Raw genomic sequence first — 48,761 nt, forward strand, 5'->3', positions numbered from 1 at the left:
CCGTCGTCGTTGTCCGCCCCGAGCCTGAGCTTCTTCCACCTCGGTGACGTGACGGCGTTGTTGGCACCGGCGTTCGCCGTCGCTGCGCTGGCTGCACTGGAATCGCTGCTGTCCGCGACCGCGGCGGACTCGATGGGCGTCGGCCCGCGGCACAATCCCGATCGTGAACTGTTCGGGCAGGGACTGGCCAACATCGCCGCGCCGTTGTTCGGCGGGATCCCCGCCACCGGTGCCATCGCCCGTACTGCCGTCAACGTTCGATCCGGGGCACGGACCAGGCTCTCGGCGCTCACCCACGCGGTGATCCTCGCCGCGATCATGTACTCCGCCGCGGGCTTGGTGGCCGACATTCCCCTCGCCGCTCTGGCCGGGGTGCTCCTGGCGACAACGGTGCGCATGGTCGAAACAGCCTCCATTCGAGCAATTTCCCGAGCCGGTCGCGGCGACACCGTGGTGATGGCGTCGACCTTTCTCGTCACGGTTCTCTTCGATCTGGTGACGGCTGTGGCGGTCGGCGTCGGGTTCGCTGCGGTGCTGGCACTGCGCGCCGTCGCGCGATCGGCCACGGTCGAGCAGGTACCGCTCGATGCACTCGACGCGGTGTCTAAGGAAGAAGAAGGCCTGCTGCGCGAACACATCGTCGCCTACCGGATCGACGGTGCACTGTTCTTCGGAGCTGCGCACAGCTTTCTGCTCGAGCTCGCCGACGTGTCGGACGTGAAAGTGGTGATCCTGCGCATGTCGCGAGTGACCACCATCGATGCCACCGGAGCTCTGGTCCTCAAGGACACGATCACCGAACTCGAACATCGCCGCATCACCGTCCTCATCTCCGCAGCCAAACCCGAACACCTGCGTCCGCTGACGGCGCTGGGCGTGTTCACCACCAAGGACGACGAAGCGCGCCGTGTTTTCGAGACCACGCCGCAGGCCATCGCCTACGCGCGCACGTTGGTGACCGAGGCAACCGCGCCTCGCGGGTAGGGTCGTAGATCACACTTGCGTAGGAAAGGACCCGCTCACCGTGGCTCTCGTTGCCGGAATCGACTCCTCCACCCAATCGTGCAAAGTCTTCGTTCGTGACGCCGAGTCGGGGGAGTTGGTCCGCCAGGGGCGAGCCGCCCATCCCGACGGTACCGAGATCGACCCGCAGCGATGGAAAGATGCGCTCGACGAGGCTATCGCTGCCGCAGGCGGACTCGACGACGTGGACGCGGTGTCGGTGGGTGCGCAGCAGCACGGCATGGTCTGCCTCGACGACAACGGATCCGTGGTCCGTAAAGCCCTGCTGTGGAACGACACTCGATCGGCGCAGGCCGCGACGGACCTGGTGTCCGAGTTGGGCGAAAAAGAAGGCACCGACGGCGGGCAGGCCTGGGCCGACGCCGTCGGAGTGGTTCCGTTGGCTTCGATCACCGTCGCCAAGTTGCGATGGCTCGCCGACCACGAGCCCGAGAACGCCGATCGCACTGCGGCGGTGTGCCTTCCGCACGATTGGCTGAGCTGGCAGCTCGGCGGGGCATCAGGGCTCGACGCTCTGGCCACCGATCGAGGCGACGCCAGTGGCACCGGATACTTCTCCGCGGCCACTGGCGAATATCGAACGGATCTGCTGCAGTTCGGTTTTCGGGGTCGTAACCCACTGCTGCCTCGAGTGGCCGCACCCAACGAGGCCATCGGCCGCACTCGCAGTGGGGCACTGATCGGGCCGGGGACCGGAGACAATGCCGCGGCAGCCCTCGCCCTCGACGCTCAGCCCGGCGATGTAGTGGTCTCGATCGGCACGTCGGGTGTCGTATCTGCCGTGACCTCGGTTGCGGCCGCCGACGGTTCGGGTCTGGTCGCCGGATTCGCCGACGCCACCGGCCGGCAGTTGCCGTTGGTGTGCACTCTCAACGCTGCTCGCGTCCTCGATGCGACGGCGCGGATGCTGGGCGTCGACCACGACGAGTTGTCGCGGTTGGCGTTGTCGACGACGAGCGACGGTGTGGTGATGGTGCCGTACTTCGAGGGCGAGCGCACCCCCAACCGTCCCGATGCATCCGGTGCGATTCACGGTCTGCGACTGAACAATTCGACACCGGGCCACCTCGCGCGAGCGGCCGTCGAGGGACTGCTGTGCGGTTTGGCCGACGGTATCGACCATCTGCGTTCGCAGGGGGTCGAGACGAAGCGGGTGCTGCTCATCGGCGGCGGTGCGAAGTCTGCGGCATTGCGCGAGTTGGCCCCGGCCATTCTCGGCGTTCCGGTGATCGTGCCCGAGCCGGGTGAATACGTCGCCGACGGTGCCGCGCGCCAGGCGGCGTGGACACTGGCCGGGACCAGCGAGCCGCCGACCTGGGCGCAGGCAAAGTCGAAGACATACGAGGCCGACCCGACCCCGGCGGTGCGGGAGCGCTACGCGCAGGTGAGCGGAAACTCGTAGCAGGCTACGAGTTTCCGTGCACGTGCGGCGCAGCCGCTCAAGGAATCAGGCGCGCGTCTCGGTAGCGCTGGATCACCGAGGCAATGGCGTCCGGGGTGGATCGGAAGCCCAGGAATCCGGCCTTCTTCGACTTGTTCATGTCGGTCAGGCATTCCATGTCGCGACCGAGGTCGCCGTCGGTGTGCCACCACGACGCGAGGCGTGAGACGTCGCTTTCGACCAGATCGTGCTTCTCGGCGATGCGCTTCCACGTTGCGGCCGCGTTGGACATGCGGGGTTCGAGTGGACGCGGTTCGCTGTCGTAGCCCTCGGGCTCGACGCCGAAGTGCGCGGCGAACTGCGGCCACAGCCAGCGCCAGCGGAAGACGTCACCGTTGGCGATGTTGAACGCCTCGTTGTGTGCGTTGTCGTCGGTTGCGGCCCACACCATCTGCTCGGCGAGCAGGTCCGCGTCGGTGAGGTCGGTGAGGCCGTTCCACTGTGTCTCGGAACCGGGGAAGACGAACTTCTCGCCGAGCTCCTTGCAGATTGCTGCGTACACGGACAGCGTCAACATCATGTTCATCGCGTTGCCGACCGCGAATCCGGAGATGGTGTGCGCGCGGTGCACGCTCCATCCGAATCCGAACTTCTCGGCACCGGCGAACAATTCGTCTTCCTGCGCGTAGTAGAAGTTGGGAGTGTCGAGGCGATCCTCGGTCTCGTGGAACGGCGTCTCGGCCATCACTGCCTCGCCGTAGGCATCGAACGGCCCGAGGTAGTGCTTGAGTCCGGTCATCAGCGCGACGTGCTTCACCGAGTCGAGGGGGCCGAGCACGTTCAGCACGTTGCGTAGCGTCGCCGAGTTGACCTCGATGTTCTCCTGCTCGGAGTCCTTCTTCATCCATGCGGTGAAGAACACGACCTCGGGGCGGACGTCGTTCAGCGCCTCCTCGAGCGAGGCCGGGTCGAGCAGATCGGCGGCCACACCGATGACGCCGTCGACCGGAGTGCTGCCACTACGGCTGAGTCCGTACGTGTCCCAGCCTGCGTCGAGAGCAACGCGGCACAAGGCTTGTCCGGAGATGCCGGTGGCACCGACGATCAATGCGCGGGTGTTGTTCGTAGTCATCGACACCGACTACCCGATCGACGCGTTCCGACACGAGATGGCGATTCAACTCACTATTTCGTGAGTTAGGCGAGCGCCGACACCTGCTGGACAACGAGCACGAGCGCGCCGACGGCGGAGACGCTGATCGCGACGATGCGCAGGCGTCGACGGTCGAGCACGCGGTTGACGAGACGGGATAGCAAAAATCCGAGAACGGTCGCCGGGGCCAGGAACACGAACAGCGTGGCGGTATGGGCATCCACCGCGCCGGCGACCGCGAGTACCGCCAGCGAGATGATCGAGCCGACGAGAAAGAAGCAACTCATGGTGCTGCGCAGTTCGGCTCCGGTGTTGCGTTGCCACACCAGTGCCATCGGGGGTCCGCCGATCGAGGTGGCCGTTCCCAGAATTCCCGACGCGGCCCCGGCTACCACCAGATTTCGTCTGTGCGGCAACGGGACCCAACCGAAGGATGTCAGTGCGACGCCGCCCAGCACCACCAGCGCGAGCAGGATGGCCAGTCCGCGCTCGGGCAACAGCACGAGCAGTAGTGCGCCCACCACCGAACCGGGTAGCCGACCGGCCAGCGCCCACCCTGCACCCGAGAGGTTCAGGGCAGTGCGATCACGAATCAGAACGAGCACACTGACGACCACGGCCAGCATGATGAGCGTCGCCGGGATCAGGCCGGGGTCCACGATCGCCACGATGGGCGCGGCGAGCATGCCCATCCCGAATCCGATGGACGCCTGCATCGCCGATGCGAAGAAGATGGCCAGGGCGACGACGAAGAATCCGGTGACGCTCAGGTGTGTCGCCATCACGTCCCGGCGGCGACGAGGCCGAGATTGCCTGCGACGAGGGGATAGTGACATTCGGCGATGTGATCGGCCTCGTCCGCGTCGAGCGCCACCGGGGGTGCCTCACTGGCACACAGGTCGGTCGCCTTCCAGCAGCGCGTGCGGAAACGGCATCCCGACGGCGGATTCAGCGGCGACGGTACCTCGCCCTTCAGCAGGATCTTCGTCCCGCGGTTCGACGCGTCGAGAGTGGGTGCGGCCGACATCAACGCCGCGGTGTAGGGGTGGGCGGGCCGATCGAATACTGCCTCGGTGGCTCCGGATTCGACGATGCGTCCCAGGTACATCACCGCAACACGGTCGGCGACGTGTCGCACCACCGACAGATCGTGCGAGATGAACACGTAGGAGATGCCGAGTTGCTTCTGCAGATCGTTGAGCAGGTTGAGCACCTGCGCCTGTACCGAGAGATCGAGTGCAGAGACCGGCTCGTCGCAGATGATCACGTCGGGGTTCAGCGCGAGCGCCCGCGCGATGCCGAGGCGTTGGCGTTGACCACCGGAGAACTCCTGCGGGAAGCGGTTCTCGTCGCTCGGGCGCAGGCCCACCAGGTGCAGCAGTTCGCGGACCCGTGCCGAGCGATCGCGGCGAGTCTTGTACAGGCCCTTGTGGGTTCGCCACGGCTCGCCGATGATATCGCCTGCCGTCATGCGTGAGTTCAGGGAACCGTACGGGTCCTGGAACACCATCTGCACGCGTCGACGCCACGCGAGGAGTTCCTTGCCGCGCAGCGCGAACGGATCGATGCCGTCGAAGGCGACCGTGCCCGAGTCGGGTCGTTCGAGCATCATCAGGGTGCGCGCGAGAGTGGATTTGCCGCAACCGGATTCGCCCACCAGCCCCAGGGTCTCACCGCGTCGCAGATCCAGGTCGATGGCGTCGAGGGCACGGAGCTTGCCGCGGCCGACGTCGAAGGTCTTGTTCAGACCGCGCACGGTCAACAGTTGCTCAGACATGGCTGGTTACCTCGTTCGGGAAGTGGCAGGCCGACATTCGGCCGGTACCGACGGATTCGAGCGGCGGGCGAGCACTGATGCAGATGTCGCGGGCCAGGGGGCAGCGGGCCTGGTACACACACCCGTCGGGAATGGAATGCAGGTCCGGTGGCGTGCCGCCGATCGACTTGAGATCCTCACCGCGGACGGCGTGGACGGGCACCGAGTCGAGCAGTCCCTTTGTGTATGGATGGCGCGGTTCACTGAACACCTCGGACACCGGTCCGGTCTCCACCACGTTGCCCGCATACATGATGGCGACCCGATCGGCCTCCTCGGCGACCAGCGCGAGGTCGTGGGTGATCAGCACGACGGCCATGTCGTGTTCGGTACGTAATTCCTTGAGCAGAGCCATGATCTGGGCCTGGACCGTCACGTCGAGCGCGGTGGTGGGTTCGTCGGCCAGCAGTACCGACGGACTCAGTGCCACGGCCATGGCGATCAGCAGACGTTGGCGCATACCGCCGGAGAACTGGTGTGGGTACGAGTCGGCTCGCGACTCCGGTTCCGGGATACCGACCCGGGTCATCAGCGCGATGGCTTCCGCGCGTGCTTGTTTGGCGGACATACCCCGGTGAATCCGAAATGGTTCGGCCAGTTGGGTTCCGACGGTGTAGACGGGATTGAGGGCTGTCAGGGCGTCCTGGAAGACGATGGCCAGTTCTGTGGCGGCAATGGTGCGCCGCACTTTGGTCTTGGCGGTGACCAGGTCCACCTCACCCATTTCCACCGAGCCGCCGGTGATGTCGGCGATCGGCTCGAGCAATCCGACGATGGCCTGTGCCGTCATGGACTTGCCGCAGCCGGATTCACCGAGCAGAGCCAGGGTTTCACCGCGTCGGGCGGTGAAGGTGACGTTGTCGACGGCGCGAATGACGCCCGACGGAGTCCGCAGATCGACGGTCAGTCCGCGAACGTCGAGGGCGACGCTGCCGGTGTCGGGTCGCTGGGGTGCGGTTGCCGGTGCGCTCATGAGACGACCTTTCGTGCGGGGATCAGGCGAGACCGCTTGGAGCGGGGAACGTTGAGCCGCCACCGCTGCGCCGGATCGGTGGCGATGCGGGCCCAGGCAGCGAGCACGGTGGCCGAGACGGTCGTCAGCACGATGGCCAGACCGGGGAAGAACGAGAGCCACCAGGCGGTCTGCAGGTAGGTGCGGCCCTGCGAGACCATCAGTCCCCACGAGACGTCGGGCGGCTGAATGCCGATGCCCAGGAAGCTCAGTGACGATTCGGCGAGAATTACGAAGCAGAAGTCCAGGGTCGCGACGGTGAGCAGGGTCGGCAGCAGAATCGGGGCCACATGCCGTCTGATCACCGATCCGCTCTTCGCACCGAAGGTGCGGGCGGCGTCGACGAACAACCGACTCTGCAGTTCGGCGGACTCGGCGCGGGCGGTACGTAGGTAGATCGGAATGCGCGTAACAGTGAGGACCAGAACGATGTTCGCGGCACTGGGCGAGAAGACGTAGAGCACCACGACGGCCATCAGCAGCGACGGGAAGCTGAGGATCACGTCGGCGACGCGCATGGCCGCGGTCTCACGCCAACCGCGATGGAAGCCGGCCCACATGCCGATGAACGAGCCGATGATCGCCGAGAGGATCACGGCCGGAATGGCCACCGAGAGTGTGGTTCTGCTGGCCACGATCAGCCGGGCCAGCATGCTGCGTCCCAGCGGATCCGTGCCGAGGATGTTCATCCACCCGGTGTCGAGGGTGAACGGCGGCAGATTCGAGCGGTCCAGATCCTGATCGGTGGCAGCGTCGCCGACGAGCATCGGGCCGAAGATCGCGGTGAGGAAGACCAGTACCAAGATCGCGGCGGCGACGGTGGCGACCCTGTCTCGCAGCAGCAGCTTCCACAGCGGAGCCGACGCCTTGCGGGCTTCCACCGGAACCGACGGCGGAACATCCTCGGGCTCGGATGTTTTCGGTGCTTCGAAGTCGAGTGACATGTTCTTACCTAGACCTTCACCTTGTCGCGAACCCGGGCGTCGAGCAGTGCGTAGCAGGCATCGATGACGATGTTGAGCACGAATATGCTCACCGCGGTCAACAACACGGCCGCCTGCAGAACAGCGAAATCTCTCTGCAGGATGGCGTCGATCATCAACTTTCCGATGCCGGGCCAGCCGAAGATGGCCTCGACGACCACCGCGCCGTTGACGAGCCCGACCATCAGGTCGCCGGCAACCGTGAGCGCCGGTGCAGCGGCGTTGCGTAGAGCGTGGTGGGTGACGACTCGAAGATCGCCTGCCCCTTTGCTTCTCGCGAGCCGGACGTACGGTGCCGACAGAGCCGAGACCATCGCGCCGCGAACCACCTGTGTCAGTACGCCGAGAGGGCGAATGAGCAGGGTGGCGATCGGCAGCACCCAGGAGAGCATTCCGCTGTCCACGCCCGAGGTGGGCAGCCAGCCGAACAGGATGGCGAAGACGTAGACGCCCATGATGGCGAACCAGAAATCGGGGATGGACGCGGCCGTCATCGACAGCAGGCTCGAGATGCGATCGGCCAGCGAATTCGGTCGGTAGGCAGCCCAGCACCCGATGACCACAGCACCCAGGATGGCGAGGAACATCGTCGCGAACGCCAACTGCAATGTTGCAGGGAAGGCCCGCAAAGCCATTGCTGCTGCGTCCTCGCCGGTGCGCAGCGACTGCCCGAAGTCCAGTTGAACGACGCCCCTGAAGTAGTCCATCAGTTGCGTCAGGACCGGCTGGTCGAAGCCGTTGGTGGCGCGGAACGCCTCGCGTTGCGCCTGGGTTGCAGACTCGGGCAGGTACAGGCTGGTGGGGTCGCCGGTGAGCCGAGCGAGGAAGAACACGCCCAGCAGAACGACGAACAGCGGGATCAGGCTGGTGTAGATCCGTCGGCGCAGGAATCTGAACATGTCAGGGCCTCTCGGTGTCGGCGCGGGTCATGGCGGCGAGATGCATTTCGTCGACCGTGGCCGAGTTGGGGGTGTAATCGACCGAGGATGCCTTGGCGAGCACCCCGTTCATGTGCGCGATGTAGGCCATCTGCATGATGTCCTTCGGTTCGTCGGCGAATACCTGCGCGTAGGCGGCCTGCCTGTCCTCGCCGGTGAGAGCCCCCGCGGCAGCGATCTTCCGGTCGAATTCAGCTGTGCCGTAGGCACTCTGGAATCCGTCACTGGTGAAGTACTGATCGACGGTGAACGCGGAGTCGCCGGCTTGATTGCCGTGCTGAATCACCAGCAGATACGGGCCGACGTCGGGGAACGGCCGCTCCTGGTACTCGGCGGTGCCTGCGGCGTCCATCATTTCGATCGTGACGTTCATGCCGATCTTGGACAGTGAGTTCTGGATGACCTCCACCGTCTCGTTGATCTTCGGGAACTGCCCGGTGCGTCCGATCAGGCGGATCTCGGTATCGACGGGTACGCCATCGGCCCGGGCCTCGTCGATCAGTGTGCGGGCCTGGTCCATGTCGTAGGGCCACGGTGTCAAGTCCTCGTTGAAGCCGACGACGCCCTCGGAGATCAATTGTTCTGCAGGGGAGCCGAGTCCACGGAACAGTGCCTTGACGATGCCCTCGCGATTGATGGCGTAGTTGATCGCCTGGCGTACGCGCATGTCGTCCAGGGGCGGTTGCATGGCCTGGATGCGCAGCGCCGTGGTTTCGTTGTTGGGGTACGCGACTCCCAGATCGCCTGCACCGTCCTCCGGTCCGACCGAGGTGGCGATCTCGGCCTCACCGTTGGTGACCATCGAGGCGCGAACGCTGCCCTCGCTGCGCCACTGGTACTCGGCCCTGGCGTACTCGGGCTTCGGGCCCCAGTAGGTTTCGTTGCGCACCAGCGAGAGCTTCTGGCCGTAATCCCAGCGCTCGATCGCGAACGGTCCCGTTCCGATCGGCTCGCGTACTCGCTCGGTGTAGCTCGAGGTGCGGGGCACCATCTCCACGAACGAGAGCCGAAGCGGCAGAATGGGATCGGGCTCGGGCGACTGCACGGTCAGCGTCATCGGGTCGACTGCGGTGACCACCAGGTTCGCGTCGCCGAACACGTACCCCTCGACGTTGCAGCCCAGTTCGGAATTGACGGTGCGATCGATCGAGAACGCGGCGTCCTCGGCCTCGAAGGGACTGCCGTCGCTGAACGTCACGCCGGGGTGGATGGTGAACGTCCATTCGGTGTCGGAGGTCTGCTCCCACGAATCGGCGAGCTTGGGCTCGAGATCGCCGGTGCTGGGGTTGCGTTCCATGAGCGGCTCGGTGATGTTCGAGCGCGTCACCACACCCACCGACGTGAGCGAGACGTCGCAGGCTTCGAGGGTCGGCGGCTCCTGCGGCAGAACGATGCGAAGAGTATCTGCGCGGGCGGCTCCGCCGTTGTTGGAGTTGGCGACGGTGCAGCCGCTCGCGACAAGTGAAAGTGACAGCGCGCCAACGACTATTGCGGCGACGCGGTGGGTCCGTCCCTGCTGCACGAAGAGTGCAGGGCTCATGGTGGCCTCCAGTGGGAAAAAGGATCCGCGTCTGCAAGTCGCAGCCGAATCTGTGACGGTAGACACACGGTATGAGCGGGCCGTATCCACCGTCAACCGGACGAAATCGACTTTTCGACCAGTTCTGTGGGTCACAGTGGCGGCTCCGCTGCGGTCCGAGTCACAGCATTGCTGGACTGACCAGGCAAGATGCATGTCGACCCCGACAGGGCTGCATCGGCGACGCGTCGTTCATGCCGTTTGGGTATCGGTCCATGTTATTTCCGTGTTGGACAGGTATTCGAAGGGCGGCATACCGTACAGGAAACGTGCACGCTCCACCATCTCGCGAGGAGAACCATGGTCACCGTCAGCTCGCAGAAAACCTCTGTGTCTCAATCCGATTCGCAACGAGGCGGTCGAGTTCTCCGAGTGGGACCGCTGAAGCCGTCGTTGATGGACACCCTGGTTACCGAGTACGACGCGCTGGAACTGCCCGAGGGCGACGATCGCGACGAGTTCCTGTCCGAGCACGGTGCGTCGATCTCTGCGGTGGTCACCTCCGGCCGCACCGGCGTCGATGCTGCGTTGATGGAACGGTTGCCGCAGCTCGGAGCCGTTGTGAACTTCGGCGTCGGCTACGACACCACCGACGTCGACGCGGCAGCCGAACGCGGCGTCGTCGTCAGCAACACCCCCGACGTGTTGACGGACTGTGTGGCCGACCTCGCCGTCGGTCTGGTGATCGACACCGTGCGCGGCCTGTCCTCGGCCGAGCGATTCGTGCGCGCCGGCCGCTGGCCCACCGAGGGCAACACGCCACTGACGCGTCAGGTCACCGGAAAGCGCGTCGGAATAATCGGACTGGGTCGCATCGGCTCGGCAATTGCCGATCGGCTCAACGGTTTTCGCTGCGAGATCTCGTACCACAATCGCAACGAGATAGACGGTTCGCCCTACGTTTACGCTGCCAGCCCGACAGCGCTCGCCGAGAACGTCGACGTACTGATCATCGCCGCATCCGGCGGTTCGGGGACTGCGCATCTGGTGGACCGCGCAGTGCTCGAAGCTCTGGGACCGCAGGGGTACTTGATCAACGTGGCCCGCGGGAGCGTCGTCGACGAGGAGGCCCTCATCGAGTTGCTCGCTGCGGGGAAGCTCGCCGGAGCCGGCCTGGACGTGTTCGCCCACGAACCGAACGTGCCCGACGCCCTGGTGGCCATGGACAGCGCGGTGCTGCTGCCGCACGTGGGCAGCGCAACGGTGGAGACGCGGGCCGCGATGGAAGCGCTCACGCTCGAGAACCTCGATCGCTTTCTTGCCGACGGCACCCTCGTCACGCCGGTGACGCGATGACCGTCGTCGTCGGCTACTCGCCGACCACCGAGGGAAAAGGCGCGCTGCCCTTCGCTTTTCGCGAGGCAAGCATGCGCGGGACGGACTTGATCGTCGTCGCCGAGGACAGCAGTGCATCCGACGCCGACTTCGGTGCGGCCGTCGAATCCGCCCGTGAGGAGGCGTCGGCCATCGGGGTGGCGACGAAAATTCACGACAACGAAGCGGGCCGCTCGCATGCCGACAATCTGATCGACCTGTCGTTCGAGGAGCAGACGCAACTGGTCGTCATCGGCATCAGGCGTCGATCACCCGTCGGAAAGCTGTTCATGGGCAGCATCTCTCAGCGCGTTCTGCTCGAGGCGCACTGCCCGGTGACGGCCGTCAAGCCGCCGGTGGGGACACAGCGTTGAGTGCGCTTCATCGGCGGGTCCTGCCGTGTCGAATCAACACCGCGATACCCAGTCCGATCAGGGTCAGAATCAATGGTGCAACTATCGCCATGTTCGAGCCGATCGCAGTGAACAAGATGAACGCCGCGAGAGCCGCGAGGAAGTACACAGCAGCGAAACGCGGTGTCCAGAAAACAGTGTCCATCGGGCCCTCCTGAGTGAGAAGCGATGTGGCGGCGTCCGAAACCTTTACCGGAAGCCGCACTGGTAAATCCTAAGTCAAAGTAACGACCGTCCGCCACCCCTGTCATGCAGACGATCCATCTATCCAAGAATCTCGCGTAGCGGTCTCTCGAACCTCAGAGGTGCTCGAGCTGGTAGGTCGATTTCGTGTCGGTGGGTCGGGCGACAGTTTTCATACCCACGGGGGAGAGTGTGGGTATCCGGCGATCTAAGGCCAACCACTCGGCAAGGTCCACCCACGATGTCTCGGCCCCACCTGGAAGGAACCTGGCAGGTGCCAGCACAAGCCTGGATCACCCTCATCGTCGGTTTGATTGCCGTCGTCGGCGTGGTGGGAACCGTCAGCCAGCGCACTCGGGCGGACAACCGTTCTCAATCCTGGCAACGCATCACCTGGTGCCTCGAGAGGACCGTCAGCGAGAACGACGACGAAGCCGCACTCGGCTGGAAAGTGTTCGGCACCGTTGCCACGACTCCGTTCATCGCGCGCACCGATCGCGACACGCTGCAGGCGATCGCAGATCTCACCGTGAAGCCACAGGACGACCTGGCGGAACCTGCCGAAACCGGCGACAATGAAAACGACACAGAGACGGAGGACTCCCGATGACCACCACCGAGAACCGCCCCGCGGGCCGTGGACGCTCGATGAAGGTCCGGTCCGCAGCCGCCGAAGCATCCATCAAGCTCCGCGAGTACGACAATAAGCCCGTCCCGCAATGGCTCCGTGACGTCGCAGCTGGCAAAGACACCAAGCCGCCCAAAGATTGAGCAACCCACGAACCCGACAAGGCCCGCTCCCAACCAGGTGCGGGCCTTCGTTGGCTTTCGAGGCGCGCCGTATTCACACGAGCACTCGACCGAGACCGGCTTCGGGCACTGTCAAACCACGGCTCGATCAGCAGGAAAAAATCACGACCACTCCCGCGTCGGCAGCACATCGGTCATGAAGCGGTGCAGTGCCGGGTTGTCGTTGTCCACTCGCCAGGCGGCGTCCAACTCGACGGGGCGTTCCTTGACCGTCCGAACCGGCCGGAACACAACACCTTCCGGCCGCATGGTCGATGCCGACTCCGGTACCAGTGCCAATCCGATTCCGGAACGAACGAGCACCAGCATCGTGTGCACCTGGGTCACGTACTGCACGTAGCGCGGAGACACCCCGACGATGGTGAAAGTACTGATCAGCAGTTCGTGGAAGTACCGCGCGTCGACCGGTGAATACATGATGATCGGCTGCTCGTCGAAGTCCTCCACCGACAGTTCGCTCTTCTCGGCCAGTGGATGAGTGTCGGGCATCGCCGCGATCAACGACTCGTGCAGCACCGGCCGCGACGCGATGCCCGGACGCTTGAGCGGTGGCCTGGCCAACCCGAGATCGATATCGCCGACGGCCAACGACTCCATCTGCACCGCCGAGACCATTTCGCGTAGAACGAGTTTCACGTCGGGCAACTTCTCGCGTGCGGCGTCGAGCAACTGCGGCAGCACCGCATGCGCCGATGCGCCGGTGAATCCGACGACGACGGTCCCCAGATCGCCGGTGGGGACGCGTCGCACCGTCAGTAGTGCGCCCTCGGCGAGGTCGAGGATGCGTCGGGCCTCGGGTAGGAAGGCCAGGCCTGCTGCCGTCAGGGTCACCGATCGGCTGGTGCGGTCGATCAGCTGTACCCCGACTTCGCTTTCGAGCTGTTGAATCTGCCTGCTCAGCGGCGGCTGCGTCATGTGCAGACGCTCGGCAGCGCGGCCGAAGTGCAGTTCCTCGGCGACGGCGATGAAGCAGGACAACCTGTTGAGCGAGAACATCGATTCATTCCTTGCATCGCGCTGGCGGTTTCGGCATGCCTTGTCATATCAATCTAGCGGAGAGTCGACAGCGCGACGAGTAGCAACCTTCCCTCCGGTAAGAGTAGAGTCGCCCGCGCAGGACGTCCCCTGCACTCATCGAATGGAGCCGTCGTGTCTCGAGCTGCCCAGGTGCCTGCCACCGCCGTCGAAGACGTCTCGGTGCTGGGTGCATTGCGCTCGCCGAAGCGGCTGAAGACCGAAGTGCTCGCAGGCCTGGTCGTGGCGCTGGCGTTGATTCCGGAGGCCATTTCGTTCTCGATCATCGCCGGCGTGGATCCGCGCGTCGGGCTGTTCGCGTCGTTCACGATGGCCGTCACCATCTCCATCGTCGGGGGCCGGCCGGCAATGATCTCCGCGGCCACCGGAGCGATTGCCCTGGTCGTCGCTCCCTTGGCACGCGAGTACGGCCTCGACTATCTGATCGCAGCAGTGATTCTCGGCGGAGTGCTGCAGGTCGTGCTCAGCGTTCTCGGTGTCGCCAAGTTGATGCGATTCATTCCGCGCAGCGTCATGGTCGGATTCGTCAACGCGCTGGCGATCTTGATCTTCAGCTCCCAGGTGCCGTACCTGATCGGGGTGCCGTGGTTGGTCTACCCGATGGTCGCCGTGGGCCTGCTCATCATGTTCTTCCTGCCCAAGCTGACGACCATCGTGCCGGCACCGCTGATCGCGATCGTGATACTCACCGGCGTCACACTCGTCTTCGCGTTGGCAGTTCCGGATGTGGGCGACGAGGGTGAACTGCCGTCCTCGCTGCCGTCGTTCCTGATTCCGGACGTGCCGTTCACGTTCGACACACTGTCGATCATCGCGCCGTTCGCACTGGCGATCGCGCTCGTCGGCCTGCTGGAGTCTCTGATGACGGCCAAGCTCGTCGACGACATCACCGATTCGCATTCCGACAAGACCCGCGAGGGTTGGGGCCAGGGCGTGGCGAATCTGGTCACCGGCTTCACCGGCGGCATGGGCGGTTGCGCGATGATCGGCCAGACCATGATCAACGTCAAGGTCTCCGGTGCGCGTACGCGGATCTCGACATTCTTGGCCGGAGTCTTCCTGCTGATCCTGGTCGTCGGCCTCGGCGACATCGTCGCGCTCATTCCGATGGCCGCACTCGTCGCGGTGATGATCATGGTCTCCATCGGCACCTTCGACTGGCACAGCATTCACCCGAAGACGTTGCGGCGCATGCCCAAGAGCGAGACCCTCGTCATGGTCGCCACGGTCGCAGTCACCGTCGTGACCCACAACCTCGCCTACGGCGTGTTGGTCGGTGTGGTCACCGCGATGGTGTTGTTCGCTCGACGGGTCGCGCATCTGACCGAGGTGGTCGATGTGGCTCATCCCGACGAGGACACCCGGGTGTACGCGGTGAAGGGTGAGTTGTTCTTCGCGTCGAGCAACGATCTGATCTATCAGTTCGACTACGTGGGAGATCCGAAGAACGTCGTCATCGACATGTCCGAGTCGCACATCTGGGACGCGTCGACCGTGGCGACCCTCGATGCCATCACCACCAAGTACGCCGCGAAGGGCAAGACGGTGGAGATCGTCGGCCTGAACGCGTCGTCGATCGAGCGGCACGACCGCCTCAGTGGAAACCTCGGTGCCGAACACTGACTAGGGTGGGCGATCGAGGAGAGGCGGCACATGGCAGACGACGGCATGCACATGCAGATCGGACAGGTAGCTCAGAGAACCGAGCTGTCCATCCGTACGGTGCGTCACTACGACGACGTCGGCCTGGTCACGCCCTCTGCTCGGACCGTCGGCGGCTTCCGGCTGTACACCGAGTCCGATGTCGAACGCCTGCTCGTCATCCGTCGGATGAAGCCTCTGGACTTCACGCTGGCCGAGATGAAGCAGCTACTCGAATCCCTCGACGTTCTGGGCGCCGCGAACGCGACCGACGACGATCGGTCGTCGGCCGCGGCTTTCGTTCGTGAATGCCACGCCAAGGCAGAGGAAAGCTGCCGTACGTTGCGGCGGCAGCTCGCCTACGCAGAAGAACTCACCGAGGTGCTGTCGACTCGCGGGGCAGCAGCCCGGAGCGAGTAGGTTCGGCTCTAGCGGCCGAAGCTACTGCATCCGGGTCGAACCGGAATTCCCGCGAGGCGGTCGTCCAACCACGCGAATGCACCGGGAGCTCCACTGCCGGCAACGATGCTGTGCTCACCCAGGTATTCCTCGAGGCGGACGTCGGCTCCGCGTGAACACCACTTGTCGAACACGGCCTCGGGACCTTCCTTCGGAATCCAGAACTCCTGCTGTCCGTGATACACGAATACTGGTGCCGTCGGGGTTCCGCCGTCTCCCAATCGATTCTGATCGGCAACCGCGAGCGCCAGTGGCGAATCGAACGCATCGGGAGTGATGGACAGTGACTCGATGCGGATCGGAGCAACGATTCCGAACGGTGCAATCCCGACGATGCACAGGTCCTTCGACGCCTGTGCGAGCCGCCACCCGTCGTCGTTGTAGAGCGACAGCATCTCCGGGTACTCGCGCGCAACGCCCATCGCTGCCGCGAGGAACACCGCCGCCGCTGCGTTGCCGTTCATGGACTGACGTAGCAGCGCGAAGTCGGTGGGCGTTCCGCCGAACGCTGCGCCGACGATGTTCAGTTCGGGGGCGTAGGCCGGAGCCTCCTGCACGGCCCAGCCCGATGCGATCGCCCCACCCGAGTAGCCCGTAATACCGAGGGGCGCAGTCGGATCGAGGCCGACCACGTCGGTCGTGACCGCACCGCGCAGACCGTCGAGTACGGCGTGCGCCGCCATCGGTCCGACGGCGTACGCATGGCGTGGCCCCTGATGGTCGGTGACTACGACGGCGTAGCCCCGCGCCAGAAGCAGCTGCACGGGTGCCAATTCCGGAGCAATACCCCGTTGCATGGTCCACGATGGCTCACACGTGGCGCCGAGCGAATCGATGGCCATGTTGTAGGCGACAACAGGGCGCGGACCCGGCGAGGTCCAGGGTGCGGTCGGGACGATGACGCTGGTGACGATGGCAGCGGGGCGGTCCTTCGCGTCGGTCGAGGCGACCAGCAGTTGGGTGGTGGTGGCCGGGGTGACAAGTGGTCCGACGGTGACGCTGCGGGTCCGCAGAACTGTTCCGGGAGCGGCTGTTTCGTATCCGGGCGGCGGAACGACCCACGGATCGTCGAGCGGTGTCGCGGCGATCGATTCGGCGGTTCGCGGTGGATTCTGGAAATCGCCGAGTGGATCGGCACCCGCCGACCATTGCCCGCCCGACACCACCAACGAAACCGCAGCGACCGCCGCTGCACACCGACGGCCGAACTTCGCGAACTTCCCCATCTGAGACCCCCCGGTCCAAGTTCCGGATCGTTACCGGAGCTTTCCAAACGACTCTAGGGGCCGGAACCATCTACAGGGGCCGAACGCACTATTTTCTCGGATCGAACCATGATGAATTGCTTCGGCGTCACGTCACCTCGCCACTCACACGAGACGCTTTAGCCGTCGACGACCACCGGGACGATGAGGGGCTGACGGCCAAGGGTCTGCTTGGCCCATCGCGCCGATTCCTGCACGATGCGCTTCTCGATGTGCTCGCGTGAGGCGACGTTCCCGTCGCTCTCGCGGGTCAGAGTCTTGCCGATCGCCTTCGCCAGTGAGTCGAAAGCGTTGGCCTCGTGGGCGAATCCCCGTCCGATGAAGTCGACGTCGTCGACCAGCAGGCCGGTGTCGGGGTCCACGATCGCGATGACGGTCAGCACGCCCTCGTTCGCGAGCAGACGACGTTCGGCCAGCGAATCCTCCGTCACACCGCCTACGGCACTGCCGTCGACATAGATCAGTTCGATGGGGACGGAGCCGGTGATCTGCGCGACGCCGTCGAACAGATCGATGACGCTTCCGTTCTCGGCGATCAACACTCGATCGCGGGGAACGCCGGTCCTGATCGCGAGATCGGCGTTGGCGCGCAGATGCCGCGACTCACCGTGTACGGGAAGCACATTGGCGGGTTCGAGGATGTTGTAGCAGTAGACGAGCTCACCTGCGCTGGCGTGACCGGAGACGTGCACCTTGGCATTTCCCTTGTGCACCACGCGTGCACCCTTCTCGACCAGGCCGTTGATGACGCGGTAGATCGCGTTCTCGTTTCCGGGGATGAGGCTGCTCGCCATCAGTACGGTGTCGCCGTCGCCGACCTTGATCTGATGCTCACCCGACGCCATCCGCGACAGCGCAGCGAGAGGCTCGCCCTGCGATCCGGTGCAGATCAGCGTGATCTTGTTCGCCGGAAGTCGGTTGAGCTTCGGCAGATCGACGACGAGCCCGTCGGGCACATCGAGGTAATTCAGATCGGTCGCAATCTTCATGTTGCGCACCATCGATCGGCCCACGAACGCAACCTTGCGGCCCTGCGCATGCGCGGCGTCGAGTACCTGTTGAATGCGGTGCACGTGACTGGCGAAGCTCGACACGATCACGCGCCCCGTCGTTTCGCGGAACACCTTCTCGATGGCCGGGACCAGATCGCGTTCGGAGACCATGAACCCGGGAACTTCGGCGTTGGTGGAGTCGACGAGAAGCAGGTCGAGCCCTTCCTCGCCGAGGCGTGCGAAGCTGCGGAGATCGGTGATCCGGCCGTCCAGCGGGAACTGGTCCATCTTGAAGTCGCCGGTGTGCAGCACAAGCCCGGCGTCGGTGCGAATGGCGATGGCGAGACCGTCGGGAATCGAGTGGTTGACGGCGATGAACTCGAGCTCGAACGGGCCTTCCTGACGGGTTTGGCCCGCCTCGACCTCGATCAGCTTTGTCGAGACCTTGAACTCCTCGAACTTGGCAGCAAGGAAGTGCAGTGTCAGACGTGACGAGATGACGGGGATGTCGCCGCGCTCGCGCAGCAGGTACGGGACGCCACCGATGTGATCCTCGTGTCCGTGGGTGAGGACGATCGCGACGACGTCGTCGAGACGATCGCGGATGCAACTCCAGTCGGGGAGGATGACGTCGACGCCGGGCTGGTGCTCTTCGGGGAACAGGACGCCGCAGTCGACGATCAGCAGTTTTCCGTCGTATTCGAAGACGGTCATGTTCCGACCGATCTCGCCGAGACCGCCGGTCGCGATCACGCGAAGGTGCCCTGCCTGGAGCGCGGAGGAGGATCGCTTTCTCGGTGCGGCGGGGGATCTGCGGTTCCGTGGTGATCTCGACATGCCTCTTACGCTACGGGGGGACTCCGACCTGGTGTCGACCCCGGTCCGAAGACTGCCGATTTGCGTCAACTCTACTGTTGCGTAAGAGTAGGGATCAGTTTCCCGACTGTTTCTCCCCACCTGATGTGTGCGAGACGCGTGAGATGCCCATCGGGCTCCACGAACAAAGCCTTCGGGCGCAGCGATGCGCCCACCCATGGACGAGAGCGGCCGTTGGTCGGCACGTGAAGTCCATCGATCACGAATGGAGAGATATGAGCGACTCCGCCGAGCGGATTCCGACCGTCATGGGTGCCCTGCGGTCCCCCCGAATGCTCAAAACCGAGGTGCTGGCCGGCCTGGTTGTCGCGTTGGCGCTGATCCCCGAGGCCATCGCGTTCTCGATCATTGCCGGCGTCGATCCGCGAGTGGGCCTGTTCGCGTCTTTCACGATGGCGGTGTCCATCGCGTTCCTGGGCGGTCGTCCCGCGATGATCTCTGCGGCCACTGGCGCGATTGCCCTGGTCATCGCCCCGGTCGCCAAGCAGTACGGCCTCGACTACTTCATCGCCACCGTCATCCTCGCCGGCGTCCTCCAGGTGGTTCTCGGGGTCCTCGGCGTTGCCAAGCTGATGCGCTTCATTCCTCGCAGCGTCATGGTGGGCTTCGTCAACGCACTGGCAATTCTGATCTTCACCTCGCAGTTTCCGTCGCTCATCGGCGTTCCGTGGCTGGTGTACCCGCTGGTGGCCGTCGGTCTGCTGATCATGTTCCTGCTCCCCAAGGTCACCTCCGTCGTTCCCGCACCGCTGGTCGCCATCGTGCTGCTGACCGTTGCCACGGTGGTGTTCGCGCTGAACGTCCCCAACGTCGGCGGTGAAGGCGAGCTGCCGTCGAGCCTGCCCGCCCTGCTGTTTCCCGACGTTCCCCTGAATCTCGAAACCCTGAGCATCATCGCTCCGTACGCGTTCGCCATGGCCATCGTCGGGCTGCTCGAGTCGCTGCTCACCGCCAAGCTCGTCGACGACGTCACCGACACTCACTCGAACAAGACCCGCGAGAGCTGGGGCCAGGGCGCAGCCAACGTCATCACCGGCTTCTTCGGCGGCATGGGTGGTTGCGCGATGGTCGGCCAGACGATGATCAACGTCAAGGCCTCGGGTGCCCGGACGCGCATCTCGACGTTCCTCGCCGGTGTGTTTCTGCTGATTCTGGTGGTCGGACTCGGCGATGTCGTTGCGTTGATTCCGATGGCCGCTCTGGCGGCCGTCATGATCATGGTCGCGATCGGCACGATGGACTGGCACAGCATTCATCCGAAGACGTTGCGGCGCATGCCCAAAAGCGAAACAGCAGTCATGCTGGCAACCGTGGTCGTCACCGTCGCCACCCACAACCTGGCCTACGGAGTCGTGGTGGGAGTGGTCACCGCGATGGTGCTGTTCGCCCGACGGGTCGCCCACCTGACCGAGGTCGTCGATGTGGCTCATCCCGACGAGGACACTCGCGTGTACGCGGTGAAGGGTGAATTGTTCTTCGCGTCGAGCAACGATCTGATCTATCAGTTCGACTACGTGGGAGATCCGAAGAACGTCGTCATCGACATGTCGGAGTCGCACATCTGGGATGCATCGACCGTCGCAACCCTCGATGCCATCACCTCGAAGTACGAGGCGAAGGGCAAACATGCCCTGATCATCGGACTGAACGTCGCATCTGCCGAACGGCACGTTCGATTGAGTGGGCAGCTGTCCGGCGGGCACTGACGCAGCAAGTCCGAGTCCGAAACCATTGCGGAATCGCGCGTCATCACTTTAAAGTGATGACGCGCGTCATCGGATCGCGTTTCGTGCGGGAGGGGTTCGTCAGCATGCACATTCACACCGCGGTGATCATCGGCAGCGGTTTCGGTGGCCAGTGCGCCGCGAAAGCACTGCTCGATCGGGGAATCGACGACCTCGTGATTCTCGAAAGGCGTCCCTTCCTCGGTGGCACGTGGAAGCAGAACCGCTACCCGGGTGCAGCCGTCGACGTGCAGAGTCCGCTCTACTCGATTGCGTCGGAGCCGTTCGAGTGGACGCGGATGTTCGCCGAACGTGAGGAACTCGACCGGTACACCCAGCACGTGCTCGATTCCAACGGGCTGCCTGCCCGAACACATGCGAACACGGATGTGCAGAAGATCGAATGGGTCGGTGATCACTGGGCGATCTCCACCTCGCGCGGCGAGTATGCGGCGAAGTTCGTGGTCAATGCCTCGGGACCCCTCAGCACCCCCGTCGTACCGCCGTTCCCTGGCCGAGAGAAGTTTCAGGGCAAGCAGTTTCACACGAACGACTGGGACACCGGGTACGACCACGCCGGCAAGCGGGTGGCCATCGTCGGCAGCGGTGCCAGTGCCGCGCAGGTGATCCCTGCGATCCAACCCGACGTGGAGCAGCTGCACGTTTTCCAGCGCACCCCGCACTGGGTGATGCCCCGTCACGATCGCGAATTCACGCCGTGGCAGCGCAGGTTGCTGAAGTTGGAACCGATCCGCAGGCTGGTCCGCGCGGGGATCTACTGGAGTCTCGAAACTCGCATCATCGGCTTCAAGTACTCGCGGACGATGTTGAAAGCGGTGGCGCAGCGAACTGCGTTGAAGCACATCGAGTCTCAGGTGCCGGATTCCGAGCTTCGAGCGAAAGTAACCCCGGACTACGTCATCGGATGCAAGCGGGTTCTGCTGTCCAACACGCTCTATCCCGCGCTGGGGCAGGCGAACGTCACCCTGCACGACAAGAACGACGGCATCTCGGAAATCACCGAGACCGGTATCGTCACCACCACAGGCGAACACGTCGATGTCGATCTTCTGGTGTGGTCCACCGGATACGACGCCACCGACGGAGTCATCTCGTACCCGGTGATCGGACGCGACGGCCGAGCCCTGTCCGACGTCTGGGATCCCTACCCACGTGCCTACCTCGGCACCACGATTCCCGGATTCCCCAACCTGTTCGTCGTCACCGGACCGAACACCGGAATCGGCCACACCTCTGCGATCTTCCTCATCGAGGCGCAGATGGAGTACATCGTGCGGGCCGTCGACGCCGTCCGGCAGGTGGGTGCGACGGCCATCGAGGTCACCGCAGCTGCCGAGCAGGAATACACCGACACGATTCATCGCGAGATGGAGGGCACCGTCTGGAAGGACGGTGGCTGCCACAGCTGGTACCAGTCCAAATCCGGACACGTCGTTGCCATGTTCCCCGGGTTCAGCTTCACATTTCGCCGGTGGGCCAAGCGTTTTCGCCCCGAGGCCCATCACATTCAGCGGTCGTCCACCGAGGCGACGACGAAGGACGAGGTATCGGCATGAGCAAGCACACCGGCCAGGTCGCGCTGATCACCGGCGCGGCAGGCGGCATCGGTTCCGCCGTCGCCACTGCGCTGCATCGACGTGGTGCCTCGATCGTTCTGGTCGACATGAAATCCACCGATCTCGAATCGGTGGCGGCGAAGCTGGGTAACCAGCGCGTGGCGATCGCGTACGCCGACGTCACGGTGCGCGAGCAGCTCGACGCAGCCGTCGCAACCGCGATCGACACCTTCGGCACGCTCGACGTAGTGATGGCCAACGCCGGAATCTCCAGTGGTGCGCGGGCATCGACCGTTCGCTCCGTGGACGACGGAGTCTTCGAGCGGGTCATCGGCGTCAACCTGATCGGCGTGTGGAACACGGTGCGGGCCGCTCTGCCACACATCGTCGAGTCCGGGGGTTACGTGCTGCTCACCTCGTCCACGTACGCGTACCTCAACGGCCTGGCGAATGCGCCGTACGCGGCTTCGAAGGCGGCGGTCGAGCAGCTCGGTCGTGCTCTGCGCGCGGAACTTGCGGGCACGAAAGCGACTGCCGGAGTGCTGTATCCGGGATGGGTGGCGACGCCGATCGCCGAGGTCGCATTCGGCGGCGACGACGTGGCGACGGCCATGATCGACCGGGCTTTTCCCTCGCCCCTGCTCCGTCCGATCACGCCGGACAAGCTCGCGCGCGTGGCCGTTCGAGGTATCGGACGGCGGGCTGCGCGTATCGCCGTCCCCGGTCGCTGGATCCCGATCTCGATACTGCGCGGCATCGTGAACCCGATCATGGACGCCGCGATGGAGCGGGACGCCGAATTGATCCGTCTGACTGCCGAATTGGATGCCCGACGGTCATGAGCACGGTGTCCGAAGCCGCAGGTCGCGCCTACGGCGGTGAGAGCGCGGCCGATCGTGACGATCGCCGGCGGCGGCAGCTGCTCGACGCCGGGCTACGGGTGTTCGGCAGCGTCGGATACCGGGCCGCGACGGTCCGCGGACTGTGCCGCGAAGCCAAGATCGCCGATCGAGACTTCTATCGGCACTTCGACAAGACCGAGGACCTGCTGCTTGCCGTTTACTCCGAATGCATTGCACGCCTCACCGATTCGGTATCCGACGCAATCGTGCAGGTGGATCGGGACGGTGATCTCAGGGATGTTGCGAAGCAGTTGCTCGACCCCTTCTTCCAGGTAATCGAAGATCCGCACCTGGCCCGGGTGGTGTGGATGGAGGTGCTCGGGGTCAGCCCCCGCGTCGAGCAGACGTACCTGACGGTGATGCAGCAATTCGGGACCCTGCTGCTCGGCTACCTCCGCACGTTCGCAGGCGATGTTCCCTCGGGCCCCGATCTGGATGTCGACCTGCTCGCCACCGCGGCCATCGGCGGCATCAGCCACACCGCGATGACCTGGTATCAGAGTGGCTACGCCGCAGACCGACGCATCGTCGTTGCGACCATCGCGACCATGCTGGCCAACATCGTTTCACCCCTCGCTGCGGAATCAGCGCGCCATTAGCCCTGGCTCACCGGCACAACTCTTTTCAGGAATGCGAGTTGTTCCTCGATGATGGTCGGGAACAGCGGCTGCACGTAGGGGTCGAAGTGTCCACCCTTGTGGATGTGCACGGTGGCGTCGGGAATCCTGCGCGCGATCTTCTGGCACACCGCCGCAGGCGTGATGGCGTCCTCCGACATGATCTGCACCAGTACCGGACAGGTGATCTTCGACGCGGTTCTACCCGGCGAGTACAGCCCGATGCGTAGAAGGATCCGTGCTGCAACGGTTTCGGGGTAGGCACCGGATTCGAGCCCGGACTCGGCGAGAAGTTTGTCGCGACCGGGCGCGGCGTCGGGCGTGGCCATCACAGCGACATCACCGGGGTAGCCGACGGATTCGACGTAGCGGGGGGATTTCCCGCGCACTGCGCGGATCTGGTCGATCACTGCCGATGGGGCGAGCTTCACGGTGCGCCGAAGTCCGGTGGCGCGCACGGCTGCGATGCCGTCGACGTGCGGAACCTGAGCGATGACAGCGGCGAAATTTTCCCCGGCACCTGCCCTGGTGAGCACGTGTCCGCCGGCGAAGGAGGTGCCCCAACCGACGATGCGAGCGGAGTCCACACCGTCGAGAGTCCTGGCGTAGGCGACGGCGTTGGTCCAGTCGACGAGCTGCTTGCCGATGTCCAGGAGCTGCCGGGGCTGGCCGTCGCTGTCGCCGAAGTGGCGGTAGTCGAAGACGAGAACCGTGTAGCCGGCGCGGGCGAAGATCTCCGCGTAGGCGAACAGGCGAATGGCACGCGGGGTGCCGAATCCGTGGGCCATCACCACAGCCGGTGTGTCGGCGGTGGCTCCGGTCGGCCGATACACCGCAGCGGCGCAGCGCACTCCCCCGGAGTCGAACCATTCGTCGGTGCGGGTGTATCCGGCCTGGTCGTCGGCGCTCATGTGGTGGTCCTTCGTCTGGTCCTTGATCGGCATTCAAGAAGCTAGCACTGTCTTGAATGATGATCAAGATATGATGCCGACATGCCGCGCAACCGTCGACCCGTCGATCGCGCCGAGAAGCGCTCCGAGATCGTGAGCGCCGCTCGGTCGCTGTTCGTCGACGACGGCTACGAGCACACGCCGATGGGGCGGATCGCGACTGCAGCCGGAGTGACCACCAATACGATCTACTGGTATTTCGGTGACAAGGACGAGCTACTCGTCGGTGTGCTGGACGAGATTCACACCGATGCGCTGGCTCGGTTCGCCGCGCTGACCGGGCTCTCGGTGAACGAGCAGGTCCTCTGGGTGGTGGAGGAGCTCGAGAAGTATCACCGGCTGGTCGACACAGTTCACTCCCGCACCTCGGTATCGTCGTGTCTCGACAAATGGCACAACAATTTTCACTCGTTGTGGGAGCAGTGGATCGCCGCCGAGCTACGCCGCGAGGAGGTCGCTGAAGCCGAGATCGAACCGACGACTCGCATGATCGTCTTCGTCGTCGAGGCCATGCTGACGCACCCACAGGACGAGGCGTCGAAACGCGCCATCATCGATCTGCTGTTCCGCAAGGTCGGCGTCTGACGGTCGTCGGATTGCTGGAACGTCAGTCGTGCATGGTCGTTCGGTTTCGGCCCAGTTTCTTCGACTCGTACAGCGCTCGGTCGGCGCGCTCGAAAGTCGCGCGGGCGGTCTCTCCGTCCTGTCGACATGCCACCCCTACCGAGATCGTCAGGTCCGCGGGCAACTCCGTCCGCACCCGATCTATGGCGGTGCGCAGCTCGGCACCCGTGCCGGTGATGCACAGTACGGTGAATTCGTCGCCGCCCGAGCGGCTCAGCAGATGCTGCGGCGGGAGGCAGTTGCGTAGTGCATCCGACACGGTGACGAGTGCGTGATCGCCTGCCGCGTGCCCGAAGTCGTCGTTGATCACCTTGAAGTGATCGATGTCCACCACGGCGACGGCGTCGATCTTTCCGCTCGCGACCGTTCCCGGCCGAGCGTCCAGCTCTCGGGTCAATCGCCGCCGATTCGCGAGTCGAGTCAGATCGTCGATCTCGGAGGTCGACGCCACGCTCTGGACCCAGGCCGCAGAGATCGCGATTGCCACGACAACGAGCTCGGCATTGACCACCAGAACGGGGTGCAGGTCTCCCACCGCGATGCCCAGGTACGCGATGTAGCTCGCGTTGAGAACCGTTGTACGCCAGGCGATCCGGTTGGGCAGGACGATGAACGCCGGCGTCACCAACAGTAGCTGGAGAAAGATCCCGGACAACGCCGCGATCTCGCCGCCCGCAGCGGTGCAGAACAAGGCGATACTCGTCAGGCCCGACAGATGCATCAACAGGTACAGCCGCCGGGAAAGTACCGGTGCCGCGGCGATCATGTACACGCCCAGTGCGCACCACAGCACGGCCAGCGCACACAGCACCGCGGCGACCCGGGGGGACGCCGCGACGACGATGACGACACCGACCAACCCGCTGACGAGGCAATTGACCCCGGACGTCCGCGCTACCGACGCAGGGGAGTACTGCCAGCCACTGTTCACACCACTAGCCTCTCGCACGGTCCCCACGACCTGCTGGCGAGTTTAGCCCCCTACCAGCGTGGGCACGTGTTCTCGAAGCTCGGATCGATGCTCTGCATGTAGCCGGTGTCGTCGCGGTCGCGGATACCGCAGTCGAGGTACTGCCGATGCAGCGCTGCGAGGGCGGCCTCGTCTATCTCGATGCCCAACCCCGGCCCCGTGGGCACGGCCACCGCACCGTCGACGACGTTCAACACCCCGGGTACGACGACGTCCTCGTTCTTCCACGGCCAGTGCGTATCGCAGGCGTAGGTCAGATTGGGCGTCGCCGCAGCCAGGTGCACCATGGCGGCCAGACTGATGCCGAGGTGGCTGTTCGAGTGCATCGACAGACCCAGCTCGAAGGTCTCGCAGATACCGGCGAGCAACCTCGATCGTTGCAGGCCGCCCCAGTAGTGATGGTCGGACAACACCACCTGTACCGAATCCTTCACCACCGCGGGCCGTAGATGATCGAACGCGACGACGCACATGTTGGTCGCGAGTGGCATCTTCGCCTCCCGCGCGACCTCGGCCATCCCGTCGAGTCCTGGTGTCGGGTCCTCGAGATACTCGACAATGCCGTCGAGCTCGGCGGCAACGCGGATGGAGGTGTCGACGGTCCACGCCGCATTGGGGTCCAGCCGGAGCGGTAGCTCGGGGAATGCCTCCCGCAGGGCCTTGATACCGGCGATCTCCTCGTCGGGCGGGAAGACGCCGCCCTTGACCTTGATGGCCTCGAAGCCGTACTCGTCGATCATCTTTCGAGCCTGCCGAACCAGGCCTTCCGGATCGATCGCCTCGCCCCATTCGTCGGGCTGCTGCCCGGGATGCGCAGCCCACTTGTAGAACAGGTACGCGCTGAACGGAACCGAATCGCGCACCTTGCCGCCGAGCAGATCCGACACCGGTCGTTGCAGTACTTTTCCCTGGACGTCCAGGCAGGCGATCTCGAAGGGTGAGAACACACGGTCGGTGGTGCTGGCCGTGGTGATCATTCCGGCGACGCCGTCACCACCGGTAATCGACAGGGTTCCGAGTACGGAGTCGACGGCGTCACGAATCGCGTTGAGTGCGAACACGTCCAGGCCGGTGATGGCCTGGGCCGCCGCGTCGAGACGAGCCAGGTGTGCGGTGTCGGCGTAGGTTTCACCGAGTCCGACGACGCCTGCATCGGTATCGAGCTGGATGATGGCGCGTAGTGCGTACGGCTGATGTACACCGACGGTGTTGAGCAACGGAGGGTCGGCGAACGCGATCGGGGTGATCCGAGCGCCGGTGATCAGAATCGGACCCTGCATCAGTGCACCGCGAGCTCGTCCGCCAGCACGGCCCGGCCGGCGGCGACGATCGCGGTCAGTTCCTCGAGGTGCGGTGCACTGATGTCCACCAGTGGCGGACGCACGGGGCCTGCCTCGATGCCCTCCATCGTCACGCCTGCCTTGATGAGAGAGACGGCGTAGCCGGGAACCTTGTCGCGTAGGCGAACCAGCGGGTGGAAGAACTCGCGCAGCAGTGCGGCTGTGAGTTTCTCGTTTCCGCTGTCGAGGGATCGGTAGAACGCCAGCGCAAGCTCGGGCGCGAAGGCGAACGTCGCCGAGGAGTACAGCGTGACACCGATGGCCCGGTAGGCCTGCTGCGAGACCTCGGCGGTGGGCAGGCCGTTGAAGAACTGGAAGGGCTTGCCCGACGGTTCCAGCGCGTCCAGTACCGCGCGAACGATGCGGCCGACCTGATCGAGATCGCCTGTTCCGTCTTTGAATCCGACGACGGTGGGGAGCTGCGCCACCTCGACGGCCGAGTCCTCGGTGAAGCGAGCGTTGCCGCGGTTGTAGACGATCAACGGCAGATCCGAGGCACCGGCAACGGCCTTGGTGTAGTTGACCAACCCGGCCTGCGGCATCGTCACCAGATAGGGCGGGAGCAACAGGATTCCGTCGGCTCCGTTGGCCTTCGCGCTCGCCGCGAATGCCTTTGCCTGGGCGACGGATCCGCCTGCACCGGCGTACACGGGTACGCGGCCGGCAACGACGTCGACCGCGGTGCGCACGATCTTGCCGAACTCTTCGCTTTCGAGAGCATGGAATTCGCCGGTGCCGCACGCGATGAACACTCCACCGGGTCCCGCATCGACACCCTTCGCGATGTGCGCGGCCAGCAGGTCGTAATCGACCTCACCGGCGGCAGTGAACGGGGTGACGGGGAAGAACAGGACTCCGTCGAGCATGGTGGTCTCCTCGAGAACTAGGTGGGGGTGAGTCAGTCTTGGGTGAGCTGGCCGTCGACGCGGCGGAAGATGCCCTCTGGGTTGCCGTCGGCAATTGCACTGGGCAGCAGAGGTTTCGGCACATCCTGGTAGGAAACAGGACGCAGGAAGCGCTCGATGGCCAGAGATCCGACCGAGGTGGTGCGGGAATTGGAAGTGGCGGGGAAGGGGCCGCCGTGCACCATTGCGTGGCCTACCTCGACGCCGGTGGGCCATCCGTCGAACAGGATGCGGCCGGCCTTGAGTTCGAGAACCGAGAGGAGTTTGCCTGCCTCGGCGTGATCGGACTCGTCGGCATGGACAGTGGCGGTCAGCTGCCCTTCGAGGAGCGCAGCGACGTCGCGAACCTGCTGTGCATCGGTGCAGCGAACGATGAGGCTCGACGCGCCGAACACCTCGGCCTGCGCTGCGTCGGAGGTGAGGAACGTATCGGCGTCGGTGGCGAACAGCGCTGCGCGGCAGGCATTCGGGGCCTGTGCGTCGGTACCCCTGGCGAGCTCGGTCACGACTTCGCTCAAAGTGTCGACGCCCTCGGCGTAGCTCGCGGCGATGCTCGGGGTCAGCATCGTGGTGGGTGTGGACTCCTGCACAGCGGCGGTGGCTGCCTCGGTGAAGGACTGCAGGCCGGGGCCGTCGACGGCGATGACGAGACCGGGGTTAGTGCAGAACTGGCCCGAGCCCATGGTCAGCGATGCGACGAAGGCGCGGCCGAGTTCGGCTCCGCGGGTGGCGAGTGCGCCGTCGAGGACGAACACGGGGTTGATGGAACTCATCTCGGCGTACACCGGGATGGGCTCGCGGCGACCGGCCGCTGCGGCGACGAGAGCCGTTCCGCCCGAGCGTGATCCGGTGAAGCCGACGGCCTTGATGCGAGGGTCGGTCACCAGAGCGGTACCGAGTCCGCGGCCGGAGCCGAACAGCAGTGAGAACGTTCCCGAGGGCATTCCGGTGGAGGACACAGCGTCGGCGATCGCGCGGCCGACCAGCTCGGACGTTCCCGGGTGGGCGTCGTGTGCTTTGACCACCACGGGGCATCCGGCCGCGAGGGCGGACGCGGTGTCGCCGCCGGCGACGGAGAAGGCGAGCGGGAAGTTGCTGGCACCGAACACTGCTACCGGTCCCAGGGGGATCTGTCGCTGGCGGATGTCGGCGCGGGGGAGGGGCGCGCGTTCGGGCTGGGCCGGATCGATACGGGCTCCGTTCCAACTACCCTCGCGCAGAACGGAAGCGAACAGACGCAGTTGTCCGGTGGTGCGGCCGACCTCGCCGGTGATGCGGGCCAGCGGAAGTCCCGACTCGGCGACGGTGCGCTCGATCAGGGTGTCGCCGAGCGCCGCGATGTTGTCGGCGATGGTCTCGAGGAACTGCGCGCGGGTCTCCGAGGACGTGGCCCGGTAGTCGGCGAAGGCGTCGGCCGCTGCGGCACAGGCCTTCTCGACGTCGTTGTTGTCTCCGTGCCCGTAGGCGGGTTCGAGATCTCTGCCGGTGCTGGGGTCGATTCCGTGAATCTGCGCGCCGGCACCGAATACCGGGACGCCGGCGATGATCATCCGGCCGGTGAGATTGGTGGACTGTGTCGTCGACGCTGTCATGGGGTGACTCCTAGGGCTGTGATGCGTGCGTGCACTGACGCCGAGGCGTGACCTGGCTCATAGCTCACCACGGTAGAAGGGCGATCGATACATGTCCAAGTCTAAAAAAGTCGTATTCGATCCACTCTTGGTATCGATCGCCCTGCCAGGTGTGATGGGCTCCCGTTGCGCGCACCGATGCCACTACTGCATCGGTCGATGCGCAGATGGTCTTGGACATGAATCGATCGAGAGTCCTAGTCTCGTCTGTGAGCCCAATCACTGGGCCGATCCATGCCTCTGCCGGTCACATTCGTGCATTGGTCGCGGGGAACCGCTCGAACTACAGAATGGAGCGATCGATGCCGATCACTCTCCCGCCGACGCCGGCGGTCGACTCTGCCGTTGCGAAGATATTCCGTCGGGTCGTCCCGCTGTTCATCATCATGCTGATTTGCAACCAGTTGAATCGATCGAATATCGGCTATGCCCGCGAGTACCTCGAGGCCGATGTCGGTATCGGCGCTGCGGCATATGGATTCGGAGCCGGCGTCTTCTTCATCGCGTACGCGCTCTTCGAGCTTCCGAGCAACGTGATGATGGAGAAGTTCGGTGCCAAGATCTGGCTGACTCGCATCATGGTCAGTTGGGGCACCATTTCGTTTGCCATGGCCTTCGTCAACGGTCCCGAGATGTTCTACATCCTGCGGTTTCTGCTCGGTGCAGCCGAGGCCGGATTCTTCCCGGCCATCATCTTCTACTTCGCCAAATGGTTGCCCAACAGCCACCGCGGCCGTGCCACAGCACTGTTCGTCGCCGGATCCTCGGTTGCCGCTGCGATCTCCGGGCCACTGTCGGGTCCGCTGCTCTCGCTCGACGGTCTCTTCGGTGCCCGCGGCTGGCAGTACCTGTTCGGCATCGAAGGTCTGCTCTCCGTCGTCGTGGGCATCATTGCCTACTTCCTCATCGACTCGCACGTCAAGGATGCGAAGTGGCTCACCGACGAGGAGAAGCATGATCTGAACACCGCCATCGCCGTCGAGGAAGCAGAGAAGGCGCGCACCTCCGGCATGGGCGACGGCCGGTCGCGCTGGAAGATGCTGCTCGATCCCAAGCTGCTGCTGTTCATCTGGATCTACTTCGCAATCCAGCTCTCGATCTACGCCAACACTTTCTGGCTTCCGTCCATCGTCCGACGGATCGACGGAACCAACGACATCACCGTCGGCTTGCTGTCGTCGCTGCCATGGATCTGTGCCGTGTTCGCCATGTACTACATGTCCAAGATCGGCGACCGCACCGGTAACCGTCGACCACTGTTGATCATCGCGCTACTCACCGCGGCTGTGGGTACTTTGGCGGCCGCAGTGGCGTCACCGTGGATCGCGCTGATCTTCCTGTGCATCGCAGCAATGGGATTCAAGAGTGCCAGCCCGCTGTTCTGGTCGTTCCCGCAGTCGACTTTGCATCCGATGGTCCTTGCCGCCGCCATCGCCGTCATCAACTCGGTCGGCAACCTCGGGGGCTTCGTCGCACCGTTCGGCTTCGGATTGATCCAGGAAGCCACCGGTTCGGTTACCTGGGGCCTCTATGCGCTGGCCGGCGCGTCTGCTCTCGCCGCGCTGTCCGTTCTGCTCATCAAGAAACCGCGCGGGGTGGTGGCCGCGACTGAGGGCCGCGACGCTCCCGTCACCCTGACCAAATAGCATTCGACACCACCGGCCGAGAGGGTCCGATCATGAACTCCCAGAACAGCACCCCCGTCGTCACCGAGATGCGCGTCATTCCCATTGCCGGTCACGACGACATGCTGCTGAACCTCAGTGGAGCCCACGCCCCGTACTTCACCCGCAATCTGGTGGTGCTCACCGATTCGGATGGGCGCATCGGTGTCGGTGAAGTGCCCGGCGGAGAGGCGATCCGGCAGACTCTCGAGGATGCGCGGGTACTCGTCGAGGGCCAGGGCATCGGTCGGTACAACGCCGTTCTGGCCGAGATGCGCCGCACGTTCGCCGATCGTGATGCCGGGGGCCGAGGCGCGCAGACCTTCGATCTGCGGATCGCGATTCACGCTGTGACCGCGGTGGAATCGGCGTTACTGGATCTGCTCGGCCAGCATCTCGGCGTCAGCGTCGCTGCGTTGCTGGGAGACGGTCAGCAGCGTGACAAGGTCCAGGCTCTGGGCTACCTGTTCTTCGTCGCCGATCGCACCAAGACCGACCTCGCCTACCGTGGTGCAGCCGACGAGGCCGCGGGGGCCGACGACTGGATGCGCATCAGGCACGAGGAGGCGATGGATCCCGAGTCGATCGTGCGCCTCGCCGAGGCGGCGCAGGCCCGGTACGGATTCCAGGACTTCAAGCTCAAGGGTGGTGCGCTGCCCGCCGCCGAGGAGGCCGCTGCGGTGCGCGCATTGGCCGAGCGATTCCCCGAGGCTCGAATCACGTTGGATCCCAACGGCGGTTGGTTGCTGAAGGACGCGATCGAGACGTGTCGTGGCCTGCGGGATGTCCTGGCCTACGCCGAAGATCCCGTCGGACCGGAGGGCGGATTCTCCGGTCGAGAAGTGATGACCGAATTCAAGCGCGCCACCGGGTTGCAGACCGCGACCAACATGATCGCAACCGACTGGCGCGAGATGGGCCACACCATCCGATCCGGCGCGGTGGACATCCCGTTGGCCGACCCGCACTTCTGGACGATGGCCGGTTCGGTCCGCGTAGCGCAGCTGTGCGATGCGTGGGGTCTGACGTGGGGTTCGCACTCCAACAACCACTTCGACGTGTCACTGGCCATGTTCACCCACGTCGCTGCGGCCGCTCCAGGAACGATCACGGCCATCGACACGCACTGGATCTGGCAGGACGGACAGCGAGTGACCAAGGAGCCGTTCACGATCGAGGACGGCTACCTCACCGTGCCCGACAAGCCGGGTCTGGGTGTCGAGCTCGACTTCGAGCAGATCGATGCGGCGCACGAGCTATACCAGAAGGAAGGTCTCGGTTCCCGCGACGACTCCATCGGTATGCAGTACCTGATCGAGGGATGGACGTTCGACAGCAAGCGGCCGGCCCTGGTGCGATGAGTTCTGGTGCGCGGATGAAGATCGTCGTCGGTGACCGTAATGTGCTGCCGCACCGGGAGCAGTTCGAGTCGGGCCTGCCCGCCGATGCCGAGGTGGTCTGGTGCATCCCGTTCGACGAAGACCGAGTCATCGACGAGCTTGCCGACGCGGACGTCTACGTCGGTGGCAAGTTCAGTGCGGCCATGGGCAGCGCTGCACCGAAGCTACGCATGGTGCACGTTGCCGGTGCCGGAACGGACAATGTCGATCGTTCCGGATTGGCAGACGATGTGCAGGTGTGCAACACCTTTCATCACGAGCAGTCGATTGCCGAGTATGTCGTTGCTGCGACCGTGATGTTGCGACGTAAGTTTCTGCAACAGGATCGGGCGCTGCGCGAGGGGCGGTTCGTGACCGCCGTCTACGAACCGACCATCGCGCAACCGTTGTCGCTGAGCGGTGCCCGCATCGGATTTGTCGGCTTCGGGCATATCGGCCGGCGAACCTGGCAACTGTTCCAGGCCTATGGGGCAACCGGCGCTGCGGTCACCGGCACCGGACTGGCTCCGGACGAGGGCCTCGAATGGGTCGCTGATGCACGGGATCTGACGAGGCTCGCCGATTTCGCGGATGTTCTCGTGGTCTCCGCACCGTTGAACGAGCACACTCGCGGGATGATCGGCACCGACGAACTTCGGAGGCTGGGTAAGGACGGGATACTCGTCAACGTCGGCCGTGGGCCCTTGGTGCAGGAACAACCACTGTTCGACGCACTGTCTCGCAACGAGATCGCCGCAGCCGCCATCGATGTTTGGTACCGCTATCCGGGGCCGGACGGGGTGGGCGAACCGAGTTCTCTGCCGTTCCGCGAACTCGACAACGTGCTGATGACGCCCCACTCGTCGGGCGTCACGCACCATACGTTCGTGGGTCGAGTCGCCGATATCGCGTCGAACATCGATGCTTTGGCGGCATCGTTGAGCCGGTAAAAGGTGTTGGACGTGCATAGTTCGCCGAAATAGGCTGGGAAGCAACATATTCGACGAACTCAGGAGTTGCACGATGACCATCGCAACGGACAAGCCCACCAGTGGACTCGCCGCGCCGGACGCCGCAGTCAGGGCCCTGGCAGCCGGGGATGCAAGCCTCGACCGCATCGTCGAGGTGACATTGTCCTCGATCGTGCTGCCGCTGAAGAATCCGATCAGCGATGCCAAGGTGCTCACGGGTCGGCAGAAGGCGATGACCGAGGTGGTGTTCCTGTTCGCGGAGATTCGCACCGAACAGGGCCATGAGGGCATCGGTTTCGGGTACTCCAAGCGGGCGGGCGGTCCTGCCCAATTTGCGCATGCCCAGGAGATCGCCCCAGTTCTCATCGGCGAGGACCCCAACGACATCGGCAAGATCTGGACGAAACTGGTGTGGGCCGGAGCGTCTGTGGGGCGCAGCGGTGTTGCGACGCAGGCGATTGCCGCGATCGACATCGCGCTGTGGGATCTCAAAGCCAAGCGTGCGGGGTTGCCGCTGGCGAAACTGATCGGCTCGGCGCGCGATTCGGTGCAGACGTACAACACCTCGGGTGGTTTTCTGCACACGCCCATCGAGGAGGTCATGGAGAACGCCGCCATGTCGCTCGCCAACGGTATCGGCGGCATCAAACTCAAGGTGGGTCAGCCTGATTGGCGTACCGATATCGCCCGCGTCACGGCGGTCCGTGAGTTTCTCGGCGACGACGTCCCGTTGATGGTGGACGCCAATCAGCAGTGGGATCGCCCGACCGCTCAGCGCATGGGCCGAATCCTGGAGCAATTCGACCTCGTGTGGATCGAGGAACCCCTCGACGCCTACGACGCCGAAGGGCACGCCCAGCTCGCTCGCAGCCTGGATACCTCGATCGCGACGGGAGAGATGCTGGCGAGCGTCGGCGAGCACGTCCGGCTCATCGAGGCCGGCTCGGTCGACATCTTGCAACCCGACGCTCCCCGCATAGGCGGAATCACGCAGTTCCTGAAGTTGGCCACGCTGGCAGAGCATCACGATCTGCAACTCGCCCCGCACTTCGCCATGGAGATCCATCTGCACCTCGCGGCGGTGTATCCGTTGCAGACGTGGGTGGAGCATTTCGACTGGTTGGACCCGCTGTTCGACGAACACCTCGAAACACGAGATGGGCGCATGCATCTCTCCGCGCGCCCGGGATTGGGCTTCACGTTGAGCGAACAGGGTCGTGCGTGGACGGTGGCAAAAGTAGTGGTGCGCTGACGCGGGAGCGCTGACGCGGGAGCGCTGACGCGCAGGTGCACGGAAACTCGACCTCTGCTACGAGTTTTCGTGCACGTGCCGCGAAGCGGCTCTTCCACTCACATGGCACCGAGCGGAGCGTACTGTTTCTCGGGTGACAGACGCTCACCAGGCATCGCGATGGTCCGCGATCTTCAGGCCGACGCCGGTTCGGGTCATGGCCACAGGGTTCGCGCTCGCCATCGCGATAGGTGCGGGCGTGCTGTCGCTGCCGGCGGCGACCGTGCCCGGTAGCGAGACCGGGTTTCTGCAGGCGTTGTTCACGTCCACCTCCGCCGTCAGTCTGACCGGCCTGATCGTGGTGGACACTCCGGTGTACTGGTCGGGATTCGGGCAGGGCGTGATCCTTGCCCTGATTCAGATCGGCGGATTCGGGATCATGACGATCGCGTCCCTGGTCGGTCTGGTCCTGGCCGATCGAATAGGTCTGCGCGGCAGGCTCAACGCGGCCGCGGAGGTGCGCACCTCGGGGCTGGGTGATGTCCGAAGCGTCGTCATCGGCGTGTTCCGCACCAGTCTGATCATCGAGAGCGTCGTGGCGACAGCCCTCGCGGCGCGCTTCTTTCTCGGATACGACGAGCCTCTCGGTCGTGCACTGTGGCTGGGGACCTTTCATGCGGTCTCCGCGTTCAACAATGCCGGCTTCGCGTTGTTCAGCGACAACATGATCGGGTTCGCCACCGATCCGTGGATCTGCATCCCACTGTTGATCGCGGTCGTGTTGGGCGGCATCGGATTTCCGGTTCTCTTCGAGATCGCCCGTCGAGTTCGGTCCCGAGCCAGGGGCGGTCGATCGCCCCACCGCTGGTCGCTGCACACACGACTGACGCTGACCGTCACCGGAGTTCTGTTGGTACTCGGACCGACAGTGGTGATGCTCTTCGAGTGGGCCAGAACGCTGGGAGGATTCGGCTTCTGGGACAAGATGCTCGTCGCGACGTTCCAGGGAATCATGCCCCGAACCGCAGGGTTCAACAGTGTCGATTACGCGGATGTCGACAACGCGACCCTGCTGGTCACCGACGTCCTGATGTTCATCGGTGGTGGCAGCGGCGGAACCGCAGGCGGCATCAAGGTCACCACGTTCGCACTGCTGCTGTTCGTCATCCTGGCCGAGATCCGAGGTGACCGAGAGGTGACGGTGTTCGATCGTCGGATCGACGCGCGCGTACAACGTCAGGCGTTGACCGTGGCACTGATCGGCGTCGCGTTGGTCATGCTCCCGGTCGTCGCGTTGCTGGCGGGCACGGACTTCGACCTCGACGTCCTGCTGTTCGAGGTCGTTTCGGCCTTCGCCACCGTCGGTCTGTCGACCGGTATCACCGCACAGTTGCCCGGGTGGGGACAGATGATCCTGATCGTGCTGATGTACCTGGGCCGCATCGGTTCCATCACTCTGGTCAGCGCCCTCGCCGCCCGCGACCGCGGTCGGCGCTACACGCTCCCCACGGAAAGGCCGTTCATTGGCTAGGAAACCGTCCTCCGACGTCGTCGTCGTCCTCGGCCTCGGCCGCTTCGGCAAGTCGCTGGCGCTGGAATTGATGGGCCAGGGCGTCGAGGTCCTCGGCATCGACACCGACGAGGCTGTGGTGCAACGTGTCTCGGACCGACTCACGCATGCGGCCGTGGCCGACACCACCGACGAGGAGTCGTTGCGCCAACTGTCGGTTCACGAGTACGACCGCGCAGTGGTGGGCATCGGATCCGATCTCGAGGCAAGTCTGCTGACCGCGTCCGCGCTGATCAACCTGTCGGTGTCCAACATCTGGGCCAAGGCGATCAGCAACGCGCACGCCAAGATCCTCAACCAGATCGGCGTGCACCATGTGGTGCGGCCCGAGCACGACATGGGTAAGCGCGTCGCCCATCTGGTGCGCGGCCGAATGATGGACTACATCGAATTCGACGACGGTTTCGCCATGATCAAGACCTCTCCGCCCGCCTCCATCATCGGAAAGAAGCTGGGCGAAAGCGGAATACGCACCAAACATCGCGTCACCGTCGTCGCGGTCAAGCGACAGGGCGAAGGATTCACCTACGCCACGGCCGACACGGTGATCGGTGCAGGCGATACCGTCATCGTCTCCGGTCAGGTTCGAGACGCCGAACGTTTCAGTGAGTCGACCTGAGCGATTCCAGCGTCTCGCGTGCTCCCCGCTCCTGCAGAGACGACAGTTGTTTCGTGTATTCGGCCACGAACCGCTCGTTGTCGATCAGATCCCCGAACACTGCGCGGTTGGCGATGAACGCCGTGGGGTTCTCGCGCTGACTCTGCGCGATCGGCACCAGTGAATCCTTGAGTTGGTCGACGATCTCGATGGGCTCGCCGGACTCGTCCACGGCCTCGGCGTAGCGAGCCCAACTGGCCACCACCGCGGTGGAGCGGGTGATCTGACCGCCGGTCTCGAGGTTCTTGCGGATGACGGGCAAGAGCCACTTGGGAATTCGGTCCGAGGACTCGGCGCACAGGCGAGCGACGGTATCGCGGATCTCGGGGTTGGAGAACCGCTCGATCAACGTCTTCTTGTAGTCGGTCAGATCGATACCGGGGACCGGCTGCAGCGTCGGGGTTGCCTCCTCGTCCATGTAGGCGAGCAGAAAATCGGCGAACAGCGAATCCTGGCACACCTCGTGGACGAGTCGATAGCCACTGAGGTAGCCGAAGTACGCGAGCGCCTGGTGGCTGGCATTGAGCAACCGCAGCTTCATCAGCTCGTAGGGGGTGACGTCCTCGACCACCTGCACGCCCACCTCTTCCAGCGGTGGACGGCCGAGGGTGAAGTTGTCCTCGAGCACCCACTGCGTGAACGGCTCGCCCGCAACGGGCCATTGATCTTCGATGGCGTAACGCAGCGAAAGTTGCTCGGTCACTTCCGGTGTCGTGACCGGCGTGATGCGATCGACCATCGAATTGGGGAACGCGCCTTCGGCTTGGATCCAGTCGGCCAACGCCGGATCCTTCAGGCGCGCGAACGCGGTGAACGTCGACTGCGCCATGTGTCCGTTGCCCTCGATGTTGTCGCAGGACATGATGGTGAACGGTGCCATTCCGCGGGCCTTGCGTCGAGCCAACGCTTCGATCACGAGCCCGAATGTCGTTGCGGGAACAGCGCCGTCGGCGAGGTCGGCGACGATGGCCGGATTGTCGGCGTCGAATTCGCCCGTCGTCGCGGAGAAGTTGTAGCCACCCTCGGTGATGGTGAGCGAGACGATCTTCGTGGTGTCGGCTGCCATCTTCTCGATGACGGCCTCGGCGTCGTCCGGTGCGAAGAGATACTCGACGATGGAACCGATGACGCGGGTGTCCCACGTGCCGTCGGAGTGCTTGAGCGCCAACGTGTACAGGCAGTCCTGTGCCTGCATGACGTCGTTCATTCGCCGGTCGCCGGGCAGTACACCGACGCCGCAGATTCCCCAGTCCAGCGCCTGCCCCTGCTGCAACAGACGGTCGACGTACATCGCTTGGTGGGCGCGATGGAAGCCGCCGACACCGAAATGCACGATGCCGACCGTCACCTCGGATCGGTCGTAGGTCGGAACCGCGACGTCCTCGATGAAGTCGGCGAGGTTCTGCGAGTTCAACTTCATGCGTCGTTCTCCTTCGAAAGTCCTGGAATCACTACGGCTTTGATGCTTCCGGGTTGCCTGTCCGCGTTCAGTGCATCCTCGACGCCTTCGAGCCCGAATCGCGCCGTCACCATCGCGTCGAGATCCACCATGCCCGACGCCACCAGCGAGCGTGCGATCGGCCATGTGTTGGCGTAGCGAAAGACGCCGGTGAGCAGCAATTCTCGGTTCTGGATCAGCGAGATCGGCAGCGGGTAATCGGATCCGCCTATGCCGACGAGGACGACCGTGCCTGCGGGCCGGACCGCGTGGATGCCGTCGATCACGGCTCGGGCCGCACCGGACGCGTCGATGAACGCATCGACCGTCAGGGAGCGCACGTCCTCGGCGGCGGGGTCGAGCACGCGAGTCGCGCCGAACCTCTGCGCGTTGGCCCGGCGGGAAGCGTCGATGTCGGTGACGATCACCTCGGTGGCACCGAATGCGCGAGCGACCTGTGCGGTGACGAGCCCGACGGGCCCCGCTCCCGCGATGAGCACGCTCGAGCCCGCGGAGATCCGCGCTTTCTGGGCCGACGCGATGCCCACCGACAGCGGTTCGAAGAGCGCAGCAGCCTCGTCGGAGATGTCGTCGGGGACGTCGTGGGCGAATGTCGATTGGATCAGTACGTACTCGGCCAGCGCGCCGTCGATCGGCGGCGTCGCGAAGAATTCCATGGCCGGGCAGAGGTTGTAGCGGCCGGCGCGGGACTGGGCGCTGGTGGGGTCCGGTCGCTGCGGTTCGATGGACACGCGCTGCCCGACGCGGGTGTCGGAGACGTCGTTGCCCACGGCCACGATGACGCCCGCGGCCTCGTGTCCGAGGACCAGGGGGCCGTCGACCACGTACTCGCCGATGCGCCCCTCCCGGTAGTAGTGCGCGTCGGAACCGCACACCCCGACCGCCGTGACCTGTACGAGGACCTGATCGGGCGCGGGGGTGGGGACGGGCCGTTCTTCGAGTCGTATCTCCTGTGCTGCGGTGAGGACGCTGGCCTGCATGGACTGTGGCACGGGTCGCCCGCCGTCGGGGGGTGTTGTGTAGATCACACCTTAATGTTAGCTTAGTGAGCAGATGAACACGAGCTGAGCATCTGCTCATAACTTGGGAGGCGAAATGGATGGATCGTCATCCGGTCCAGCGGGGTCGAAGTCTCCGCGGTCCGGAGAGGATCTGCGCCTGGCTCTGCGCGCCGCAACCATGTACCACCTCGAAGGCGCGACTCAGGCCGAGATCGCCGTGAAGCTCGGTGTCTCACGCCCCACGGCAGGGCGGTTGGTTGCACGCGCTCGCACCCAGGGACTGGTGACCATCGAGATCAACGTTCCCGACGACCTGCAGGGCACCGTGCACGCCGACATCGAGCGTGAACTCGAAGCGCAGTTCGGGCTGACCGAGGTGCTCGTCGTCTCGGACGTCATCGACGGCACGGACGCCGGCTACGGTTCCCTCGGCCGGGCAGCGGCGACGCTGCTCTCTCGTCGGCTCCAGGACAAGGATGTGCTGGGCTTCACCTGGGGACCCGAGACGGTGGCGGTCGCCAGCTCGCTCAAGACCAGGTCCACCAAATGTGCTGCGGTGGTGCAACTCGACGGTTCCATCACCTCGGCCGACTACCAGACCGGCGTCGAGTACACACTCGGACGGTGCGCTGCGTACCTGCAGGCGACACCCATCAGGCTCAATGCGCCGCTGTACGCCGATCAGGCGACTGTCGTTGCGTTGGAGCAGGACTCCGTGATCTCTCGCGCACTCAAAGCCGGGACCGATGCCGATGTGATGATGTACGGCATCGGTCCCGTTTCCACGTCCACCACATTGTTCGAGGGCAGCTTCATCGACCTCGAGGTGCTCGACGAACTGCGCCGACTCGGTGCGGTCGGTGAGATCGGCGGACGGTTCTACGACGCCGACGGCAAGGACACCGGAGGATCACTCCCCGGCCGAACCGTGTCGGTGGGGCTCGACGCCATCAGGGCCTGCGATCGGGCGGTGCTCGTCACGGGCGGAAAACGAAAACACGAAGCGCTGCTCGGTGCACTGCGCGGTGGACTGGCATCGATCTTGGTCACCGACATCGAAAGTGCGCGTTGGCTTGTGGATCGATCCACATCAGCGTCGAATGGAAAGGTATCTCAGTGAAAGTTCTACCGAAGGTGGTTGTCGCGACCTCGCTCGCGACGACCTTGGTGGTGTCCGGATGTGCCGGTGCCGGCTCGTTCGGTGGTGATGGTGACGGTACGACGGTCACCGTCGCGATCGTCTCGAATTCGCAGATGTCCGATGCCATTTCGCTTGCTCCGGAGTTCGAGGCGGAGAACCCGGGTATCAACCTGAAGTTCGTGTCGCTCTCGGAGAACGAGGCCCGAGCCAAGATCACGGCCTCGGTCGCGACCGGCGGCGGTGAGTTCGACGTCGTGATGATCAGCAACTTCGAGACCCCGCAGTGGGCCGAGAACGGTTGGCTGACCAATCTTTCCGAGTACGCCGACGCCACGCCGGGCTACGACGAGGACGACTTCATTCCCACGCTGAAGGAGTCGCTGTCGTACGAGGGCAGCATGTACTCGGTGCCGTTCTACGGTGAATCGTCGTTCCTGATGTACCGCAAGGATCTGATGGAGCAGGCCGGTATCGACATGCCTGCCGAGCCCACCTGGCAGCAGGTGGCCGACGCCGCAGCCGCTCTCGACAGCCCGGGCCTGTCCGGAATCTGCCTGCGCGGCAAGCCCGGCTGGGGTGAGGTGCTCGCACCGCTCAACACGGTCATCAACGCGTTCGGTGGCCGCTGGTACGACGAGAACTGGAACGCCCAGCTGAACAGTCCCGAGGTACGCGAAGCCGTGCAGTTCTACGTCGACACCGTGCGCGAGCACGGTCAGGCCGGCGCGGCGACCAGTGGGTTCAGTGAGTGCGGAACGCAACTCTCCCAGGGCAACACCGCCATGTGGTACGACGCCACCTCGGCCGTCTCGGTCCTCGAGGACCCGTCGTCGAGCAACGTCGTCGGGCAGATCGGTTACGCCAAGGCCCCGTCGGCGGCCAAGGGCGACAACGGTTGGCTGTACTCCTGGGCACTGGGCATCCCCAAGACCAGTGAGGCACCCGACGAGGCATGGAAGTTCGTTTCGTGGATGACCAGCAAGGAATACCTGAACAAGGTCGGTAACGAACTCGGTTGGGAGCGTGTGCCTCCCGGAAGTCGACTCTCGACCTACGAGATTCCCGAGTACGCGGAGGCGTCGGCGGCCTACGGTCAGTTGACCCTCGACTCCATCGACAGTGCCGACCCGAACGACCCCACCGTGGATCCGGTTCCGTACACCGGAGTCCAGTTCCTGACCATTCCGGAGTTCCAGGACCTCGGTACCCGGGTCAGCCAACAGATCAGTGCCGCGATCGCCGGACAGATCAGCGTCGACGACGCGCTCGACCAAGCGCAGCAATACGCCGAAGTGGTCGGCAGGACGTACCAGGAGGACCAGGGATGACCACCACCGAAGAACGGACGGCTCCGGCCGAACCGGAGAAGTTCGTACCGAGACCGAGAACGATCTCCAAGGCAGAGGGGTGGCGTCGACGCGGGCCACTGTTGCCGGCGTTGGTGTTCGCCATCATCGTCACCCAGATCCCGTTCCTGTTCACGCTGTACTACTCGACGCAGTCCTGGAACCTCGTTCGTCCGGGTTCGCGTGAGTTCAACGGTCTGAACAACTACATCGACGTGTTCCGCGACAGTCAGTTCCGCGAGGTCGCGATGAACACCGTGATCATGATCGTCGGAACCGTGATCATCTCGGTGGTGCTCGGCCTGGCCCTCGCTCTGCTGCTCGATCGAAAGTTCATCGGACGCAGCCTGATTCGCACGCTGCTGATCACCCCGTTCCTCGTCACCCCGGTCGCCGGTGCGCTGATCTGGAAGACGACGATGTTCGATCCCGTCTTCGGCCTGATCAACTTCGCGCTGAGTCCGTTCGGAGTCGGTGAGATCGACTGGGTGTCGCGGTTCCCGCTGGCCGCGGTCATGACGAACCTCGTGTGGCAGTGGACGCCGTTCATGATGCTGCTGATCCTCGCCGGCCTGCAGTCCATGCCGAAGGACATCGCCGAGGCTGCGCGTGTCGACGGGGCAGGCCCGTTCAAACTCTTCCGTGAGTTGACGTTGCCGCACCTGCGCCGCTTCATCGAACTCGGCACCGTCCTCGGTGCGATCTATCTGGTCAACACCTTCGATGCCGTCTACATGATGACCTCCGGTGGACCGGGAGTCGCGTCGGCGAACCTGCCGTTCTACATCTACCAGCGTGCCTTCCTCGGCTTCGACATCGGTCAGGCCGCGGCCATGGGCGTCGTCACCGTGGTGGCAACCATCGTTCTCAGCACACTGGCGCTGAGACTGATCTTCAAGAGCTTCAGCGCAAACGAGGAGGCGGCGTGATGAGCACGGCAACCACGAGCAAGAAGAAGGCCGTCGCGCAGACCTCCGACGGGCAGGAGATCCGGAAGAAGAGCAAGTGGGGCCCGGGCACGATCTGGTCGTTCGTTGCCTGGGTGGCCGGTATCGCATTCTTCTTCCCGGTTCTCTGGATGGTGATCACCGGCTTCAAGCAGGAGGCCGACGCCTACTCCAACCCGCCGAAGCTGATCTTCACCCCCACCCTCGATCAGTATCGGGGCGTCCTCGAGAGCGGCATCGGCACCACCCTGCTGAACTCGGCGTTCGCGACGATCGTCTCGACGATTCTCGTTCTGCTGCTGGGTGTTCCGGCAGCATTCGCGCTGTCGCTGCGGCCGGTGAAGAAAACCCAGGACGTGCTGTTCTTCTTCATCTCCACCAAGATGCTGCCCGTCGTGGCCGTCATCGTTCCGCTGTACGTCATCGTCGGTGACATCGGCATGCTCGACAACATCTGGGCACTGGTGATTCTCTACACCGCGATGAATCTGCCTATCGCCGTGTGGATGATGCGCTCGTTCTTCATGGAGGTGCCGTCGGAACTGCTCGAGGCCGCCAGCATGGACGGTGCGTCGCTGTGGACGTCGGTCCGCGAGGTGATCCTGCCGCTCGTCTCTCCCGGTATCGCAGCCACGTCGTTGATCTGCGTGATCTTCTCGTGGAACGAGTTCTTCTTCGCCGTCAACCTCACTGCCGTTCAGGCCCAGACGATTCCGGTGTACCTCGTCGGATTCATCACCGGCCAGGGCCTGTACTGGGCCCAGCTTTCCGCCGCTGCGACGTTCGCAGCACTCCCCGTCGTCCTTGCCGGATGGTTCGCGCAGAACAAGCTCGTGCGCGCTCTGTCCTTCGGCGCCATCAAATAGGAGAAAGTCTCATGGCTGCAATCACGTACAAGAAGGCATCCTGCGTCTACGAAGGTGCCGATTCGCTCGCCGTCGATTCCCTCGACCTCGACATAAAGGACGGCGAGTTCGTCGTCCTGGTCGGACCGTCCGGCTCCGGGAAGTCCACCGCACTTCGGATGCTCGCCGGTCTGGAGGAGATCGACGGTGGCGCAATCGAAATCGGCGGCAAGAACATGGTGGGCGTCCCCTCCAAGGACCGCGACATCGCCATGGTCTTCCAGAACTACGCGCTCTACCCCAACAAGACCGTCGGCGAGAACATGGGCTTCGCGCTCAAGATGCGCGGAGTGAGCCTCGAGAAGCGTCAGGCACGCGTGGCCGAAGCGGCCCGTCTGCTCGATCTCACCGAGTACCTCGATCGCAAGCCCGGCAAGCTCTCGGGTGGCCAGCGTCAGCGAGTTGCCATGGGCCGCGCCATCGTTCGTGAGCCGCAGGTGTTCTGCATGGACGAGCCACTGTCCAACCTCGACGCGAAACTGCGAGTGCAGACGCGCACGCAGATCGCGGCGTTGCAGCGTCGGCTCGGCACCACGACGGTCTACGTCACCCACGATCAGGTCGAGGCCATGACCATGGGTGATCGCGTCGCCGTCCTGCGCGGTGGCAAACTGCAGCAGTTCGCCTCTCCCACAGACCTGTACGACCACCCCGTCAACGCGTTCGTCGCAGGATTCATCGGCTCCCCGGCGATGAACCTGATGACGGTACCCATCGGCTCGGGCGGCGTGCAGATCGGTAAGTTCCTGCTCCCGCTCGAGCGCGATGAGCTGACCAAGCTCGCGAGCCTGGGGATCGACGAGGTCACCATCGGAATGCGGCCCGAGAACATCGGCATCGTCCACGGCGGCGGCGAGGGCTTCGAGGGCAAGGTCGATCTCATCGAGGAGCTCGGCAGCGAGTCGTACGTGTACGCGCACCTCGACGACCCGAAGGTGAAGGGACTCGACGGGGGACCCGTGTCGCTCGTCGCCCGTTCGGCAGTGCGTGCCCCGGCGAGGATCGGCGAGAGCATCGGACTGAAGCGCCTCGACGGTGCGATTCACCTCTTCCACCCGGAAACAGGTGAGCGCATCTAGCGCGGCTGGTACGGCGCGTTCCGAGAGAGGATCAGCGCCGTCAGAAGGGCGGCACCCCAGAGCAGGAAGATGCCGTCGAAGAACAGGTGGCCGTACTTGACGCTCCGGTTCTCGTCCGAGGCGATCAATCCGATCACCGCTCCGACGAACGATGCTCCGCCCCAGAGAATCAGCAGCACCGAGCCGGGCCAGGATATGCCGAGGACGATTGCCGGCAGCCTGGTCCGGTTCTGTGCTGCCAGGCGCGGCCGGTTCATGTACGCGAGGGCGGGAAGAATTGCCGCTGCAAGTTTGACCAGCGTGAGCACCAGCAGTGCCGTTCGTGCAGTCTGCGGTTCGGTCTCGACCCACTCCGTGGCGAATGATCCGACGGTGTTCAACATCCATCGGCCACCTGCGGCCCAGTAGCCGGAAAACGCGGCGTGCACTATCCCCAGTGCACCTGCGATCGCGAAGTATCCGATGGCCACGCTGATCGAGGCTAGCCGAGTTCTCACCCCCGTTCAGGGGTAGCGAGGGATTGTTCATCTCCCCTACCGTGGCGGTGATGAGCATCACAGGCTACGGAGGAAGCATGGCCGAATCGGCACATACGGCATTCAGGAACGCTCGCGACCTGCTGCTCGACTCCTACGGCGAGTACGACCGCGCCGTAGAGACTTTCGAGTGGCCGTCGTTCGGTGAGACGTTCAACTGGGCCATCGATTGGTTCGACGCGATCGCCCGTGGCAACGACGGCACTGGGCTGTGGATCGTCGAAGAGGACGGCAGCGAGGCCAAGTACAGCTTCGACGACATCGCGCGTCGTTCCGATCAGGTCGCCAGGTGGCTCGAGCAACAGGGCATCGGCCGCGGCGACTCGGTGATCCTGATGCTCGGCAATCAGGTGGAACTGTGGGAAGCGATGCTCGCGGTGATGAAACTGGGCGCGGTGTTGATGCCGACCACCACTGCCATCGGGCCCGCAGACCTGACCGACCGTGTGGTGCGCGGCAATGCGCGCGCGGTGATCGTGAACCCCTCGGACACCGGCAAATTCGACGACGTACAAGGGGACTACCTGCGCATCGCCACCTCCGCTCGAGATGGTTGGGTCGACTATGCCGAGGCTCGTTCTGTCGAGGCCGTACCGTTCGAGTCCGTGACGGCTCCGACCGACCGTCTTCTCATGTACTTCACCTCCGGAACCACCAGCAAGCCCAAGCTCGTCGAACACACTCAGATCTCCTATCCCGTCGGGCATCTGAGCACCATGTACTTCCTCGGTTTGCGTCCTGGCGACGTGCACCTGAACATCAGCTCGCCCGGGTGGGCCAAGCACGCGTGGAGTTGCTTCTTCGCGCCGTGGATCGCCGAGGCGACGATCTTCATCTACAACTACGGCAAATTCGACGCGAAAGCGTTGCTCGAGCAGATCCGCCGGGCCGAGGTGACGACGTTCTGTGCTCCACCGACAGTGTGGCGCATGCTGATTCAAGCCGACCTCGCCGGTGGCGGTGGTTCGCTACGCGAGGCCATCGGAGCAGGTGAGCCCCTCAACCCCGAGGTGATCTCGCGGGTGCAGCAGGAGTGGGGCCTCAATATCCGCGACGGGTTCGGCCAGACGGAAACCACTGCGCTGGTTGCCAATACACCCGGCGCGGTACTCAAGTCCGGCTCGATGGGGAGGCCGCTGCCGGGCGTACCGGTGGTGATCGTCGACCCCACCACCGGCGAACTCGCCGACGAGGGCGAGATCTGCCTCGACCTGGCGCAGCAGCCGTTCAACCTGATGACCGGATATCTCGGCGACCCCGAACGCAACGCCGCTGTCATGGCCGACGGTTACTACCACACCGGCGACGTCGCATCGCGGGACTCCGAGGGCTACATCACCTACGTCGGCCGCACCGACGACGTGTTCAAGGCCTCGGACTACAAGATCTCCCCGTTCGAGCTCGAAAGCGTGCTCATCGAACATCCCGCCGTGGCCGAGGCCGCCGTGGTGCCCGCCCCCGACGAGACGCGACTGGCCGTCCCCAAGGCGTATGTGGCATTGGCGTCGGGCTGGGAACCCAACGAGGACACCGCGTTCGAGATCCTCAAGTACGCCCGCGAGCACCTTGCCCCGTTCCTGCGGGTGCGCCGCATCGAGTTCTTCGAGCTACCGAAAACCATCTCGGGCAAGATCCGCCGAGTGGAACTGCGCGCCCGCGAGGACGCAGCCGTCGGACCATTGGAAACCGAGTGGCGCGACGACCAGTTCCCTGCACTGAAGAGGTGATGTGGCTGTCCACTATTTGCGGTGGGAGGCGGGATCCCGATTCTCGAGGCGAATAGTGGACGCTCAGGTCACTTGCCCCAGAACCGTTCGAGGACGCCGAGCACCTCTTCGGATGCGGCCATCGTCGTCGCGTGGTCGAATCCGCGGATGACGTGCAATTCGGAGTTCGGTACCAGCGCCGCGGCAGCTCGGGTGTCGTCGAGCCTGGTGCCGTCCTGACTGCCGACGTAGAACAGCGACGGCTGGGTGAACTGCTGCAACGCGTCGTCGGGTAGGCCGGGATCGGCGTCGGACGCCCGAATGTATGCGGCCATGGCCTGGGCGTCGTTGGCGGAGAACACCGCTCGCGTACCGGCATCGATCGGAAACATGCGGTGGCTGTTCCATGCCTCGAGGAACCCGTCCATGCCGCCCTGCTCCAACACGTCTGCGCATCCGGGGTAGAACAGGCGATCGAACGCGCCGGCCTGAGCGCCGTGACTACCGCCGCCGACGGCCAGTGATCGCACTCGCTCGGGAGCTGCTGCCGTCAGCGCCAACCCGGCCCGAGCCCCGAACGAATACCCCAGATAGTCGACTGTCTCCGCGCCCACCGCGTCGAGCACCGCCGTGAGATCGCCGACGATGGAGCTCATCGCATACGCGTCGGGAGTGCGGGGCTTCTCGCTGCGGCCGTGCCCGCGACTGTCGATCAGAATCAACTGCCGAGCCCCGCGCAGCGCCTTCACATAGCCGAACGTCCGCCAGATCGTATGCGTCAGAAAACTGCCGTGCACCATCAACAGCGGCGGCCCGGACCCCACCACCGTGTACGCGATCCGTGTCCCATCGTCTGCATTCGAGGCGTACTCCACCCCGCAATCCTCCCGAACGAAGTCCACTGAATGTGACATTGACCCCCAAAAAGGCCACTGGATGTCACATTGACTCCCCACTGGCGGGCGTTTGTTCGGCGGACTCGGGAGACTCGACGGTCGGGGGGGAGTGTCAGATTAACGGTGGATCCGACCTTGGCGTCGGTTAGTTTCCGTTCG

Annotated in this window: 45 protein-coding genes (1 of these 45 cut by a window edge); 25 read left to right on the forward strand and 20 right to left on the reverse strand. The window is 64.4% G+C overall.

Translation table 11 applies throughout. The features are described from left to right. Both QM590_RS13015 and QM590_RS13020 read left to right on the forward strand, forming a co-directional pair. Positions 1-984, forward strand: the 3' portion of a protein-coding gene (locus QM590_RS13015; RefSeq protein WP_269595181.1) for a SulP family inorganic anion transporter. Its footprint begins 714 nt before the window's first position; only the last 984 of its 1,698 coding nucleotides appear in the window; its start codon lies beyond the left edge, outside the window; it ends in the stop codon at positions 982-984. 40 nt (positions 985-1,024) lie between these two features. Beyond that, positions 1,025-2,425, forward strand: coding sequence for a xylulokinase (locus tag QM590_RS13020; protein ID WP_269595180.1), 1,401 nt, complete (start codon positions 1,025-1,027; stop codon positions 2,423-2,425). Between the two features lie 37 nt (positions 2,426-2,462). On the opposite strand, the gene QM590_RS13025 is transcribed toward QM590_RS13020, so the two are convergent. The 7 genes from QM590_RS13025 to QM590_RS13055 all read right to left on the reverse strand — a co-directional run bounded on the left by QM590_RS13025 (position 2,463) and on the right by QM590_RS13055 (position 9,846). Next, complete coding sequence (locus QM590_RS13025) at positions 2,463-3,536, reverse strand: SDR family oxidoreductase (RefSeq protein ID WP_269595179.1); 1,074 nt, start codon at positions 3,534-3,536, stop codon at positions 2,463-2,465. A 65-nt stretch (positions 3,537-3,601) separates the two neighbouring features. Further along, positions 3,602-4,339: a sulfite exporter TauE/SafE family protein gene (locus QM590_RS13030; protein ID WP_411567356.1), complete on the reverse strand. Its 738-nt coding sequence runs from the start codon at positions 4,337-4,339 to the stop codon at positions 3,602-3,604. After that, the gene (locus QM590_RS13035; protein ID WP_269595178.1) at positions 4,339-5,334 is read right to left on the reverse strand and encodes an ABC transporter ATP-binding protein; all 996 of its coding nucleotides are present in this window, start codon (positions 5,332-5,334) and stop codon (positions 4,339-4,341) included. Before QM590_RS13035 ends, QM590_RS13030 begins: the two co-directional genes overlap by 1 nt. Continuing rightward, a complete protein-coding gene (locus tag QM590_RS13040; RefSeq protein WP_269595177.1) occupies positions 5,327-6,346 on the reverse strand; it encodes an ABC transporter ATP-binding protein in 1,020 nt (339 codons plus the stop codon). Before QM590_RS13040 ends, QM590_RS13035 begins: the two co-directional genes overlap by 8 nt. Continuing rightward, on the reverse strand, positions 6,343-7,329 hold the full coding sequence (locus QM590_RS13045) for an ABC transporter permease (RefSeq protein ID WP_269595176.1): 987 nt from the start codon (positions 7,327-7,329) through the stop codon (positions 6,343-6,345). Before QM590_RS13045 ends, QM590_RS13040 begins: the two co-directional genes overlap by 4 nt. Positions 7,330-7,337: 8 nt before the next feature. Continuing rightward, complete coding sequence (locus QM590_RS13050; RefSeq protein ID WP_269595175.1) at positions 7,338-8,267, reverse strand: ABC transporter permease; 930 nt, start codon at positions 8,265-8,267, stop codon at positions 7,338-7,340. A 1-nt stretch (position 8,268) separates the two neighbouring features. Further along, complete coding sequence (locus tag QM590_RS13055; protein WP_269595174.1) at positions 8,269-9,846, reverse strand: ABC transporter substrate-binding protein; 1,578 nt, start codon at positions 9,844-9,846, stop codon at positions 8,269-8,271. Positions 9,847-10,185: 339 nt separating this feature from the next. Between QM590_RS13055 and QM590_RS13060 the strand changes: the two genes are divergently transcribed. After that, positions 10,186-11,181, forward strand: coding sequence for a 2-hydroxyacid dehydrogenase (locus QM590_RS13060; protein ID WP_269595173.1), 996 nt, complete (start codon positions 10,186-10,188; stop codon positions 11,179-11,181). Then, a complete protein-coding gene (locus tag QM590_RS13065; RefSeq protein WP_269595172.1) occupies positions 11,178-11,573 on the forward strand; it encodes a universal stress protein in 396 nt (131 codons plus the stop codon). Before QM590_RS13060 ends, QM590_RS13065 begins: the two co-directional genes overlap by 4 nt. A 7-nt stretch (positions 11,574-11,580) precedes the next feature. Here QM590_RS13065 and QM590_RS13070 read toward each other — a convergent pair whose 3' ends face one another. After that, a complete protein-coding gene (locus QM590_RS13070; RefSeq protein WP_188078738.1) occupies positions 11,581-11,757 on the reverse strand; it encodes a hypothetical protein in 177 nt (58 codons plus the stop codon). Positions 11,758-12,069: 312 nt separating this feature from the next. On the opposite strand from QM590_RS13070, the gene QM590_RS13075 reads away from it, so the two are divergent. After that, positions 12,070-12,405, forward strand: a complete 336-nt coding sequence (locus tag QM590_RS13075; protein ID WP_269595171.1) for a hypothetical protein — start codon at positions 12,070-12,072, stop codon at positions 12,403-12,405. Then, positions 12,402-12,566: a hypothetical protein gene (locus tag QM590_RS13080; protein WP_156399697.1), complete on the forward strand. Its 165-nt coding sequence runs from the start codon at positions 12,402-12,404 to the stop codon at positions 12,564-12,566. The genes QM590_RS13075 and QM590_RS13080 overlap by 4 nt, the downstream gene beginning before the upstream one ends. A 141-nt stretch (positions 12,567-12,707) precedes the next feature. Here QM590_RS13080 and QM590_RS13085 read toward each other — a convergent pair whose 3' ends face one another. Then, positions 12,708-13,601: a LysR family transcriptional regulator gene (locus QM590_RS13085; RefSeq protein ID WP_068048920.1), complete on the reverse strand. Its 894-nt coding sequence runs from the start codon at positions 13,599-13,601 to the stop codon at positions 12,708-12,710. Between the two features lie 153 nt (positions 13,602-13,754). Between QM590_RS13085 and QM590_RS13090 the strand changes: the two genes are divergently transcribed. Together QM590_RS13090 and QM590_RS13095 are read left to right on the forward strand one after the other, a co-directional pair. Continuing rightward, positions 13,755-15,263: a SulP family inorganic anion transporter gene (locus tag QM590_RS13090; protein ID WP_269595170.1), complete on the forward strand. Its 1,509-nt coding sequence runs from the start codon at positions 13,755-13,757 to the stop codon at positions 15,261-15,263. A gap of 30 nt (positions 15,264-15,293) precedes the next feature. After that, complete coding sequence (locus QM590_RS13095; protein ID WP_269595169.1) at positions 15,294-15,701, forward strand: MerR family transcriptional regulator; 408 nt, start codon at positions 15,294-15,296, stop codon at positions 15,699-15,701. Between the two features lie 8 nt (positions 15,702-15,709). On the opposite strand, the gene QM590_RS13100 is transcribed toward QM590_RS13095, so the two are convergent. After that, complete coding sequence (locus QM590_RS13100; RefSeq protein WP_269595168.1) at positions 15,710-16,966, reverse strand: lipase family protein; 1,257 nt, start codon at positions 16,964-16,966, stop codon at positions 15,710-15,712. Between the two features lie 158 nt (positions 16,967-17,124). Next, complete coding sequence (locus QM590_RS13105; protein ID WP_411567357.1) at positions 17,125-18,711, reverse strand: ribonuclease J; 1,587 nt, start codon at positions 18,709-18,711, stop codon at positions 17,125-17,127. 377 nt (positions 18,712-19,088) lie between these two features. Between QM590_RS13105 and QM590_RS13110 the strand changes: the two genes are divergently transcribed. Genes QM590_RS13110 through QM590_RS13125 form a run of 4 tightly spaced genes read left to right on the forward strand, consistent with a single transcriptional unit; the run spans position 19,089 to position 23,675 of the window. Then, positions 19,089-20,579: a SulP family inorganic anion transporter gene (locus QM590_RS13110; RefSeq protein ID WP_269595166.1), complete on the forward strand. Its 1,491-nt coding sequence runs from the start codon at positions 19,089-19,091 to the stop codon at positions 20,577-20,579. Positions 20,580-20,635: 56 nt separating this feature from the next. Then, positions 20,636-22,174 (forward strand): flavin-containing monooxygenase, encoded by a 1,539-nt coding sequence (locus QM590_RS13115; RefSeq protein WP_269595165.1) that lies wholly within the window; start codon positions 20,636-20,638, stop codon positions 22,172-22,174. Then, on the forward strand, positions 22,171-23,016 hold the full coding sequence (locus QM590_RS13120; protein ID WP_269595164.1) for an SDR family NAD(P)-dependent oxidoreductase: 846 nt from the start codon (positions 22,171-22,173) through the stop codon (positions 23,014-23,016). The genes QM590_RS13115 and QM590_RS13120 overlap by 4 nt, the downstream gene beginning before the upstream one ends. After that, positions 23,013-23,675 (forward strand): TetR/AcrR family transcriptional regulator, encoded by a 663-nt coding sequence (locus tag QM590_RS13125; protein ID WP_269595163.1) that lies wholly within the window; start codon positions 23,013-23,015, stop codon positions 23,673-23,675. The genes QM590_RS13120 and QM590_RS13125 overlap by 4 nt, the downstream gene beginning before the upstream one ends. Here the strand turns inward: QM590_RS13125 and QM590_RS13130 are convergent. Further along, positions 23,672-24,604, reverse strand: a complete 933-nt coding sequence (locus QM590_RS13130; protein WP_269595162.1) for an alpha/beta hydrolase — start codon at positions 24,602-24,604, stop codon at positions 23,672-23,674. The two genes, QM590_RS13125 and QM590_RS13130, sit on opposite strands and share 4 nt — an antisense overlap. An 81-nt stretch (positions 24,605-24,685) precedes the next feature. Here QM590_RS13130 and QM590_RS13135 point away from each other — a divergent pair, with 81 nt between their 5' ends. Next, complete coding sequence (locus QM590_RS13135) at positions 24,686-25,228, forward strand: TetR/AcrR family transcriptional regulator (protein ID WP_269595161.1); 543 nt, start codon at positions 24,686-24,688, stop codon at positions 25,226-25,228. A 22-nt stretch (positions 25,229-25,250) separates the two neighbouring features. Here the strand turns inward: QM590_RS13135 and QM590_RS13140 are convergent, their stop codons facing one another. The 4 genes from QM590_RS13140 to QM590_RS13155 are packed head-to-tail and all read right to left on the reverse strand — an operon-like array spanning position 25,251 to position 30,074. Beyond that, on the reverse strand, positions 25,251-26,198 hold the full coding sequence (locus QM590_RS13140; RefSeq protein WP_269595160.1) for a GGDEF domain-containing protein: 948 nt from the start codon (positions 26,196-26,198) through the stop codon (positions 25,251-25,253). A 50-nt stretch (positions 26,199-26,248) separates the two neighbouring features. Next, positions 26,249-27,517: a glucarate dehydratase family protein gene (locus QM590_RS13145; RefSeq protein ID WP_411567358.1), complete on the reverse strand. Its 1,269-nt coding sequence runs from the start codon at positions 27,515-27,517 to the stop codon at positions 26,249-26,251. Beyond that, a complete protein-coding gene (locus QM590_RS13150; RefSeq protein ID WP_269595159.1) occupies positions 27,517-28,443 on the reverse strand; it encodes a 5-dehydro-4-deoxyglucarate dehydratase in 927 nt (308 codons plus the stop codon). The genes QM590_RS13145 and QM590_RS13150 overlap by 1 nt, the downstream gene beginning before the upstream one ends. A gap of 32 nt (positions 28,444-28,475) precedes the next feature. Then, positions 28,476-30,074, reverse strand: coding sequence for an aldehyde dehydrogenase (NADP(+)) (locus QM590_RS13155; RefSeq protein ID WP_269595158.1), 1,599 nt, complete (start codon positions 30,072-30,074; stop codon positions 28,476-28,478). 341 nt (positions 30,075-30,415) lie between these two features. On the opposite strand from QM590_RS13155, the gene QM590_RS13160 reads away from it, so the two are divergent. The 6 genes from QM590_RS13160 to QM590_RS13185 all read left to right on the forward strand — a co-directional run bounded on the left by QM590_RS13160 (position 30,416) and on the right by QM590_RS13185 (position 37,547). Beyond that, positions 30,416-31,759, forward strand: coding sequence for an MFS transporter (locus QM590_RS13160; RefSeq protein WP_269595157.1), 1,344 nt, complete (start codon positions 30,416-30,418; stop codon positions 31,757-31,759). A gap of 32 nt (positions 31,760-31,791) precedes the next feature. Continuing rightward, on the forward strand, positions 31,792-33,138 hold the full coding sequence (locus QM590_RS13165) for an enolase C-terminal domain-like protein (protein ID WP_269595156.1): 1,347 nt from the start codon (positions 31,792-31,794) through the stop codon (positions 33,136-33,138). Between the two features lie 14 nt (positions 33,139-33,152). After that, entirely contained in the window at positions 33,153-34,106 is a 954-nt protein-coding gene (locus QM590_RS13170) for a 2-hydroxyacid dehydrogenase (RefSeq protein ID WP_269595225.1), read from the forward strand. Positions 34,107-34,179: 73 nt separating this feature from the next. Then, entirely contained in the window at positions 34,180-35,379 is a 1,200-nt protein-coding gene (locus QM590_RS13175; protein ID WP_269595155.1) for an L-talarate/galactarate dehydratase, read from the forward strand. 196 nt (positions 35,380-35,575) lie between these two features. Next, positions 35,576-36,889 (forward strand): TrkH family potassium uptake protein, encoded by a 1,314-nt coding sequence (locus QM590_RS13180; RefSeq protein ID WP_269595224.1) that lies wholly within the window; start codon positions 35,576-35,578, stop codon positions 36,887-36,889. Continuing rightward, a complete protein-coding gene (locus QM590_RS13185; RefSeq protein ID WP_149406950.1) occupies positions 36,882-37,547 on the forward strand; it encodes a potassium channel family protein in 666 nt (221 codons plus the stop codon). Before QM590_RS13180 ends, QM590_RS13185 begins: the two co-directional genes overlap by 8 nt. Here QM590_RS13185 and QM590_RS13190 read toward each other — a convergent pair. Continuing rightward, positions 37,531-39,006: a mannitol dehydrogenase family protein gene (locus tag QM590_RS13190; protein ID WP_269595154.1), complete on the reverse strand. Its 1,476-nt coding sequence runs from the start codon at positions 39,004-39,006 to the stop codon at positions 37,531-37,533. The genes QM590_RS13185 and QM590_RS13190 overlap by 17 nt on opposite strands. Next, positions 39,003-40,025, reverse strand: coding sequence for an NAD(P)-dependent alcohol dehydrogenase (locus tag QM590_RS13195; protein ID WP_269595223.1), 1,023 nt, complete (start codon positions 40,023-40,025; stop codon positions 39,003-39,005). The genes QM590_RS13190 and QM590_RS13195 overlap by 4 nt, the downstream gene beginning before the upstream one ends. A gap of 115 nt (positions 40,026-40,140) precedes the next feature. Between QM590_RS13195 and QM590_RS13200 the strand changes: the two genes are divergently transcribed. Genes QM590_RS13200 through QM590_RS13220 form a run of 5 tightly spaced genes read left to right on the forward strand, consistent with a single transcriptional unit; the run spans position 40,141 to position 45,464 of the window. Next, positions 40,141-41,166: a sugar-binding transcriptional regulator gene (locus QM590_RS13200; protein ID WP_094640484.1), complete on the forward strand. Its 1,026-nt coding sequence runs from the start codon at positions 40,141-40,143 to the stop codon at positions 41,164-41,166. After that, positions 41,163-42,515, forward strand: a complete 1,353-nt coding sequence (locus tag QM590_RS13205) for an ABC transporter substrate-binding protein (protein WP_441344161.1) — start codon at positions 41,163-41,165, stop codon at positions 42,513-42,515. Before QM590_RS13200 ends, QM590_RS13205 begins: the two co-directional genes overlap by 4 nt. Then, a complete protein-coding gene (locus QM590_RS13210) occupies positions 42,512-43,462 on the forward strand; it encodes a carbohydrate ABC transporter permease (protein ID WP_037196012.1) in 951 nt (316 codons plus the stop codon). The genes QM590_RS13205 and QM590_RS13210 overlap by 4 nt, the downstream gene beginning before the upstream one ends. Beyond that, positions 43,462-44,346, forward strand: a complete 885-nt coding sequence (locus QM590_RS13215; RefSeq protein ID WP_269595153.1) for a carbohydrate ABC transporter permease — start codon at positions 43,462-43,464, stop codon at positions 44,344-44,346. The genes QM590_RS13210 and QM590_RS13215 overlap by 1 nt, the downstream gene beginning before the upstream one ends. A gap of 11 nt (positions 44,347-44,357) precedes the next feature. Then, positions 44,358-45,464 (forward strand): ABC transporter ATP-binding protein, encoded by a 1,107-nt coding sequence (locus QM590_RS13220; protein WP_094640485.1) that lies wholly within the window; start codon positions 44,358-44,360, stop codon positions 45,462-45,464. Here QM590_RS13220 and QM590_RS13225 read toward each other — a convergent pair. Beyond that, entirely contained in the window at positions 45,461-45,934 is a 474-nt protein-coding gene (locus tag QM590_RS13225; RefSeq protein ID WP_269595152.1) for a DUF3995 domain-containing protein, read from the reverse strand. The genes QM590_RS13220 and QM590_RS13225 overlap by 4 nt on opposite strands. Before the next feature lie 77 nt (positions 45,935-46,011). On the opposite strand from QM590_RS13225, the gene QM590_RS13230 reads away from it, so the two are divergent. Beyond that, the gene (locus QM590_RS13230; protein ID WP_411741331.1) at positions 46,012-47,727 is read left to right on the forward strand and encodes an AMP-binding protein; all 1,716 of its coding nucleotides are present in this window, start codon (positions 46,012-46,014) and stop codon (positions 47,725-47,727) included. Between the two features lie 68 nt (positions 47,728-47,795). On the opposite strand, the gene QM590_RS13235 is transcribed toward QM590_RS13230, so the two are convergent. Beyond that, positions 47,796-48,581, reverse strand: coding sequence for an alpha/beta fold hydrolase (locus QM590_RS13235; RefSeq protein ID WP_269595151.1), 786 nt, complete (start codon positions 48,579-48,581; stop codon positions 47,796-47,798). Positions 48,582-48,761: the final 180 nt, after the last annotated feature.

The sequence above is a fragment of the Rhodococcus sp. IEGM 1372 genome (genome assembly GCF_030056835.1).
Taxonomy (GTDB): Bacteria; Actinomycetota; Actinomycetes; order Mycobacteriales; family Mycobacteriaceae; genus Rhodococcoides.

Coding starts and splice junctions, on each gene's coding strand:
- QM590_RS13025 (WP_269595179.1), bottom strand. CDS start 3,536: ATGACTACGAACAACACCCGCGCATTGATCGTCGGTGCCACCGGCATC.
- QM590_RS13030 (WP_411567356.1), bottom strand. CDS start 4,339: ATGGCGACACACCTGAGCGTCACCGGATTCTTCGTCGTCGCCCTGGCC.
- QM590_RS13035 (WP_269595178.1), bottom strand. CDS start 5,334: ATGTCTGAGCAACTGTTGACCGTGCGCGGTCTGAACAAGACCTTCGAC.
- QM590_RS13040 (WP_269595177.1), bottom strand. CDS start 6,346: ATGAGCGCACCGGCAACCGCACCCCAGCGACCCGACACCGGCAGCGTC.
- QM590_RS13045 (WP_269595176.1), bottom strand. CDS start 7,329: ATGTCACTCGACTTCGAAGCACCGAAAACATCCGAGCCCGAGGATGTT.
- QM590_RS13050 (WP_269595175.1), bottom strand. CDS start 8,267: ATGTTCAGATTCCTGCGCCGACGGATCTACACCAGCCTGATCCCGCTG.
- QM590_RS13055 (WP_269595174.1), bottom strand. CDS start 9,846: ATGAGCCCTGCACTCTTCGTGCAGCAGGGACGGACCCACCGCGTCGCC.
- QM590_RS13060 (WP_269595173.1), top strand. CDS start 10,186: ATGGTCACCGTCAGCTCGCAGAAAACCTCTGTGTCTCAATCCGATTCG.
- QM590_RS13065 (WP_269595172.1), top strand. CDS start 11,178: ATGACCGTCGTCGTCGGCTACTCGCCGACCACCGAGGGAAAAGGCGCG.
- QM590_RS13070 (WP_188078738.1), bottom strand. CDS start 11,757: ATGGACACTGTTTTCTGGACACCGCGTTTCGCTGCTGTGTACTTCCTC.
- QM590_RS13080 (WP_156399697.1), top strand. CDS start 12,402: ATGACCACCACCGAGAACCGCCCCGCGGGCCGTGGACGCTCGATGAAG.
- QM590_RS13085 (WP_068048920.1), bottom strand. CDS start 13,601: ATGTTCTCGCTCAACAGGTTGTCCTGCTTCATCGCCGTCGCCGAGGAA.
- QM590_RS13095 (WP_269595169.1), top strand. CDS start 15,294: ATGGCAGACGACGGCATGCACATGCAGATCGGACAGGTAGCTCAGAGA.
- QM590_RS13100 (WP_269595168.1), bottom strand. CDS start 16,966: ATGGGGAAGTTCGCGAAGTTCGGCCGTCGGTGTGCAGCGGCGGTCGCT.
- QM590_RS13105 (WP_411567357.1), bottom strand. CDS start 18,711: ATGACCGTCTTCGAATACGACGGAAAACTGCTGATCGTCGACTGCGGC.
- QM590_RS13110 (WP_269595166.1), top strand. CDS start 19,089: ATGAGCGACTCCGCCGAGCGGATTCCGACCGTCATGGGTGCCCTGCGG.
- QM590_RS13115 (WP_269595165.1), top strand. CDS start 20,636: ATGACGCGCGTCATCGGATCGCGTTTCGTGCGGGAGGGGTTCGTCAGC.
- QM590_RS13120 (WP_269595164.1), top strand. CDS start 22,171: ATGAGCAAGCACACCGGCCAGGTCGCGCTGATCACCGGCGCGGCAGGC.
- QM590_RS13125 (WP_269595163.1), top strand. CDS start 23,013: ATGAGCACGGTGTCCGAAGCCGCAGGTCGCGCCTACGGCGGTGAGAGC.
- QM590_RS13130 (WP_269595162.1), bottom strand. CDS start 24,604: ATGAGCGCCGACGACCAGGCCGGATACACCCGCACCGACGAATGGTTC.
- QM590_RS13135 (WP_269595161.1), top strand. CDS start 24,686: ATGCCGCGCAACCGTCGACCCGTCGATCGCGCCGAGAAGCGCTCCGAG.
- QM590_RS13145 (WP_411567358.1), bottom strand. CDS start 27,517: ATGCAGGGTCCGATTCTGATCACCGGCGCTCGGATCACCCCGATCGCG.
- QM590_RS13150 (WP_269595159.1), bottom strand. CDS start 28,443: ATGCTCGACGGAGTCCTGTTCTTCCCCGTCACCCCGTTCACTGCCGCC.
- QM590_RS13155 (WP_269595158.1), bottom strand. CDS start 30,074: ATGACAGCGTCGACGACACAGTCCACCAATCTCACCGGCCGGATGATC.
- QM590_RS13160 (WP_269595157.1), top strand. CDS start 30,416: ATGCCGATCACTCTCCCGCCGACGCCGGCGGTCGACTCTGCCGTTGCG.
- QM590_RS13165 (WP_269595156.1), top strand. CDS start 31,792: ATGAACTCCCAGAACAGCACCCCCGTCGTCACCGAGATGCGCGTCATT.
- QM590_RS13170 (WP_269595225.1), top strand. CDS start 33,153: ATGAAGATCGTCGTCGGTGACCGTAATGTGCTGCCGCACCGGGAGCAG.
- QM590_RS13175 (WP_269595155.1), top strand. CDS start 34,180: ATGACCATCGCAACGGACAAGCCCACCAGTGGACTCGCCGCGCCGGAC.
- QM590_RS13180 (WP_269595224.1), top strand. CDS start 35,576: ATGGCCACAGGGTTCGCGCTCGCCATCGCGATAGGTGCGGGCGTGCTG.
- QM590_RS13190 (WP_269595154.1), bottom strand. CDS start 39,006: ATGAAGTTGAACTCGCAGAACCTCGCCGACTTCATCGAGGACGTCGCG.
- QM590_RS13195 (WP_269595223.1), bottom strand. CDS start 40,025: ATGCAGGCCAGCGTCCTCACCGCAGCACAGGAGATACGACTCGAAGAA.
- QM590_RS13200 (WP_094640484.1), top strand. CDS start 40,141: ATGGATGGATCGTCATCCGGTCCAGCGGGGTCGAAGTCTCCGCGGTCC.
- QM590_RS13210 (WP_037196012.1), top strand. CDS start 42,512: ATGACCACCACCGAAGAACGGACGGCTCCGGCCGAACCGGAGAAGTTC.
- QM590_RS13215 (WP_269595153.1), top strand. CDS start 43,462: ATGAGCACGGCAACCACGAGCAAGAAGAAGGCCGTCGCGCAGACCTCC.
- QM590_RS13220 (WP_094640485.1), top strand. CDS start 44,358: ATGGCTGCAATCACGTACAAGAAGGCATCCTGCGTCTACGAAGGTGCC.
- QM590_RS13230 (WP_411741331.1), top strand. CDS start 46,012: ATGAGCATCACAGGCTACGGAGGAAGCATGGCCGAATCGGCACATACG.